The organism is Streptococcus hepaticus (genome assembly GCF_043656315.1).
In the GTDB taxonomy this organism is placed as follows: domain Bacteria; phylum Bacillota; class Bacilli; order Lactobacillales; family Streptococcaceae; genus Streptococcus; species Streptococcus hepaticus.
Window position 1 is genome coordinate 1 of record NZ_JBINIY010000010.1, and the last position, 57,671, is coordinate 57,671.

Below are 57,671 nucleotides of genomic sequence, written 5' to 3' on the forward strand. Positions count from 1 at the left end.
AATACGACAGCCTTAGGGCTGTTTTTTGTTTTGTAAAAATTAAGAATTTGATATAATACATTTATGAAAAATTTACATGATTCGCTGGGGGTGTTACCTGGGGTAGGACCAAAATCAGTTGAAAAATTTAAGAAAATCGGTCTTGAAACAATTGAAGATGTATTGGTATATTATCCTTTCCGATACGAGGATTTTCAAGAGAAATCTATTTTTGACTTAGCTGATGGTGAAAAAGTATTGCTAACAGGTGAAGTGGTGACACCTGCAAATGTCCAATATTATGGTTATAAACGCAATCGTCTACGGTTTTCGATGAAAAAAGAAGAAGCTGTGCTGGCTGTTTCTTTTTTTAATCAACCTTATTTGGCAGAGAAAGTTGAAGTTGGTTCAACGATTGCCGTTTGGGGTAAATGGGATAAAGCTAAGGCGAGTTTGACAGGAATGAAAATTTTATCTCAAACCACGGATGATTTGCAACCTGTTTATCATGTTTCGCAAGGGATTAGTCAAAAAAATATTGAAAAACTTCTGAAGTCTGCTTTTGACTTGGGCTACCTAGAGTTATTGGTCGAGAATCTTTCGCAAAGTTTATTGGATAAATATGGCTTACTGAATAGGCGTGAGGCGGTTTATGCTATGCATTTTCCTAAGGATTTAGCTGAATATAAGCAGGCTTTGCGCCGTATTAAATTTGAAGAACTTTTTTATTTTCAGTTAAATTTACAGGATGTAAAGTCTACTAATCGTCAAGCAACAGATGGTGTTTTTATTGAGTATAGAAGTGACTTGTTAGAGAATGAAATTCATAACCTTCCTTTTACTTTGACGGCTGCACAAGAGTCTGCTCTGGATGAAATCTTGGCAGATATGAAGTCAACTGCACATATGAATCGTCTGTTGCAAGGAGATGTTGGCTCAGGGAAGACAGTTGTTGCTGGCTTAGCCATGTATGCTGCTTATACAGCAGGTTTTCAGTCTGCTTTAATGGTTCCTACTGAAATTTTAGCGGAACAACATTATGAGTCATTGCAATCTCTGTTTCCAGATTTATCCATTGCTCTGTTGACAGGAGGGATGAAGGCAGCAGTTCGTCGGTCCGCTCTTGCTGCGATTGAATCTGGTCAGGTGGATCTGATTATTGGGACACATGCCTTGATTCAAGAAGGAGTAAATTATCACAATCTTGGTCTGGTTATCACTGATGAGCAGCATCGCTTTGGTGTAAATCAGCGGAGAGGTTTGCGGGAGAAAGGTGAGAATCCAGATGTGCTGATGATGACTGCGACTCCTATTCCTCGTACGCTAGCCATTACGGCTTTCGGGGAAATGGATGTCTCTATCATCAATCAACTTCCTGCGGGGCGCAAGCCCATTGTCACCCGTTGGGTGAAACATGAGCAATTACCAACTGTTTTAGAATGGCTAGATAAGGAAGTGGGACGTGGCGCTCAAGTCTACGTAATATCCCCTCTTATTGAGGAATCCGAAAGTTTGGATTTGAAAAATGCCATTGCTTTGGAAGAAGAATTGGCGGCTTATTTTGCTGGTCGGGCCCAAGTAGCTCTCTTGCATGGAAAAATGAGGATTGATGAGAAGGACTCTATCATTCAAGAGTTTAAGGAGCAGAAAACAGATATTTTGGTATCGACTACAGTTATTGAAGTTGGGGTGAATGTTCCCAATGCGACTGTTATGATGATTATGGATGCAGATCGTTTTGGTTTGAGTCAGCTGCACCAATTGCGTGGTCGTGTTGGTCGTGGACATAAGCAATCTTATGCAATTTTGGTGGCAAATCCTAAGACAGAGTCTGGCAAGCAACGAATGAAAATTATGACGGAGACGACGGATGGCTTTGTTCTTGCTGAGGAGGATTTGAAAATGCGCGGTTCTGGAGAGATTTTTGGAACCAAGCAATCAGGTATTCCAGAATTTAAAGTGGCAAATTTAGTGGAAGACTATGCAATTTTAGAAGAAGCAAGAAAAATGGCAGCTGTAGTCACTTCTGATAAAAACTGGCGTGAACAGCCCGAATGGTCTGTTTTGGTGGAAAATCTTCGTGAGAAGGGAGAATTAGATTAAGATTTCTTTCAAGAAAAATTTCATTTCTCCTTTAAATCTTAGTTCATACATTGGAGTTAATAAGAGAGAGGGCTATTTTATGAAAGTACAATTCAATATCGTTCAAGTTTTGTCGGTTAGTTCTTAAAGAAGAGAATCCTTTTCCTACAAAGGTAGCAGAAAACCAGCCTGTAATTGTGGCTGGTTCTTTTTTATCCTTGGATGTAATCGGCGAGTTGGTCTCCTTTGAGGCCTTCGTTTAGTGCGATTAGGAGCTTGATGCGTGCTTTGGCCGCATTCAATTCTTTGACGAAGAGGACGCCTTTTTCTTGTAATTGAACGCCCCCACCTTGATAGGCGTAGACTGGTTCAGCGATTCCATTGAAACAGCGAGAAACGAGCACGAGAGGAATATTTGCTTCTAAAAAGCGGTCTAGAGAAGGGAGGATGCTAGGTGGGAGATTTCCAGCGCCAAGTGCTTCGAAAACCAGACCAGAGATAGTATGTAGGTCTAGATTATCTAGTAGAAGGCTTTCCATGTCTGTGTAAGCCTTGATAATAGGAACATTTCCTTCAATTTTCTGCAAATCAAAGCGAACACGTGGGTCAGCTGTTTTGAAGTAGAGAATTTCCCGCTTTGTGACGAGTCCTAATGGACCGTGGGTGGGGGTTTGGAAGGTAGAGACATTAGTAGTATGAGTTTTAGTCACGTATTTCGCAGCGTGTATCTCATCATTCATGACGACGAGAACGCCCTTATCAGCGGATTGAGAATCGCTAGCTACACGGAGGGCGTTGAGGTAATTATAAACACCGTCACTGCCAAGTTCATTAGAGGAACGCATGGCACCTGTTAGGACGATGGGTTTTTGAGGAATGGCCATGGTGTCTAGAAAGTAGGCTGTTTCTTCTAAGGTATCGGTACCATGAGTAATAACAAAACCATCAAAGTTGTCTTGTTCAGTCTTGATTTTTTGATAGAGTTTCAACATATGCTGGAGAGTCATATGAGGACTTGGTAGATTGAAAAAGTCAAGAGAGGTTACTTCTAAATGAGATAAGGGACTATCCACTTGGGTCATGGGATTGATTTGACTGGAGGTGACTGCTCCTGACTCATCAGCCTGCATAGAAATTGTACCACCAGTGTGAAGAACAAGGATTTTTTTCATAATTTTTTCAGTTTCTTTCAAAATATGCTATACTAATTGTATCATACATGAAGGAAGAAGGTGATTTGATTGGCAATAAAAGCAGTATTTTTTGATATTGATGGAACCTTGCTGACAGATCACCGGGTTGTTCATCAGACGACAATTGAAGCTATTAATCAGTTGAAAAAACAGGGGATTTTGGTAGGTTTGGCAACTGGACGTGATCCTCGTTTTGTCTTGAAATATATGGCTTCTTTAGGATTGGATTTTGTGGTAGCCTATAATGGTCAGTATATTTTTTCTCGTGACGGCATTATTTTTACGAAGGAACTACAGGTTTCGGATATGGAAGCTGTTATCGACTATGCTCAACGTCATAAACAGGATATTGCATTTGGTACGGCGACTGGCTTTGTTGGAAGCAGTATCATGAATATGGGGATGGGCGACTTGTCTTATCGGATTACGCGCTTTGTTCCCTCCTGGTTGACGAGTACGATTAATCTGATTTTGAACCGTTGGGTACGAAAATTATCACCACAAAAGTCGGCAGATTTACGGGCTCTGTTGCAACAACCAATCTATCAGATGGTGGTTTTGGCAACAGAATTTGAAACTAAGAAAATGCAGCAACAATTTCCACAGTTGGAATTTACTAGGTCTAGTAAGTATGCTGCAGATGTGATTAGTAAGTATTCGTCTAAATTAGCTGGAATTGCCCGAGTTGGCGACTTGTATGGCTTTCACTTATCAGAAGTAATGGCCTTTGGGGATGCCAACAATGATATTGAAATGTTACAAGGAGTTGGTTTTTCGGTGGCTATGGGAAATGCATCGCGCAAGGTCAAATTGGCTGCTACCTATGTGACAGATAGCAATAACCGTAATGGGATTTTTCAGGCTTTAGAGGCGGCAGGTTTGGTCAGTGAGGATGGATATGTTTCAGAGTAAGGACGAAAATTTTAATAAGGTCAAGGCTTTCCATGCAGTTATGGATGGGCAAACACAAGAAGTAGCGCAAGCTTTTGAGAGTCAGACCGCGGCTCATCGGGCTGATTTTAAAGTAGAAGAAATTGTTGAATTTTTACGATCTAGTGTAGCTAGTGAGGATGCTTTCGATGAAGCTGTTGTTAATTTGCATGAGGCTTTGGACAAGGCGGCAGACAAGGTTCGTTCTAAAACGGAAGCCAGCAATTCCTTGGTAGGACAGGTGGATGCCTTGATTGATATTCTTTACTTTACTTATGGATCTTTTGCTTTAATGGGCGTAGATCCACAGCCTATTTTTGAGATTGTCCATGCAGCAAATATGGGAAAAATATTTCCAGATGGACGAGCGCATTTTGATCCAATCACTCATAAAATATTGAAACCTGCTGATTGGGAAGAAAAATTCGCTCCCGAACCTGCTATTCAAGCTGAGTTAGAAAATCAACGTCAGAGATAAGAAAAAGCCTGAATTTCAGGCTTTTATTTATAGACTTTTGTCACCGTCACGGACAATGAGAATATCGATGTTAGCATGGCGCATAATGTACTCGGATGAAGATCCTATGAGAATGCGTTCGAAGGCATTGAGCCCAGTTGCTCCAAGCAACATTAAATCTGCACCGGTTTGTTGAGGAATGTCTTCCGCTAACAAAACTTTTGGGTTACCAAATTCAATGACGATTGTAACGTCTTCAACACCAGCTTCTTTAGCAGTTGTCTGGTATTCAGCCAAGAGCTCTTTTGCTTCAGCTTCCAGCGTTTCATAAACAGAAGCGTCAAAGGCTGCGACATTGTGAAGGGCTCGTGTGTCAATGACATGAGCAATGACAAGGCGAGCTTGGTTACGTTTGGCGACATGAATGGCTTTATGAAGGGCAAGTTCTGCGCCCACAGATCCATCAACGGCTACTAAAATAGTGTGATAAGATTGGGTCATAAGTCTTCACTCCTTTCTCGATACTTATATTGTATGCCTTTTCAATGAAAAAGTAAACTCTTTCTTGTTATTTTCTGATAATTAGGCTAAAATAATAGCAATAGAAAGTCGAGGTAATTCTCCATGAGAGAAATCAATAAATCAATGAAATTGGAAGATGTGGCCTACGATATTCGTGGTCCAGTATTGGATGAAGCTAATCGTATGCGTGCTAATGGTGAAAAAATTCTACGCTTGAATACAGGCAATCCTGCGGAATTTGGTTTCACAGCACCAGATGAGGTGATTCGTGATTTGATTACCAACGCACGTAATAGTGAGGGATATTCAGATTCTAAAGGTATTTTTTCAGCTCGTAAGGCGATTATGCAGTATTGCCAACTAAAAGGTTTTCCAAATGTAGATGTAGAAGATATCTACATTGGAAATGGAGTGTCGGAATTAATTTCCATGTCCATGCAGGCTCTGTTGGATAATGGAGATGAGGTTTTGGTGCCAATGCCAGACTACCCACTTTGGACAGCTTGTATCAGCCTTGGTGGTGGGCATGCTGTGCATTATCTCTGTGACGAAGGCGCAAACTGGTATCCAGATATTGAGGATATTAAGTCAAAAATTACTTCAAATACCAAGGCCATTGTCATTATCAATCCAAACAATCCGACAGGAGCTTTGTATCCAAAAGAAATCTTGGAAGAAATCGTGGAGATTGCTCGCCAGCATGATTTGATTATCTTTGCCGATGAAATTTATGACCGTTTGGTCATGGATGGTGGTGAGCACATCGCCATCGCTAGCTTGGCACCAGATGTTTTCTGTGTATCTATGAATGGCTTGTCAAAATCTCATCGTGTTGCTGGTTTCCGCGTAGGCTGGATGGTCCTATCAGGTCCTAAAAAACATGTTCAAGGCTATATTGAAGGACTTAACATGCTTTCTAATATGCGCTTGTGTTCGAATGTTTTATCTCAGCATATTGTTCAAACTTCTCTAGGCGGAGTCCAGTCAATTGATAAGTTACTTCTACCAGGTGGTCGGATTTATGAGCAACGTAATTTTATCTATGAGGCTATTAATAATATTCCAGGTTTGTCAGCAGTGAAACCCCAAGCTGGTTTGTATATTTTCCCAAAAATTGATCGAAATATGTATGCAATTGATGATGATGAGCAGTTTGTATTGAATTTCCTCAAACAAGAGAAAATTATGTTGGTCCATGGTCGTGGATTTAACTGGAAGGACCCAGATCACTTCCGTATTGTCTATCTTCCACGAGTCGAAGAATTATCAGAAGTTCAAGAAAAAATGACCCGTTTCTTGAAGCAATATCGTCGTTAAAAACCACTCTCCTTTAGGAGGTTTTTTTGAATTGTCCGTATAAATAAAACAATACTTAATTTTCTGATAATTGTTGAAATTCAGCTTTTTTTCTGTTATACTGGAATCAATTATAGTATAACGAGGAAATTATGGTTACATTACTTGAAAAAACACGCAACATTACCTCTATTTTGAAGCGTTCAGAGGAAAAATTAGCAGAGGAATTGCCATACAATGCTATTGCGAGCCAGTTGGCTGAGATCATTGACTGTAATTCTTGCATTGTGAATTCGGCTGGTTTGATTTTGGGCTACAGTCTGAAGTACGAATTTAACAATGATCGAACGGAGTCTTATTTCCAAAACAAGCATTTTCCAGAGGAATTTGTAAATGCAGCAGCAGCGGTTTATGATACAGAGGCTAACCTGCCTATTGAAAGTGATTTGACAGCCTTTCCGATTGAGGCGCGTGAAATTTATCCAAATAGTGTGACGACCTTGGCGCCTATTCATGTGACGGGGATTCGTTTTGGTTCACTTTTGATTTGGCGCAATGATGGTAAATTCAGCGATGATGACTTGATTTTGGTGGAGATTGCGGCTACCGTGGTGGGGATTCAGCTTTTGAACTTCCAACGGGAAGAGGATGAAAAAAATATCCGTCGTCGTGCAGCTGTAAATATGGCAGTTAACACACTTTCTTACTCTGAAATGAAGGCTGTATCAGCGATTTTGGGTGAGTTGAATGGCAACGAAGGTCAGTTGACAGCCTCTGTTATTGCAGACCGTATCGGGATTACACGTTCCGTTATTGTGAATGCACTTCGCAAACTTGAGAGTGCGGGTATTATTGAAAGTCGTTCGTTGGGGATGAAAGGGACTTACTTGAAAGTCTTGATTCCAGCTATTTTTGATGAGATTAAGAAGCGAGATTATTAAAAAATCATGACAAAAGCACTGATTTCAATTGACTATACCTATGACTTTGTGGCAGATGATGGGAAATTGACGGCAGGAGCGCCTGCTCAAGCAATTTCTCAAAGGATTGCTCAGGTAACAAGAGAGGCATTTGAGCGAGGAGACTATGTTTTCTTTGCTATTGATGGCCATGATGAGGGAGATCGATTTCATCCAGAGACTGATCTCTTTCCGCCCCATAATCTTATGGGAACTAGTGGACGTGATTTGTATGGAAATTTGGCTGAATTTTACTCAGAAAATAAGGACAATGAAAAAGTTTTCTGGTTGGACAAGCGTCATTATTCAGCATTTTCAGGGACAGACTTGGATATTCGATTGCGTGAGAGACGGGTAGATACACTTATTTTGACAGGTGTTTTAACGGATATCTGTGTTCTTCATACAGCTATTGATGCCTATAATTTGGGCTACCAAATTGAGGTTATTGCATCTGCAACAGCTAGTTTGACAGACGAAAATCATCAGTGGGCTCTTGGGCATTTCCAACATGTTTTGGGAGCAAAAATAATAGATTAGAATGGCTTGGTGACAAGTCATTTTTCTTATCCTCCTAGCATGCAGAAGGTCAATTTTAAGGACTTTTGTGGTATAATAGCTAAGACTGTATATGTAAGTCTTTGAATGAAAAATCAAGGAGAAATCAATGAAAATTTCTGAAGAAGAAGTTCGCCATGTGGCGAATTTATCAAAATTAGCATTTTCAGATCAGGAAACGACTGAATTTGCAACGACCTTGTCAAAAATTGTTGATATGGTGGAATTGCTCAATGAAGTAGATACGACTGGTGTGCCGGTCACTTCAACCATGGCAGATCGCAAAACGGTCATGCGTGAAGATGTGTCAGAAGCGGGAACTGACCGCGATGATCTTTTCAAAAATGTTCCTGAGAAGGAAAATAACTTTATCAAGGTGCCAGCTATCTTGGATGACGGAGGAGATGCCTAATGTCTTTGAATCATAAAACTATTGAAGAATTGCACCAACTTTTGGTGTCTAAGGAAATCTCTGCTGAGGAGTTGACTCAATCAACTTTGGAGGATATCAAGTCGCGTGAAGAAGCAGTGGGTTCATTTATCACTGTTTCGGATGAAGCTGCGCTAGCTCAAGCGCGTGCTCTCGATGAAAAAGGGATTGATGCGGACAATGTCTTATCAGGTATTCCTTTGGCGGTTAAGGATAACATTTCGACAAAGGGAATTTTGACAACAGCTGCTTCAAAAATGCTTTACAATTATGAGCCGATTTTTGACGCGACTGCAGTTGCTAATGCTTATGATAAGGGAATGATTGTCATCGGGAAGACCAACATGGATGAATTTGCTATGGGTGGTTCAACCGAAACATCTTACTTTAAGAAAACTAAAAATGCTTGGGACCACAGCAAGGTTCCTGGTGGCTCATCAGGTGGTTCTGCAACAGCCGTTTCTTCTGGTCAAGTGCGTTTATCACTCGGTTCTGATACGGGTGGTTCGATTCGTCAACCAGCAGCCTTTAACGGGATTGTTGGCTTGAAACCTACATATGGTGCGGTTTCACGTTTTGGCTTGATTGCCTTTGGTTCATCTTTAGACCAAATTGGACCATTCTCACAAACCGTTAAAGAAAATGCCCTCTTGCTCAATGCCATTGCCAGCAAAGATGTCAAAGATTCAACATCTGCGCCAGTTGAAATTGCTGATTATACGTCAAAAATTGGTCAAGATATCAAAGGGATGAAAATTGCCTTGCCAAAAGAATATTTGGGTGAGGGAATTGATCCAAAAATCAAGGAAAACATTCTTGAAGCAGCTAAGCACTTTGAAAAATTAGGTGCCATTGTGGAAGAAGTTAGCCTACCACATAGCAAGTACGGGGTAGCTGTTTACTATATCATCGCTTCATCTGAAGCTTCTTCAAACTTGCAACGTTTTGACGGCATTCGCTATGGTTTCCGTGCAGAGGATGCTAAGAGTCTTGAGGAAATTTACGTCAACACACGGAGCCAAGGTTTTGGTGAGGAAGTGAAACGCCGTATCATGTTAGGAACCTTTAGTTTGTCATCTGGTTACTATGATGCTTACTTCAAGAAGGCTGGTCAGGTGCGGACCTTGATTATTCAAGATTTTGAAAAAGTCTTTGCAGATTATGACTTGATTTTGGGACCAACTGCTCCAACGGTTGCCTTTGATTTGGATGGTATGAGCCATGATCCAGTTGCTATGTACTTGGCAGACTTGTTGACGATTCCAGTTAACTTGGCGGGACTTCCTGGTATTTCTCTCCCTTCTGGATTTGTAGATGGTTTACCAGTTGGCTTGCAGTTGATTGGTCCAAAATATTCAGAAGAGACGATTTACCAAGTAGCTAGCGCTTTTGAAGCAACGACTGACTATCATAAACAACAGCCTGTTATCTTTGGAGGTGCCAACTAATGAACTTTGAAACCATTATTGGACTTGAAGTCCACGTTGAATTGAACACTAATTCTAAGATTTTTTCACCGACTCCAGCTCACTTTAGTGACAATCCAAATGCCAATACTAACGTGATTGACTGGTCTTTCCCAGGTGTTCTTCCAGTTATGAACAAGGGAGTTATCGATGCGGGAATCAAGGCTGCGCTAGCTTTAAACATGGACATCCACCAACACCTGCACTTTGACCGTAAAAACTATTTCTACCCTGATAATCCAAAAGCCTACCAAATTTCACAATTTGATGAGCCGATTGGTTACAATGGTTGGATTGAAGTGGAATTGGAAGACGGTTCAACTAAGAAAATTCGTATCGAACGTGCCCACTTGGAAGAAGATGCTGGTAAAAATACCCACGGTACAGACGGTTATTCATACGTTGACCTTAACCGCCAAGGTGTGCCATTGATTGAAATTGTATCTGAAGCGGACATGCGCTCACCAGAGGAAGCTTATGCCTATCTGACTGCCCTCAAGGAAATCATCCAATACACCGGCATTTCTGATGTGAAGATGGAAGAAGGTTCCATGCGGGTGGATGCCAATATTTCTCTTCGTCCTTATGGTCAGGAAAAATTTGGTGTCAAAACTGAGTTGAAAAACTTGAATTCCTTCAGCAATGTGCGCAAAGGTTTAGAATTTGAAGTGGAACGTCAGGCAAAAATCTTGCGTTCTGGAGGTCAAATTCGTCAGGAAACTCGTCGTTACGATGAGGCCAACAAGGGTACAATCCTTATGCGTGTTAAAGAGGGTGCGGCGGATTACCGTTATTTCCCAGAACCAGACCTCCCATTGTTTGAGATTTCAGATAGCTGGATTGAGGAAATGCGAGCAGATTTGCCAGAGTTTCCGAAAGCTCGTCGTGCGCGCTATATGTCAGAATTGGGCTTGTCAGCCTATGATGCAGGTCAGTTGACGGCAACCAAGGTTCAGTCCGACTTCTTCGAGCAAGCTGTTGCTCTGGGTGGTGATGCTAAGCAAGTTTCCAACTGGTTGCAGGGGGAAGTAGCTCAGTACCTCAATGCGGAAGCGACTAGCCTAGACAAGATTGCTTTGACACCAGAAAACTTGGTGGAAATGATTGCTATCATTGCAGACGGAACGATTTCATCAAAAATTGCTAAGAAAGTCTTTGTTCATTTGGCGAAAAATGGTGGTTCTGCACGTGAGTATGTGGAAAAAGCAGGCTTGGTACAAATCTCCGATCCAGCTATCCTCGTGCCAATTATTCATCAAGTTTTTGCGGATAATGAAGTTGCTGTTGCTGACTTCAAGTCTGGTAAACGTAATGCAGACAAGGCCTTCACTGGTTTCTTGATGAAAGCTACGAAAGGTCAAGCCAACCCACAAGTTGCTCAACAATTGTTAGTACAGGAATTGGCGAAATTGTTGGATTGATAGCATACACAAAAAGGCTGGAACAAAAGTTTCCAACCTCTCAAAAAATTAGTAGAGCTGTTTAAGGCAGTAGTTGACTGGTCGTTCAAAGCCTTTTCAGAACAGTACCTAATCAACCTTGCAGGAGCGGGACAAAATCGTTATTTCTATATACTCGAGCCACGCAAAGTGAGCTTGGTGCCTAGTTGAATCATGCGGGGAATTTGTGGGGTATCTGCGGATAGGATTTGGTCAAGGGTTGTGAGAGCAGTAGCTCCCATTTCTTCCGTAAAGACCGTTACGCAGGATAGGGCGGGATAGACTTGCTTGGCGACGGCTGTGTCATTAAAAGCGATGAGGCTCATTTTTTCAGGAACGGGGATAGAAGTTTCTTGTAGGGCACGAAGGGCGCCAATAGCCATGGCATCGCTGGCGATGAAGAAGGCTTGAGGGAGTTGACCGGTTTCAATAGCTGACTTCATGAGTTGGTAACCACTATCGCTCGTAAACTGTCCGACGTAGACATGCTGAGGTTGATAAAGTTTTTTAGTTGTCAGGTAGGATTTAAAGGTTTCAAAACGTGGGTCAATCAGTGCCTGGGATTTATCCTCTGTCCATTCTTGTCCGACGAGCATGCCGATTTCAGTCAAGTTTTTTTGGATAAAATGGTCCAAAACGGAGCGTGTTGCGTGGTAGAAATCAGTCGTTACACAACTATGTCCAAATTGCAGGCTGTCGCTATCCACAAAGACCAGATTTGGCGTGATATTTTCAAAGGTTGTGATTTGACTAGGGCTGTATTTTCCAATAAGAATTATACCATCTACGCCTTGGGCATTACTGAGTGGATGGTCATGGAAAATCCGTACCAAATCGTATCCCAATTCCAAAGCTCGTCGTTCAATACCCAAACGGATGGAGTAATAGTAGAGATCGTTCAGTTCTTCGTGTTGGGTGTACCATTGGATAATGGCAATCTTCTTGCGGTTGGGGTAGGCAAGAAGATTTTTCTTATGTTTGGTGTAGCCTAGTTGGTCAGCAATCTGGAAAATTCTTTCTCTTGTTTGGGCGCTGACGGACATATTTTCATCTTTATTGAGCACGCGCGAAACGGTTGCAATTGACACACCGGCTTGCGCAGCGATTTCTTTTATAGTAGCCATTTATTGTTCCTTTTGCTTTGATAAAACTAGTATAACATATTTAGTAAAACTTTAGTAAAAACATTGACAAGAATAGTAAAAGAAATTAAAATAAAATAAAAACGGTTACAAAAAGGAGAAGGTCATGAACACAACAGAACTAAATCAAGCTTTTCAAGATATTTTTGGTGCTCAAGCAGATGCAACATTTTTCTCGCCAGGTCGTATTAATCTGATTGGTGAGCATACCGACTACAATGGCGGGCATGTTTTTCCAGCTGCGATCACGCTAGGGACTTATGGTGCGGCCCGTAAGCGTGACGATCGTACTCTTCGCTTTTATTCTGGAAATTTTGAAGAGGTTGGTGTAATAGAAGTTTCCTTGGATAACCTAGTGTACAAAAAAGAGGATAATTGGACCAACTATGCAAAGGGTGTGTTGAAATTCTTGCAAGAGGCAGGTCATATCATCGATAGCGGTATGGATGTCTATGTGTTTGGGAATATTCCAAATGGTTCTGGCTTGTCGTCATCAGCTTCTCTGGAACTCTTGATTGGGATCATTGCTGAGGAGTTGTTTGACTTGAAATTGGCTCGTTTGGATTTGGTTAAAATTGGTAAACAAACAGAAAATCAGTTTATTGGTGTTAACTCAGGTATTATGGACCAGTTTGCGATTGGTATGGGAGCTGATAAACAGGCTATTTATTTGGATACCAATAGTCTTGAATATGAATTGGTACCGCTGGACTTAGGGGACAATGTCATTGTCATCATGAATACCAACAAGCGCCGCGAATTGGCTGATTCCAAGTATAATGAACGCCGTGCTGAATGTGAAACAGCAGTTGCAGAACTCAATGCGGTTCTGGATATTCAGACCTTGGGTGAATTGGATGCGCAAGTCTTTGACGAATACAGCTACCTTATCAAGGATGAAAATCGTCTCAAACGTGCTCGTCACGCTGTTCTTGAAAATCAACGTACCTTGCAAGCCAAGGCAGCCTTGGTGGCAGGAGAATTGGAGAAATTTGGTCGTTTGGTCAATGCTTCTCATGTTTCCTTGGAACATGACTATGAAGTGACTGGCTTGGAATTGGATACCCTAGCTCACGCTGCTTGGGAACAAGAAGGAGTGCTGGGAGCTCGCATGACAGGAGCTGGTTTTGGCGGCTGTGGTATTGCCATTGTTGCCAAGAATAAAGTAGAGCACTTCATTGAAAATGTTGGAGCGACTTATGAGCAAGTTGTGGGCTATGCACCAAGTTTCTACATGGCTGAAATTGCAGCGGGCTCACGTGTACTTTCACGTAATTAGTTAGGAAATCAGATGACAAATACACTTATTGGGAAATTTATTGACCAAGTTATTGCCAGTAGTAGCTATGAAAAGTTAGATAGGATTTATCTAAAAAATCGTGTCATGGCTTTAGTTGGCGAAGAAGGGGTGGACGACGAAACTCAGGCAGAGAATCTCATTGACCTCAAGGATCAACTGGTGGAGTTGGCTGTGAAGAATGGTCTTTCTGGGGATTTACTAGAAGAACAGGATATAGTGGGTGCCCAGCTTATGGACTTTGTGACGCCTGCACCTAGCGCAGTTAACAATCAGTTTTGGGCCACCTATCAGGAAAATCCTGAGCAGGCGATTGCAGATTTTTATGCTCTCAGCAAGCGCAATGACTACGTCAAGATCAAAGCTATTGAGCGTAATATCTATTTCCCAGCGGAGACGGAATATGGTCAATTGGAGATTACCATTAATCTTTCTAAGCCAGAAAAAGATCCCAAAGTGATTGCAGCGGCCAAACTAGCTAAGTCATCTAGCTATCCTGCTTGTCAGCTTTGCATGGAAAATGAAGGCTATCAAGGTCGGATTAATCACCCTGCGCGTGCTAATCACCGTGTCATTCGCTACCAAATGGAAGGGCAGACTTGGGGCTTCCAGTATTCACCCTATGCTTATTTCAATGAGCACTGCATCTTTTTCTACGGTCAACATGAGCCTATGCAGATAAGCCCTTTGACTTTCCAACGTCTCTTGGATATCGTTGAGCAATTCCCTGGTTATTTTGCGGGTTCCAATGCGGACCTTCCGATTGTCGGTGGCTCTATTTTGACCCACGAGCATTATCAAGGTGGTCGTCATACCTTTGCTATGGAAAAAGCCGAGCTGGATTGTCAGTTTACTTTTGATGGATTTGAACAAGTGCAGGCAGGGATTGTCAAATGGCCGATGTCCGTGCTACGCTTGATCAGTCAGAGTAAGGAAGATTTGCTAGCCTTATCAGAAAAAATTCTTGCAGCTTGGCGTGGCTATTCAGACCCAGAAGTCTGTGTTTTGGCAGAGTCTAACGGTCAACCGCATCATACCATTACACCAATCGCGCGTCGCAAGGGAGACTTGTTTGAGCTGGACTTGGTGTTACGTGATAACCAGACCTCGGAAGAATTTCCAGATGGTATCTATCATCCTCACCAAGATGTTCAGCATATCAAGAAAGAAAATATCGGCTTGATTGAAGTCATGGGTCTGGCTATCTTACCTCCTCGTCTTAAGAATGAATTGGCTGTGGTAGAAGATTACCTGCTGGGAAAGGTTGAAGCTGTCGCTGATTACCATCAAGAATGGGCAGATCAATTGAAAACGGCTCATCCAGACGTCACTGCAGAAAATGTGACCAGCATTGTCCAGACAGCTATCGGCCAGGTTTTCAGTCGTGTGCTAGAGGATGCAGGTGTTTACAAACGGACACCGCAAGGTCAAGCAGCCTTCATGCGCTTTGTTGAAAGTGTTGGCTTGGCTAGATAGATTTGGCTAGATAGATAAAAAGAAAGCGACACTCCGTCGCTTTCTTAATTTTCTTGGGACCAGACCTTGCTGGCATAGATAGAGTTGAAGAGGAGGGCAAATTGCAAGGCAACTTGAGATAGGTTGGCACCAAGGTTACCAATATCCGTTTGCCCTGTCATAAATTGGACAGTTAGGATTACCCAGTAAAGAACATTGGTGATATTGACGATAATCCAGAGACTCCAATTTTCCTTAAACTTAAAGATATAAAGGGTTTGGGCAATAAGGCTGACGACGAGATTGATGGAGTCAAAGTAAGGCAATTGTCCATGGAGCATGGAAAGGACCAGCCAGCCCACTAACCAAGCGAAAAAGGCACCGGCGAAAACTTGGTTACGCTGCTTGGAAGTAAAGGAACGAATGGCTTCATCCTTGCCCCACATGAACCAACCGATGGGTTGAGAAATCACATAGATGATATCCATGGCAAAGGAGCCATAAGCCTTAGAAATAAAGGCGATGTAGGTCATAGCTAGGCATTGGATAATCCCGAAAAGGAAGGTGATTTTGCGCCCCTTCATACCGTATACCAAGCAAAGTACACCTGTAATCCCAGATACCATCCCAATCAGGCTATCTGGTGCAATCAAATAGGCAATGATTTGTAACAGAATCAAAATCGAAACGTAGAGGATTTCAAATTGTTTCCAATCAGAAAATAATTCACGACGGATCCAAGACGGGCTAGAAGTATTGTTCATAGTCATTACAAAATAAAGTTCCTTTCCCTCTATTATACCCGAATTAGACTGCAAATGTCAGCTAAATTTTCATAAAGTTATAAGACTTTTTTCGTGAAAATAAAAAGACTAGAAGAGTATTTTCCAGTCCTTACTCCTCCCCGTAGAATTGCAGGGATTTTGGATTCTTTATCAAAACTGTAGAATGATGAATGTCTATGATTTGCTGGTTGACCAGGTCGGATAGGATACGATTAACATGGCGGGTGGACATAGCAACGGCGCGATGAACATCCTGCTTATTGACGATAATGTCTCTTTTGTAACAGGCCAATAAGAAGCGAGCAATCTGCTCTTTGGCATTGTGCAGAGTCAGGTAACTAGCTTGGTTGGCTAGATTGTAAATTTGTTGGCACTGGTCTTTTAGCAAGTGGTGAGTAAAAGAATGGTCCATTTGAATCCATTCTAAGAAGGTTTGATTGGACATTTTTAGAAGCTGACAAGGGGTTCTGTTAATGACTGAGGCAGAATAGGGTTTCTGCAAAATGGCTTCTTGTTCACCAATCAAGGCCCCGGCTTGATCGTAATAGACCAAAATCATGGTACGATTATTACTTTCCTGAATCGAAATTTCGCATTCTCCACTTACTAAAATATAGACAGAATCGTGAAATTCTTGTCGTGGGAGATGAAAATCTCCAGCCTTTTCATACTGAACGATGTCCATTGCTTGGAGAATTTTCAAAGGGCAACTGGCCAGTAATGCTGCTACATTTGGTGTATCTTGAATGATTTTTCTTAGGTCATTCATCATTTCTACCTCCTTCATTATAAGATTTGTCTGTAAAAAAGTGTTAGGACATTGGTCTGTAAAAATATAAAAAATTATGAATTAATCACGTGTCATATAAGAAAAATTAGGACATTTGTCCTTTCCTATTATAAACTAAGATGTTAATTATAGGAAGTGGCAGAAAAAGTATACAAAAAGAAAGTCATTGTTCGGAAAGTCAAGAGAAATTACTTTCTAGGATTGAAATTTTGTTATAATAGACTTTGGAAATAAAGAATAGTTAGAAGAAAAAATGAGAAAATATCAAGAAATTTTCAATGATTTGAAAGAAAAAATTACCCAGCATGTCTATCCAGTCAACAGTCATTTGCCGACGGAAGAACGCTTGCAGGAAGAGTATCAAGCTAGTAGGGCAACTGTTCGTAAATCGCTTCAGATGTTGACGGAGCAGGGCTTTATTCGCCGTAAACAAGGGCATGGGACAATTGTCATCCAGAGTGAGCAACTAAACTTTCCTTTGTCAGGCTTAAATAGCTACCGTGAGGTCAGCACCAGTATGAACCTCAATGTGCATACGAAAATGTTGTCTTTAGAGAGGATTAAGGTTACACCGTCTCTTGCGAAGCGATCAGGTTTTCGTACGGGGCAGGAAGTCTGGAAAATCATTCGTCTGCGTTATTTGGAAGGAAAACCTGCCATTGTGGACACGGATTATTTTCGGACAGACTTGGTGCTGGATATTAAGCAGGAAGCCATAGAAGATTCTATCTATGCTTATGTGGAGGATGAGCTAGGACTGACCATCTCTTATGCTCGTAAAGAAATTACGGTAGAACATACAAGTTTGCAAGAAAAGGTTTGGTTGGAGACTAGAGATGAGAGTTTGATCTTAATCAAATCCGAGGTTTTCTTGGAAGATGGTCCTCAATTTCAATATACAGAAAGTCGGCATAAACTCGATAAGTTCAAGTTTATTGACTATGCTCGTCGGAAAAAACTAAAGAGGGAAACGTATGAAGGAGACGACTAAGGGAACGATTTATACTCTGATTGCGGGAACTGCCTGGGGAATTTCTGGTGTAAGTGGTCAGGTTTTGATTGCCAATGGCATTAGTGTTATGCAAATCACTAGTCTTCGGCTTCTTATTTCAGGAGTGTTCTTGCTGGCGATGGCTCGGTTGAGAACACCAGATACCTTAGCTAAGGTAGCGCACGAGAAGAAGTCTCTTTTGATGATTTTTCTATTTGGGATGCTAGGGCTTGCGCTCAATCAGGTGGCCTATCTGGTCGCAATCCAGCATACGAATGCGGGAACGGCAACGGTTTTGCAATATTTGTGCCCAGTCTTGGTCTTGGGCTATGCTTGCTTGCGGAATCGACAGGCTCCCACACTTGTTGAAGTGTTCTCAATCCTCCTTGCTATCAGTGGTACAGTCTTCATTGCAACTCATGGACAGTTAACCAGTCTAGCAGTTACTCCGCTTGGGCTCTTCTGGGGTCTATTCTCAGCGGTGACCTATGCTATTTACATTATTTTTCCGATTCGACTCATTCGTGAATTTGGTAGCTTGACTGTTATGGGGCTCGGAATGTTATCTGGTGGTCTGGTGATCACTCTTGGATTTCAGACTTGGCGCTACGCTCTGCCCTTGACAACTACAAATCTACTTGGGTTGCTTGGCATTGTTGGTATTGGAACCATCTTTGCCTATACATTCTTCTTAGAAGGTGTCAGTAAGGTTGGTTCGGTAAAAGGAAGTTTGCTGGCTTCTATTGAACCAGTGGCCTCCGTTTTTTTCTCAGTTTTGTTAGTTCACGAAGTTTTTTACTCAATGGACTTATTGGGGATGGTGTTGATTTTATTAGCGGTCATGAGCATTTCAGCAAAAGATCTGCTGTTACAAAAGAAACAGGCTAAGGGTGAAAAAGGATGATTCGAGAATTTTGTGCAGAAAATCATACACACGTAGCAGAAGCCATTTCAGCAGGTGTTAATCGGATTGAACTGTGCGATAATTTGGCTGTTGGAGGGACGACCCCTAGTCCAGGTGTGATAAGGTACATTTGTCAGTTAGCAGGGCAGTCTCAGGTGCCTGTCATGACGATGATTCGACCAAGAGGTGGCCATTTTGTTTACACCGCTGATGAAATCCAGATGATGTTAGAAGATATTGCCATGGCGCGTGAATGTGGAACCACTGGCTTGGTATTTGGAGCCTTGACGGCAGAAAATCACTTGGATAAGCAGACAATGGAAATCTTACTTGAAGCCTGTGAGGGATTAGAGGTAACCTTCCATATGGCTTTTGATACAATTCCTCCTGCCGAACAGTTTGAGGTTATCGATTGGCTGAGTGAGCAAGGTGTAAGGCGTATATTGACTCATGGCGGTGTAGAAGGGACAAGTATTGAAGACAATATCGCTTGCTTACAGAATTTAGTTCAGTATGCGTCTGGAAAACTCACGATATTAATTGGTGGGGGCGTTACTTGGGAAAATGCTCAAGATATTGTAGATAAGACAGGCACAACTGAGGTGCATGGGACGCGTATCTATCCATCATAAAAGGCTCTAAGTTATTTCTTAGAACCTTTTTCTTTTATAGACATATTTGGTAAATTGACATGGTATTTGATGACTAATAAGCGGATGATGAGGGCAACGAAAAATAATCCAGTATAAACAGGGATACGTGGTAGATGAAAATCTAATACGAGGATGTGATAAGCGATGCCTGCAAAGAGAGCAAGAACAGCGTAGACATCTTCTTTTAAAACAATAGGTGTCTCATTAACCAAGAGATCGCGTAAGATTCCTCCGCCAACACCTGTTAGAGTGGCTAGAATACCACTGGTCATGAAGTTGAGGTGCAGCTCTACACCAGCACTGGCTCCGATTAAGGCGAAGATTGCTAATCCAATTGCATCGAAAACAAGATTGGTTGTAGCTAGAAATCGGTACATTTGCTGATTTTTTAACTTATCAGCTTTTCGGGATACAACGACGACATACATAATGAGAGCAACAGCAATCGCTAGATAGATAGAAGTGGGATCCGTCAAGGCTGCTGGAATGCGAGCAGTCATCATATCGCGGATGATTCCGCCCCCGACAGCAGTTAGGATTCCTAAAAGTGTAATTCCGAAAATATCTAAATTTTTGTGGAAACCTTTGACAACACCAGAAACGGCAAAAGCGATGGTACCGATATAGTTACAGATTAAAAGAAATAACTCAAACTCCATGTCTTCCTCCAAGTGACATCTTATCATAAAATGAAAGGCTTTTCAAGATGGTTGTAAAGTTTGTGAAAGAAATAACTTAAGTGGAATATGTGAACATGGTCGACTTGATGAAAAGTCAGTGAGGACAAGGTTTTACTTGTAGGTTTGTATCTAAAAAGTTCAGACCAATTATTTGCCATTTGTGAAAGTTTGGTCTATCATAGTACAGAAAGAGAAAAACCTTTGGAGGAAATTATGGTATCTATCACAAAAGAACAACATTTGGACATGTTCTTGAAAATGCAACAAATCCGTGATGTTGATATGAAATTAAACAAATTAGTGCGTCGCGGTTTCGTACAAGGTATGACTCACTTCTCAGTCGGTGAAGAAGCTGCGGCTGTTGGACCTATTGCTGGATTGACAGATGAGGACATCATCTTCTCACACCACCGTGGTCACGGTCACGTTATTGCAAAAGGTATTGACATCAACGGCATGATGGCTGAGCTTGCTGGCAAGGCAACTGGTACATCAAAAGGCCGTGGTGGTTCGATGCACTTGGCAAATGTGGAAAAAGGGAACTTTGGTTCAAACGGTATCGTAGGTGGTGGTTACGCCCTTGCGGTGGGTGCCGCCCTTACGCAACAATACCTCGGTACAGATAACATTGTTATTGCCTTCTCAGGTGATTCAGCTACTAACGAAGGTTCTTTCCACGAATCAATGAACTTGGCAGCTGTTTGGAATTTGCCAGTTATCTTCTTTATCACTAACAACCGTTACGGTATTTCAACTGACATTTCTTATTCTACTAAGATTCCTCACCTCTACCAACGTGCTGCTGCATACGGTATTCCAGGTCACTATGTTGAGGATGGTAATGACGTTATTGCTGTTTATGAAAAAATGCAAGAAGTCATCGAGTACGTTCGTGCAGGAAATGGGCCTGCCATGGTCGAAGTTGAATCATACCGCTGGTTCGGTCACTCAACTGCCGATGCTGGTGTTTACCGTACAAAAGAAGAAGTTAACGAGTGGAAAGCAAAAGACCCACTTAAGAAATACCGCAAATACTTGACAGAGAACAAGATTGCGACTGACGAAGAATTGGATGCCATCGAAGCACAAGTTGCAGAACAAGTAGAAGCATCTGTGAAATTCGCACAAGAAAGCCCAGATCCAGACATCTCAGTAGCTTATGAGGATGTGTTTGTAGACTAGGGTGTGAAGACGTTAAAGAGGCGCAGAAAAATTAGGGAGTCAGCTAGTGATGCGGGCATCACTAATGGCTCATCTATTTTTCCAAGCCTCTAGTCTGAACCCAACTAGTAACGTAAGAAGTTTGACTAATCTCTAAAGAAGCAAGTCAAACTAGGGTAGCTCGAGTAGCTATGACGCTTGATTACAATGAAGTAATTGATTAGTTTTCTACATTTTACTTGTTACAGTAAAGATAAATTGATATAAATTAGGAGTAAAAAATGGCTGAAACAAAAGTAATGGCCTTGCGTGAAGCGATTAACTTGGCTCAAAGCGAAGAAATGCGTAAGGATGAAAAAGTATTCTTGATGGGTGAAGACGTCGGTATCTACGGCGGTGACTTCGGGACATCTGTTGGTATGTTGGCAGAATTTGGTGAAAAACGCGTTCGTGACACACCAATTTCTGAGGCTGCCATCGCAGGTTCAGCAGTTGGTGCTGCTCAAACAGGCCTTCGTCCAATCGTTGACTTGACCTTCATGGACTTCGTTACAATCGCTCTTGATGCTATTGTTAACCAAGCTGCCAAAACAAACTACATGTTTGGTGGTGGTTTGAAGACGCCTGTAACTTTCCGTGTAGCGTCAGGTTCAGGTATCGGTTCTGCTGCACAACACTCACAATCTCTTGAAGCTTGGTTGACACATATTCCAGGGATTAAAGTTGTTGCACCTGGTACAGTAAATGATGCAAAAGGTCTTTTGAAATCTTCAATCCGTGATAACAACCCAGTTATCTTCTTGGAGCCCAAAGCGCTTTACGGTAAAAAAGAAGAAGTAAACCAAGACCCAGACTTCTATATCCCACTTGGTAAAGGGGAAATCAAGCGCGAAGGTACTGACGTCACAATCGTTTCTTACGGTCGTATGTTGGAGCGCGTTATGAAAGCTGCTGAAGAAGTGGCTGCTGAAGGCATCAGCGTTGAAGTGGTTGACCCACGTACGCTTATCCCGCTTGACAAAGAAATCATCATCAATTCAGTTAAGAAAACTGGTAAAGTCATCTTGGTCAATGATGCTTACAAAACTGGTGGATTTATCGGGGAAATCGCTTCAATCATCACTGAAAGTGAAGCATTTGACTACCTTGATGCACCAGTTATCCGTATCGCATCTGATGATGTGCCAGTTCCTTATGCCAATATCCTTGAAAATGCAGTATTGCCAAACGTAGAAAAAATCAAGGCTGCAATTTACAAACAAGTGAACCGAGGCTAATCTATATTCTGTTACCAAGCAGTTGACAGACAACTTTCTTTGGTAAAAAGATTATAGTTTCCAATCTGGCAGGGCGAAAATCCTGCTAGATTTTACATGTTTTAGAAAGAAGGAAAATTCATGGCAGTAGAAATCATCATGCCAAAGCTCGGTGTTGATATGCAAGAAGGCGAAATCATCGAGTGGAAAAAACAAGAAGGTGATGTTGTCAATGAAGGCGATGTTATCTTGGAAATGATGTCTGACAAAACCAGCATGGAATTGGAAGCTGAAGAGTCAGGTGTCTTGCTTAAAATCGTTCGTGGAAATGGTGAAGTTGTGCCTGTTACAGAAGTCATCGGTTATATCGGTGCGGAAGGAGAAACAGTTGATGTGGCTGCAGCAGCAAGTTCAGCACCAGCAGCGGCTCCTGTTCAAGAAGCAGCACCTGCGCCAGTTGCTCCAGTAGCAGCTGAAGTAAAACCAGCCGCAGCACCTCAAGGTGGTGGAAAAGTTCGTGCAACTCCAGCTGCTCGTAAAACAGCTAAAGACTTGAAGATTGATTTGGGCAGTGTTCTAGGAACAGGTGCCAATGGTCGAGTTCACAAAGTTGACGTTGAAGACTTCAAGAATGCTCAGCCCAAAGCGACTCCACTTGCTCGTAAAATGGCAGCTGACAAAGGTATTGACTTGGCTCTTGTTGCCGGACAAGGTCATTCAGGTAAGGTAAGAAAAGAAGATATTCTTGCTTACATTGCTGCTCAAGCGCCAGCTACAGCACCAGTTGCGGCTAAGAAAGAAGAAAAACCAGAGAAAGAATTGCCAGAAGGCGTTGAAATCATCAAGATGTCAGCTATGCGGAAGGCAATTTCTAAAGGAATGGTTAACTCTTACCTTACAGCTCCAACCTTCACACTTAACTACGATATTGACATGACCAACCTCATGGCACTTCGTAAACAAATCCTTGAGCCAATCATGAACAAAACAGGTCTTAAAGTGACCTTTACTGACTTGATTGGTCTTGCAGTAACACGTACCTTGATGAAAGAAGAGCACCGTTATATGAACGCTTCTCTTATCAACGATGCACAAGAAATCGAATTGCATAAATTTGTTAACCTTGGTATCGCCGTTGGTCTTGACGAGGGTCTTGTTGTACCAGTTGTTCACGGTGCAGATAAAATGAGCTTGTCAGACTTCGTGGTTGCTTCAAAAGATGTCATCAAAAAAGCTCAATCTGGTAAGTTGAAAGGTGCTGAAATGTCAGGTTCAACCTTCTCCATTACAAACTTGGGTATGTTTGGTACCAAGACATTTAATCCAATTATCAATCAACCAAACTCAGCAATTTTGGGTGTGGCTTCAACGGTTCAAACACCAGTTGTTATCGACGGTGAAGTGAAAATTCGTCCAATCATGGCGCTTTGCTTGACCATTGACCACCGTATCATCGACGGTATGAATGGTGCTAAATTCATGGTGGATCTCAAGAACCTGCTTGAAAATCCATTGGAACTGTTGATCTGATAGAATAGCTATAGATTGAAAATTGGTATTTACGAAGCGAACGAAGTGAGCTAAAACGATACCTGTCGCTGTGGTGAAAAGAACAGCTCTTATGAAGAGATGTTCGAGACGCTAGGCTCAAAAATAAGTCGTGGAACCAATGGTTCGCTGGCGACCCCACCACCATAGACAAGTATAAAAAAGAAAGTTCTGAAAGGAAAAAATAAAATGGCTGTTGAAATTATTATGCCTAAACTTGGCGTTGACATGCAAGAAGGCGAAATCATCGAGTGGAAAAAACAAGAAGGTGATGTTGTCAATGAAGGCGATGTCATCTTGGAAATGATGTCTGATAAGACAAGTATGGAATTGGAAGCTGAAGATTCAGGTGTTCTTTTGAAAATCGTGCGTGGAAACGGCGAAGTCGTTCCAGTTACAGAAGTCATCGGATACATCGGTGTTGAAGGCGAAGTGGTTGGCGAATCTGCTGCACCAGCAGCAGCTGAAGTTGCTCAAGCTACTGCTGACTTACAAGCTGCAGGTCTTGAAGTTCCTTCTACACCAGCCGCGGCTGCCCAAGCACCTAAAGCTGACTTGGCCGCTAATGAATACGATATGATTGTTGTTGGTGGTGGGCCTGCTGGTTATTACGCAGCCATCAAAGGTGCTCAACTTGGTGGTAAAATCGCTATCGTTGAAAAATCTGAATTTGGTGGTACTTGTTTGAATGTCGGCTGTATTCCAACCAAGACTTACCTTAAAAATGCTGAAATCCTTGACGGTATCAAACATGCTGCTGGTCGTGGTATCAACTTGGCATCAACAAACTACACCATCGACATGGATAAGACAGTTGAATTTAAAAACTCAGTTGTTAAAACCTTGACAGGCGGTGTTAAAGGTCTTCTTAAGGCTAACAAAGTGACGATTTTCAATGGTCTTGGTCAAGTAAACCCTGACAAGACAGTCACTATTGGTTCTGAAACAATCAAAGGCCGCAGCATCATCCTTGCGACAGGTTCAAAAGTATCTCGTATCAACATCCCAGGTATCGAGTCATCACTTGTCTTGACATCTGACGATATCCTTGACCTTCGTGAAATGCCTAAATCACTCGCAGTTATGGGTGGTGGTGTCGTTGGTATCGAGCTTGGTCTTGTCTGGGCTTCATACGGCGTTGACGTAACTGTTATTGAAATGGCTGACCGTATCATCCCTGCAATGGATAAAGAAGTTTCTCTTGAACTTCAAAAAATCCTTGCTAAGAAAGGCATGAAGATCAAGACATCAGTTGGTGTTTCTGAAATCGTTGAAGCAAACAACCAATTGACCTTGAAACTTAACAATGGCGAAGAAGTTATTGCTGAAAAAGCTCTTCTTTCAATCGGTCGTGTACCACAAATGAATGGTCTTGAAAATCTTAACCTTGAAATGGACCGCAACCGTATCAAAGTTAATGAATATCAAGAAACATCTATCCCAGGTATCTACGCACCAGGTGATGTCAATGGTACGAAAATGCTTGCCCATGCTGCTTACCGTATGGGTGAAGTTGCTGCTGAAAATGCAATGCACGGTAACACGCGTAAAGCTAACCTTGAATTCACACCAGCGGCTGTTTACACACATCCTGAAGTAGCCATGGTTGGTTTGACAGAAGAACAAGCCCGCGAACAATACGGCAACATCCTTATCGGTAAAAATAGCTTTACAGGTAACGGTCGTGCCATCGCTTCTAACGAAGCACAAGGTTTTGTAAAAGTTATCGCTGATGCGAAATACCACGAAATCCTTGGTGTACACATCATTGGTCCAGCAGCTGCTGAAATGATCAACGAAGCTGCAACAATCATGGAAAATGAATTGACAGTTGACGAATTGCTCTTGTCAATCCATGGTCACCCAACCTTCTCTGAAGTTATGTACGAAGCCTTTGCAGACGTATTGGGTGAAGCAATTCACAACCCACCAAAACGTAAATAAATCATGATTTAGGTTTTACATCATCAAGAGTCTGAAACGGTTGTTTTAGACTCTTTTTGTGATGTTATACATTCAAAATGATTAGATGCGAGAAAAAGTGGAATGTATCAGTCGGCAACTTTCAAAGTAGGAGAAAAAGAAGTACTGGTTTCAGACACTTTTTTCCTGTTTTTAGATTTTTTCTGTTATAATAATCCTGTATACGCTAACAATATGAATAGGAGTTCCCATGAAATACATTGTCAATCAGTCAAATGATCCAGCTTATAATATTGCCCTGGAGGCTTATGCTTTTCGTGAATTGAAAAATATTGATGAAATTTTTATTCTCTGGATTAACGAGCCAGCTATTATCATCGGTAAGCACCAAAATACCATTCAAGAAATCAATAAAGAATTTACAGATGAGAAGGGTATTCATGTCGTCCGTCGTTTATCAGGTGGTGGTGCGGTTTATCATGATCTCAATAACCTTAACTATACCATCATTTCAAACAAGGCTGACGAGGGTGCCTTTGACTTCAAGACCTTCTCAAAACCTGTTATTGATACTTTGGCTAAACTGGGGGTTAAGGCTGAATTTACTGGCCGTAACGATCTTGAAATTGACGGTCAAAAGTTTGCGGGAAATGCTCAAGCCTACTTCAATGGCCGTATGATGCACCATGGTTGTCTTCTTTTTGATGTAGATATGTCCGTTCTGGGGCAGGCTCTTAAGGTCTCTAAAGACAAGATTGAGTCCAAAGGAGTTAAGTCAGTCCGTGCTCGCGTAACCAATATCATCGATCACTTGGAAAATAAGATTACCGTCCAAGAATTCAGCGATGCTATTCTGAACCAAATGAAGGAAGAATATCCTGATATGGATGAGTATGTCCTCAATGCAACAGAATTAGCAGCTATTCAAAAATTACGCGATGAGCAGTTTGCGACTTGGGATTGGACTTACGGAAAAGCGCCAGAATATACAGTAGAACGTGCTGTTCGCTACCCAGCTGGTAAGATTACTTCTTACATCAAGACAGAAAACTCAGTCATTGAGTCTATCAAGATTTACGGGGACTTCTTCGGGATTGAAGATGTGGCAGATATTGAAAATCTCTTGGTTGGTACTCGTTATGAATACAAAGATATCTTGGAAAAACTGCAAACGATTGATACAACTCGTTACTTCTCACGCATGACAGTTGAAGAAGTAGCCAAAGCGATTGTTGCTTAAGGATAAGAAAATACAAAGTACAAATAAAAAATCATCTATTGGTCAAATAGGTGATTTTTCGCTATAATAGAGAAGTTCTTTGGACAAATAGGAAATATGTAGGAGTAAAAATGAAAAATAATTCAATTAAAACAGTTGTAGCAACTGGTATCGGAGCAGCCCTCTTTGTTGTCATTGGTTTGGTCATCAACATCCCGACCTTTGTACCCGATACCAATATCCAACTTCAGTACGCTGTTCAGTCGCTATTTTCAGTTATTTTTGGGCCAGTCGTTGGTTTTCTGATTGGTTTTATTGGTCATACGGTGAAGGATTCAGTGACCTATAGCCCATGGTGGTCTTGGATTTTAGCTTCTGGTGTAGTTGGACTCTTGATTGGTCTGTTGAAAAATCGCTTGCGCGTGGAAGAAGGGATTTTTACTTCTAAGGATATCTTGCTCTTTAACGGTACGCAGATTGTGACCAATATCCTTGCTTGGGGGCTTGTAGCGCCGGTCTTAGACATTGTCATTTACCACGAGCCAGCTAATAAAGTTTTTGTACAGGGATTGGTTGCGGGGATTGTGAATGCGGTGACGATTGGTGTAGCAGGAACGCTGTTGATAAATGTTTATGCGAAAACTCGTACCCAATCAGGAAGTCTCTCTGTTGATGAATAATAAAGAAAAGGAATAACAGTTTGAATTGCTAGTCCTTTTTGTTTGCCTTTGTATAATTAGCAAGGAATTCTGCACTAGACTTGGCGAGTTTGGCAGAAGAAGGAATGACTTGGAAGTTATCATCATCAGCACCTAAAGAGACCATATAGACGCCATCTTTTTTGATAAGCTGGGCTTGGTCTTCGAAATTACCTGTCAGTGCGGTCTCCGTTACTTGAAAATAGGTCTTCTTTTTGACATCGGCCAAGGTTTCAAAGAAGATGCTGATTTCTTTGGTTGGTTTGAGGTAGATATTGTCTCCTTCACGCTTATATTCCCCTTGATAATAGTAGAGAGCTGGGTAAATCTGGTCAGGATAATTTTCCTCCTGCACCTCTTCCAGTTCTTCCTGACTTTCATAATCCGTATCGTCAAAGAGATAAACATAGTGCTGCTCATCAATCAGGGTTAGCTCACCGTAGATTTCATAGGTTTTACCGATTTCCAACTGGCTTACGGCTGCTTCTTTTATTTTTTTAGAAATAGGTTTCTTAGGCGACAGAGCCTGTCCGACAAATACTCCTAATGCAGTGACAAGAAGAAGCCCTAGGCTGATGAAAATCATTGGTTTATTTGACTTGCGCATTGGTTTTCTTAGCCTCCTCTACTAGTTTTTGAAATGTTTGAATGCTGTCCTTGACTCTCTGCGAAGCGGATTGGTTGTCAATGGCAAAGTTGCCTTTCGGATTGAAGTAGGAATTTTCCCATTTTTGCCGTTGGGTTGCAGCTTCTGGAGATTTTAGGCTGTTTGGTGTACGGTAGTGCAGTCCTGTTTTCTCGGAAAAATTTTTCCGAAACTCAGGATCGTGTACACGAATGGGTTTGACGTCCAGAGTACGGTGCAAGGCATTGTTTTCATTGGCATAGTTGTAACTAGCCCCGTTGACAACCCCATTTTCTGTGATTTTTTCAGCATCAATTTCATTGAGGAAATTTCCAGCTTCATCGAGGATAAATTCACTGTAGAAATCCATGACAATCTTGAAGTTGACCTGGTTGATATTGTCAGGACGGTGGATTTTCACTAGACCAGTCCCATCAATGGTTACGGCAACCTTGTTGTGAAGGCGAGCGGATTCCCCATAATTATAGTCATAGTAGTAGTCAGAATTGACGATGCCGGCTTCTTCCAGGAAGGAATTCATTTCATCCATGTCCTTCATGTAAATAGCCAGAGCTTGAGCGTCTGTCATGCCCTGTTTTTTGTAATTTAACCGCACCCATTGTGCTTGTTGCGAGGAAATGACATAGCGGAACTGATGAATTTTCCGTGCTAAAATATCCTGTTCATCGGCCAAGGTATTTTTAGGAAAGGCTACTTGTACAGTGTTGGAAAAATATTTCCAGAAGTTATCATCTGGTTCCAGTTGGTCGTCAAATGTAGCAATTAATTTTTGAGTTTCCTTAGGCTGACCGGACAAGTCTTCCGGCATGCCAACTAGCTCCATGGCTTTTTCGAGTAAGGCGCGAGCAGACTTAGCAGATTTTTTGTAGCCTGAATGGCGCCAGAGATCTGTATAGGCAGTGGAACCAAAGTTTTTGGTCTCTGCAAATCGCTGGTCCAAGTAGCTACCAACGGTTTCGGTCTTGGTTTGACGGTCCATTTGGTAGAGGTAGCCCTTCCAGATGGCCTGATTTGACCAGCCTAGTTCTTGTAAGTTTTTGATGTGCTTGGTCAGTTTAGCAGTGACCTTTTCCTGCTCTTCAGCTGTCATCAAGGCTTTGTGGATAGTTGCATAGACTTGAGGTGCCTGTTCCAGTGCTTTTTTAGTGGGCAACTGGCGGATATATTTGAAGGGAGAGGCGGATTTATCGTCTTTGAGTTCCATTTTATAGAAGAAATAACCTGCCACCATACCTATCCCAAAAACGATGAGTGTGATGAGTAAAATCCATTCTTTTTTCATAGTTTAAGTATAGCACAGGCCTAGGATTTTCAGTCAAATTATTTCCTATCTCCAACCAAAATCGGTACAATAGAACAATAACATTAAAAGATTGAGAGAAATTAGAAAATGTCAAACGATATTCGTGTATTGCTATATTATAAATATGTTCCTATTGAAAATGCCAAAGAATATGCTCAAGTGCACTTGGATTTTTGTAAATCAATTGGACTGAAGGGCCGTATCTTGATTGCGGATGAAGGAATCAATGGTACCGTATCTGGTGACTACGAAACAACTCAAAAATACATGGACTGGGTGCATAGCGATGAGCGTTTTGCGGATCTCTGGTTCAAATTCGATGAAGAACCACGCGATGCTTTCAAAAAAATGTTTGTTCGCTACAAGAAAGAAATCGTTCACTTGGGACTGGAAGACAACGATTTTGACAGCGATATTAATCCACTTGAAACAACTGGTGAATACCTCAATCCGCAACAGTTCAAGGAAGCTCTTCTTGATGAGGATACAGTCGTTCTTGACACACGTAACGATTACGAGTACGACCTTGGTCATTTCCGTGGTGCGATTCGTCCAGATATTCGTAACTTCCGTGAATTGCCACAATGGGTGCGTGACAACAAGGAAAAGTTCATGGAAAAACGCGTCGTTGTTTACTGTACAGGAGGCGTTCGCTGTGAAAAATTCTCTGGTTGGATGGTCCGTGAAGGATTTAAAGATGTTGGTCAGTTGCACGGCGGTATCGTGACTTACGGAAAAGATCCAGAAGTCATGGGCGAACTTTGGGATGGTGCTATGTATGTCTTTGACGAGCGTATATCTGTACCCATCAACCGTGTCAACCCAACTGTGATTGGACGTGACCATATTACTGGTGAAGCTTGTGAACGTTATGTTAATTGTGCTAATCCATACTGTAATGAACAAATTTTCATGTCTGAAGAGACAGAAGCTGCCTACGTTCGTGGTTGTTCAGCAGAATGCCGTGCCCATGAACGCAACCGCTATGTAGCTGAAAATGGCTTGACGCGACAAGAATGGGCAGACCGCTTGGCAGCTATCGGCGAAGAATTACCAGCAACAGTTGGTGCCTAATAAAATAAAGACAAATCAGCTGGTCTGGTTTGTTTTTTTGTTATACTAGAAATATGAAAAAAGAAGAATTACTGCAGGCAATCGCAGCTTTTTGTAAAGAAAAAATCTCTCCAACCATTCGTATCTGTGGTCATGGAGGTTCAAGAAAGTCAAACTTTGCAGAAGAGTTGACGGTCTATCTGGGAGCAGATAGAGTTAATCTCCCTGAGGGTAATCTCTATGTCATTCCTGGTCAGATAAGTAAGCAATTATTTCTGAAAGCTGACCAAGATGGTCACTTGGTCGATGAAGCCATTACAGCCTGTCATCCTGCCCGGCACGAGCTCATTAGCCTTAAGCGAGACATTGCTATGTTAAAAAGAGGCATGGACTTGCTGACGCCTGACATGCCTTGGAAGAAGGAGGAGGTGCTGAGAGGGTCCAAGCCAATTCTTTTGGTAGAAGGAATGTCACCAACATTTCTGGATAAGGACTTGTTTGACTTGCCCATTTTCATCTACACTGATGCAGAAACAGAATTGTCTCGTCGGCTGGCGCGTGATGTAGCTGAAAGGAGGCGTATTCCAGATTTTATCCAGAAAAATGCCGACCGTCGTAGACGACAGTACCAAGCTTTCATGGAGTCATATAAGGAGGACTTTGATATTATCATCAATCAGTCAGCCAATCAATTTCTAGTTGAGGCGGTTTCCTTTCCAAAATAAGGAAGTCAGCCTTTTTTATTGCCTATTTTTGCGCTATAATAGGTACATGAAAAAAATCATCGAGTTCAAGGATTTTAGCTTTCAATACCAGGCCCAGCAGGAGCCAACCTTGAAGGAAATCAATCTAGAAATTTATCAGGGCGAAAAAGTCTTGATTTTGGGACCGTCGGGCTCAGGTAAGTCTACTCTTGGACAATGCCTGAATGGGCTGATTCCCAATACTTACAAAGGAAAATCGAGCGGAGAGCTCTTGATCAGGGGTCAAGAGGCTTTTAGCATGTCGATTTATGAAAAATCCCTTCTGGTTTCGACAGTCTTGCAAGATACGGACGGTCAGTTTATTGGCTTGTCAGTCGCAGAGGATTTGGCCTTCGCCTTGGAAAATGATCAGGTAGCGCCATCACTTATGCGGGAGCGCGTGGCAGATTGGGCTGAGCGTTTGGAGTTGGAAAATCTGCTGGCGCACCGTCCGCAAGACCTATCAGGTGGACAAAAGCAGCGGGCTAGCTTGGCAGGTGTCCTTATTGATGAAAGTCCGATTTTGCTTTTTGATGAGCCGCTTGCGAATCTCGATCCGCAAGCTGGTCAGGATACCATTGATTTGATTGACCGCTTGCATAAGGAAGAAGGAACGACGACCATAATCATTGAGCACCGCTTGGAAGATGTCCTTTATCGTTCGGTGGACCGTATTGTTCTTATGAGTGACGGTCGTATTGTCTTTAATGGTCATCCAGATGAGCTCTTAGCCACCTCGCTCTTAGCTCAACATGGCATTCGAGAGCCTCTCTACATTTCCACCTTGCGCGCCTTGCATTACCCAGTGGAAGAAGCTTACCACCTCAGTCGTTTGGATCAGCTGGATTTATCCGGTCTTGAAAAGCCTCAACTTCCTTTTTTTGATGTCAATGAAAATAAGAGAGAAATCTTGCTGGAAGCAGAAAATCTTTCCTATGCCTATCAAGCTGACCTTGTTTTGGACAATGTTAGCTTCCAACTTCGTAAGGGCGAACGATTAGCAATTGTCGGAAAAAATGGAGCAGGAAAGTCTACCCTAGCCAAGGTTCTTTGTGGCTTTTTAGAGGCTAAGGGGACGGTTAGATGGAAGGGACAGTCAATCTCGGCCGACTCTGTCAAAGAGCGGGCTGAACGAATTGGCTATGTCCTGCAAAATCCAAACCAAATGATCAGTCAAACTATGATTTTTGATGAGGTCGCAATGGGTCTACGACTCCGCCGAATTCCAGAAGAAGAAGTGGTGGAGCGTGTGCATGCAGTCTTGAAAACCTGTGGACTCTATGCTTACAGAAAATGGCCGATTTCCGCTCTGTCTTATGGTCAGAAAAAACGTGTCACAATTGCGTCAATTTTGGTCCTCGGTCCAGAAATTATCTTGTTAGATGAGCCAACTGCTGGTCAAGACCAACGCAATTATACTGAAATTATGGAATTTCTGAACGAGCTCAATCATCAAGGTCATACCATTATCATGATTACTCATGATATGCAGCTGATGCTGGATTACTCGGATAGAGCTCTGGTCATGGTGAACGGTCAGATCATCGAGGACGCCAGTCCTGCTGAGATTTTAAGCGATTCAGTCGTTACACGCCAAGCCAATCTTAAAGAAACAAGTATCTTTGTATTAGCCAAGCGCATGGGAGTGGGTCCCTTGCAATTAACCTATCTCTATATGGAAAAAGGAGGTTGCCAATGAGTCAAAAAAGTCTAATCGGCTACCAAAAAGGAGATAGCTTTATTCATGGTCTATCAGCCGTTTCCAAATTGCTAGCCTTTCTTGTTATTTCTATCTTGGTCATGGTGACCTACGATACCAGATTGATTTTAGGCTTGGGATTGCTCTCGTTAGTCTTCTTCAAGCTGTCTGCGATTCGCCTAAAGAAAGTTTCTTTTGTTTTGGCGCTGGCTATTGTTTTTGCATTATTAAATGTGGTCATGGTCTATCTTTTTGCTCCTGAATACGGTGTAGAATTATACGGCAGTAAGGCGCTTTTATGGCAAGGAATTGGATCCTATACCGTGACTAGTCAAGAACTCTTTTATTTGTTAAATCTAGCTCTCAAGTATTTTTCAACAGTGCCCCTGGCTTTAGTGTTTTTGATGACAACTCATCCCAGCCAGTTTGCTTCCAGTCTCAATCGAATTGGTCTATCTTACAGGATTGCCTATGCAGTTAGTCTGACCATGCGCTACATTCCAGATATTCAAGAGGAGTTCTATACGATTCGTCTCTCTCAGGAGGCGCGTGGGCTTGAATTATCGAAAAAAGCTCCTCTTTTACAACGAATTAAGGGAAACCTCGCTCTCGTTACTCCGCTGATTTTTTCATCATTAGAGCGAATTGATACCGTTTCAACGGCTATGGAATTGCGCCGTTTTTGGAAAAACAAAGCACGGACCTGGTACAGTTACCAAGCTATGAAAATAGTGGACTGGCTGGTTTTATTCCTTCTTCTTATCTTGATTTGTCTCACAATTGGACTTTTTTTCGTCAATCAGGGCAGATTTTACAACCCATGGGCTTAGATGAAATAGGAGAATCAACAAACTTTCAATTAGGAAGTTTGTTTTTTTATGCATATACAAAGAATACATCCGGTAATGTAAGAAATTGAACTTATATATTTATTTGATCCATGAAATGATTTTATAAAAGGTATAAAAAATTAGACTCAAATTGTTTGGGTCAAAAGGAATATATATGAAAAAAAGGACAGGAAAAGAACCTTTTCAAAATGCAACAGCGCTTTGGTATCCGTAAGTTTACTGTTGATGTCGTCTCCGCCCTGATAGGCCTAGGACTAGCAAGTGCAGGACTAACACATCCAGTCTTGGCAGAGGAGATGGGTAAGAGACCGAGAGTGATTACGAAAGAGCAGGAAAAAGATAAAGATTTTTATGAGAATTTGGATAAATTATTAGCCTATAAAAAATAATAATGTACCAAAAAAATTCCGCGATGTTGCTTGGTCAAAATATATTAGTTTAGCTGCTACTGGTGAAAAAGTAATCTCTCCAGAAAATAAAACAAAAGTTCAAAATGAATTGAGTCTCTTGAGTCTGCTTTGCAGCAGAATCGCGATCGTTATTTTAAATTAGCAGATGAACTGCTTGCGCTGACAAAAGATATGAATATTCCTGAAGATATTCGTGAGAAAGTGACAAAAGCTACCATCTCAAAAAAACTAGCTGGTTTATCAGATGGACTAGAGGCAGTCGGTAAGAATGACTCAAAAGAACATGACCGACAATTAACAGTTCTTGGCTTGTCAGAGGGGATTTCAGTAGCTACGGAAACAATCGATAAGCAGGAGCGCGGTCGTCAACTAGCAATTCTTGGTCAATTTGGCGCAGGCATTTTAGATGCAGCAGACAAGATTGATAAATCCGAGCGCAAATGCCAGTTAGGTATTCTTAGTTTATCAGATGGTCTTCGTGAGGCTGCTAAGGAAGATAAGTCAGAGTACGATCGTCAGCTGAAACAGAAGAAGATGCACAAGAATCTGCCCATCGAGTTATTGCAGCAATCGGTGAAATCGAAGTTCCGAAGTCAGAACAATCAGCAACTGCAACCGAGACCCCACAAGCTCAGCCAGTAGGAAAATCTATTTCAGGAACCAATTCAACTAAGGCGAAACCAGAATCAACTGAGAAGAAACTTCTTCCAAGAACAGGAGACAAGACACCATTCGCCCTGTATGAACTAGGTTTTACACTAGCTTTGATAAGCTTGGTCTCAGCACTTATTACAAGTAGAAAAGAAAGCAACTAATCGAAAGCAGCAAAAAATCCCTCGAGCGAGGGATTTTTTGCTGCTTGAATGACAGAAAAGACCGAAACAAGCTTTCGATCTTAGAGTGGTCTCTTGTTAGGCAATCCTGCCTTACGAGGGTATTTGTTCGGCGTTTCTTTTTTCTTTTCGACAATCGTCAAATTACGGGGGTCACCATTTGGAAGGCTATAGTCAACATTTTCCAGCACCTTGGCAAAGAGAAGAGAGAGAGCATTTTTTGCTTCTAGTAATTCGTCTCCAGCATTTGAAGCTTTCAGAGCAATCAAGCGACCATTGACTTTGAGGTAAGGAATTGTCAACTCAGACAGGACTTGCATACGGGCGACAGCGCGTGCGGTTACTAAATCGAACTGGGCACGAAAAAGTTTGTCTTGGGCAAAATCCTCTGCTCGTCCGTGATGGAAATGCACGTTTTCTAACCCTAATTCCTCCGCGAGTAAGTTTAGGAAATTGATTCGCTTATTGAGAGAGTCGATAATAGTCACATCCAGATTTGGATAAATAATTTTCATAGGAAGGCTAGGAAAACCTGCTCCCGCGCCAATATCCAGCAGACGAATGTTTTCATTCTTAATATGTCCTTGCAAGATAGGCGCAATAGAATCGTAGAAATGCTTTAAGTAAACTTCTTCAAGCTCCGTAATGGCTGTTAGATTAATCTTCTGATTCCATTCGACTAGGAGTTCAAAATAGCGCTGAAACTGTTGCTTTTGATGTTCAGTGAGGTGAATATTTGCTTTTTCTAAGGCTTGATAAAATTCTTCTGGTTTCATATGACTATCTTACCATAAAGCAGATAAAAATGAAAAACATAGAAGTCGTTGGACTTCTATGTTTGGGTTTATTGACCTGTGGTAGCTTGAGTACTTGTTGAAGTTGCTTCGCTAGTGGAGGTGGTTGTTTCTGTAGCCTCGGTACTAGTTGTTTCAGCAGTGCTTGCTGAACTGCTTGTGCTAGTCTCTTCTACAGATGAACTACTTGAGCTGTATGTTGTACCGTAACTTGGATAACCGTAGCTATTTCTAGCAGTGTAACTTCCTGTTTTTCCGCGCATGTAGAGGTAGATACCAGATTGGTAAAGACCATCAGGTATTTCCCAGTCAGTAGCTGTTTCTACAGGATTGAGGTAGCTCATCATGTTGCGATAAACGTCAGTAGCAACTAACATTCCATTGTCTAGAACAGGTGTGGCACGGTTGGTGTAACCAGTCCAAACAGCCATAGCATACTTGGTTGAGAAACCAACAAAGTTTTCATCTGGCACAACCATGGTGCTATAGTTAGCAGCTTCGTTATTAGCTAGAATATTAGTAATTTCATCATCTGAGTAGTTAGAGGTACCCGTTTTACCAGCCATAGGCACACCAGATACGGCACCGTTGAGACCATTTCCATAGGTCATAACAGACTTCAGTGTATCTGTTATGATATAGGCTGTTTCAGCAGACATAACTGTTGTACCTTCTGGAGAGTATTCGTTGACAGTATCGTCACTGAAGACAATCTTGTTGACATAGTATGGCTTGTTGTAAGTTCCACCATTGGCAAAAGAAGCGTAGGCAGCAGCCATTTTTTCTGTGCTTGCTCCGTATTTGCTGTTGGAATCAGTTGTATTACTTGAAATGGCATTTGAATAGAACAATTCAGGGTAAGAGATTCCCACACTGTTTAGGAAGGCATTTGCCTTGTCTAAACCAGTAGCTTCGAGCATTTTTACAGCAGGAACATTCCGAGAGTATTGCAAGGCTGTCCGGAAAGTAATATTGCCATAATAGCTGTGGTCCCAGTTGTAGACAGGTGTTGTAGAACCAGGATAATTATAAGGACCGTCCACGATGATATCAGCTGTAGAAGCCAAGACACCATTCTCAAAAGCAGGAGCATAGTCTGTCAATGGTTTCATAGTAGAACCGAAGTCACGGTTGGTTTCAACCGCCTGGTTGGTTCCGAAGGAAACGCTGCTAGACTGGTTTCGAGAACCCAATTGGGCAACGACGCGACCAGTTGTAACATCAACAACGGTAGAAGCAACTTGTAAGGTGTCATCGGGATAGTTTACATAATCAACAGAATTGTAGATATCCCACAATTGCTTTTGAGCGGCAGCATCTACGTTAGTGTAGACACTCATACCAGTTGTTAGAAGATTATAGCCTGTTTTTTCTTGAACTTCTTCGATAACTTCTTTGAGGTAGTTATCCATGTAAGCTGGATAGGCAGCAGTTGAAGAAAGTGATTGCAAACCGTCAGTTACAGGTGTTGCAACAGCTTCCTTGTATTGCTTTTCAGTGATGTATTTTTCATCCAACATCTGTGAAAGCACTAGGTCACGGCGGTTTTTAGCTGCTTCTGGTTGTGTGTAAGGATCATATTGGTTGGGTGCTTGAGGCATCCCAGCTAAGAGGGCTAATTGGGCTAAAGAAAGCTGAGCTAATTCCTTGCCGTAGTAAGTATTGGCGGCTGTTTTCATACCGTAGTTACCATTAGACATGTAGACCTTATTGATATAGTAGGTCATGATTTCTTGTTTGGTATTTCGGCGTTCTAACTGCATAGCCAGCCAAGCTTCTTGGATTTTACGCTTGATATTTTGATCCTGTGTAGAAGTTGAGAAATAGGTCAATTTGATGAGCTGTTGATCGAGCGTCGATCCGCCTTGCAAGCTGTTTCCTGTTAAATTATGGAGAAAGGCGCCAGCGATACGGACCACATCGACCCCGCGGTGATTGAAGAATCGTTGGTCCTCAATCGAGACGATGGCGTTGACTAAGTCAGTCGGGATTTCAGAGGTTTTAGCATTAGAACGCTTTTCTGAGCCCAAATCTGCAATGAGTTCTCCATCCTTGTCATAAATCTTGCTGGATGTGGTTGCTGTCAAGGCTTTTTCTGTCAAAGCGGGTGCAGATGAAAGATAGTAGGCAGCGAGTCCTGCACCTGCCAAGAAGACAACTAGAAATCCTGTAAGAAGCACATTGGCTGCAAGAATAAGGATTTTTTTAAGGTTCGTATTATTCAATAGATTCACCACCTAAAAGATTTTTTTCAACAATTTCGAGATAGGGAAGACTAGGAAAACTTCCCATCATGATTTTAAAGCCGTGCTGACGAATATAATCCAACGGCATAGAGCGACTACCTTGGTCAATCTTATAAAAATCAATCAAGGGTTTGGCTGGCAGAAGATAGGTTTCCTTCAAACTTGAAAAATGAAGGAGAACAAAACAAATGCCATCTTGCTCCAGTACTTGGTGCATGTGTTCAATTTGGTGAGCGTGGAAGTTTTTCATGGGCATAGCAGTTTTCTGGCGAGTTTCCTTGGCTTCAAAGTCAATATAATGACCACGAAAAACACCAGAATAATCTGTCGTAGAAGCTTGTCTAAAGTAGGCTTCTACAATCTTTGCCCGAGTTCTCTTAGGATAATCTACTTTTACAATTTGAACAGGTGTCGGCTTTTTGTGAATAACAGCATACTTGTGAGCCAGATAATATTGATTGCTATCGTTGATGGCAGCTTCAAAGCTCATTCCACGGTTGGCAAAGTCCACTTGTTTTTGTTTTGTAACTTTTGAGGGATGCGAATGCATTTTCCGAATCCCATGTGGATAATTGACCATATGACTCCTTCTTGATAGACTATTATCAGCATATTATAACATAAAATAAGAAGTAGGTTCAAGTAAAGCGCATGAAGACAGTACTAGTATCAGGCTATCGTCACACAGATTTGGGAATTTTCTCAGATAAGGATAAACGACTTCCAGTTATAAAAAAAGCTATTCGAGAAGATTTGATTCGCCTGATGGAAGATGGCGCGGAATGGTTTATTTTTACTGGAAATTTAGGCTTTGAATCTTGGACCTTAGAAGTGTTGAAAGACTTGCGTCAAGAGGGATATACTTGCCAATTAGCGACGATTTTCTGCTTTGAAAATCATGGTGAGAACTGGAATGAAAGCAATCAAATCAAATTAGCAGCCTTTAAGTCAGTTGATTTTACCAAGTCAGCTTTTCCGTCTTATCAAAATCCAGGACAATTTCGAGATTACAATCGTTTTCTCTTGGATAATACGGATGGTGCTTATTTATTTTACGATAATGAAAATGAAACAAACTTGAAATATTTGGTTCACGAGATGGTAAAAAAAGAAGGCTATACTAGAAAAACGCTTACCTTTGATAGACTGAACGAAGTTGCTGAAAAAATTGAAGAAAATGAGTGATTTAGCTTGATTTTTACTCTGAATTTTTAATATAATAGAGCTAGCGACATTTTTATAGAATGAGGAGTGAGGAATGGCAAGTATTAAGTACACAACTAAAGACATTTTTGAGCAAGATTTCAAAACAAGTTTCCGTGGTTACGACCAGGATGAGGTAAATGATTTCTTGGATGACATCATGAAAGATTATGATGCCTATGAAGCAATTATCAAAGAATTAAAGGGTGAAATTGCTCGCCTCAAAGCCGTTTCTGCAAATAGCTCACGTCCAAGTTCACCAGTTGTTGAAACAACAGATACTTTGCGTACAGAACGCACATCATCTGCGACAAACTTTGACATCTTACGTCGTTTGAATCGTTTGGAAAAAGAAGTCTTCGGCAAGCAAATCGCTCAAGACTAAGTCAATGTGCAATTTTTGGATAATCGCGTGGTAGTTGACTACCATGAGGAAAGTCCATGCTAGCACTGGCTGTGATGCCGGTAGTGTTTGTGCTAGGCGAATGCATAAGCCTAGGGACGTCTTCGGGCGTTACGGCGACCGAAAGGGCTAAGTCTTCGGATACGTTTGAATAGGTCTGAAAGTGCCACAGTGACGGAGTTTTCAGGGAAACCTGAGAAGTGGAACGCGGTAAACCCCTCAAGCTAGCAACCCAAACTTTGGTAGGGGCATGGGAAAAACGGAAAAATAAAGAACGGATTTCCTGACTGGAAACAGTAGACAGATGATTATCGAAGGTGGTAGTGCCTAGTACCACTGGAACAAAACATGGCTTATAGAAAATTGCATAATAGGTATAGTCTAGGACGAAAGTACCTAGACTTTCTGATTTTAGAGGAATGTATCAGGGAGTGGCTGACAGTGTTTGATTTGATAGAAATCGGCGGGTAGCCCTCCCTTTTGAAATAGAGGACATATGAAAAAACAATATCAACTAATCGCGACAGCAGCGGCAGGACTTGAAGCGGTTGTAGGGCGTGAACTGCGTGATTTGGGCTATGAATGCCAAGTGGAAAACGGTCGTGTTCGCTTTACAGGAGACCAAGGGGCAATCATGGAAACCAATCTCTGGTTGCGTTCGGCAGATCGCATTAAGATTGTGGTGGGACAGTTTCCAGTGCGCACTTTTGAGGAACTCTTTCAAGGTGTTTTTGGCTTGGATTGGGAAAATTACCTGCCATTGGGCTGTAAATTCCCCATTTCAAAAGCCAAATGTGTTAAGTCAAAACTCCACAATGAACCGTCTGTGCAGGCTATTTCTAAAAAAGCTGTAGTCAAGAAATTACAAAAACATTTCTCACGTCCAGAAGGTGTTCCTTTACAAGAAGTGGGAGCAGAGTTCAAGATAGAAGTGTCTATTTTGAAGGATGTGGCAACGGTTCTCATTGATACAACAGGTTCTAGTCTCTTTAAGCGTGGTTACCGTGTCGAAAAAGGCGGTGCCCCTATCAAGGAAAATATGGCAGCAGCCCTTCTCCAGTTATCCAACTGGTATCCAGACAAGCCATTGATTGATCCGACATGTGGTTCGGGAACTTTCTGTATTGAAGCCGCTATGCTGGCACGCAATATTGCGCCAGGTCTCAAACGTTCTTTTGCTTTTGAAGAATGGAATTGGATGGATAAGGCTCTGATGGAGCAAAAACGCAAAGAAGCACAAGCTGCCATTAAATCGGATTTGCAGCTGGATATCGCCGGTTCAGATATTGATGCCCGCATGGTGGAAATTGCTAAGAAAAATGCCTTTGCAGCCGGTGTAGAAGATGATATCATCTTCAAGCAAATGCGCCTGCAGGATTTACATACGGATAAAATTAACGGAGTTATCATCTCCAATCCACCTTACGGGGAACGACTTTTGGATGATGAAGCGATTGTTAGCTTGTACCGAGATATGGGACAAACCTTTGCTCCATTAAAAACATGGTCTAAGTTTATTTTGACAAGTGATGAATTGTTTGAGCAACGTTATGGCAACTTGGCAGACAAGAAGAGAAAATTGTACAACGGAACCTTGAAAGTTGACCTTTATCAGTATTTTGGTCAACGGGTGAAGCGGGTTCAAGCCGAAAAAGAATAGGAGGCAGTGTCGTGGCAGAAAAAGACGAAGAAGTATTGGATTTTGAAAAAGCCAAAAAAATGACGGTCGGAGAAGCCGCACGACGTCAAGAGGATTTAGAAGCTGGGATTTCAGAGACAGATAGTGTCTTAGACCGCTACATCAAAAAACACCGAGAAGCCATTGAAGCGGACAAGTTTGAGACGAAGATCCACATGCCAGTTATCAAGGAAGAAGACCTGCTAGTAGATGACAAAATTGAGGAGTTGGGTATTCATAAGGTTCAAGCTGATAAAGAAGAGGTTCCAGCAGAAGTGGTAGAAAAAGTCGAATTGGAGCTAGAAGTAGACGAAGTTCCAGTCGTCAATCCCATTTCTGCGATTGCACCAACTCAAACTTCAGCAGTAGATGATGAGTGGGAAGTGGTACAGGATGAGCCAGAGGAAGAGGTAAGTCATTCAGATTCTAAGAAAAAAATCTGGATATGGGCAGCCTTGGTTACCCTCTTTGTCGGAGTTTTAGCCTCAGCCTTTGTCTGGATGAATGGGGACGATAAATCAAGTAAAACAAGTAGCTCAGCGTCAAGTGCAACTAGCCAATCAAGTACGACCAGCTCAAACTCGACAAATACAGCGGTAGCAGATTTTGAAACACTTTACAAAACCTTCTTCACTGATGCAAGCATGAAGAATTTAAAAAATAGCCAATTCGGGAAGTTGGCGGAATTGAAAATCTTGTTGGACAAGATTGATAGTAAGTCAAGTGCTTATGCGGACGCAAAAACAAAATACAGTAATTTGGAAAAAGCCATTAAAGCTGTCCAAACACTCAATGGCCAATTTGACAAGGCAGTCCTTCAAGATGGTCAAGTGGACACCAGTGCCATTGTCAAAGAAGGACAAAACTTAACCGCCTCTGCGACGGGTATGGAAAGCGTAGATGCAGCTATTGCTTCAGCTGTAAACTTTGGTCGTTCACAGCAAGCTAATGCGACAGTTGCTACTAGCAATCAGGCAGCAGGTTCGACTGCAACTGGTCCTGTAGAAACGCCGGCAGCCACACCTGAAACGGTTGCTCCACAGCCGCAACAAGCGTCTAGTTCAGCAGTTATTGCAGGTGACAATCCGCTCTACGGTATTGCTATTCCAGCAGGAGTGACATTGCAACGTGATTTGAGCCGTGTACCATATGATTGGGATAAAATCAATAACGATCCAACTAATGATGCTTGGAATTTTAACGAAGGTGTTCTGGAGAAAATTATTGCCACTTCGCAAGCGCGTGGCTATGTTTCAGGAAACCAATATATTCTTGAAAAAGTCAATATTATCAACGGAAAAGGTTACTACAACCTCTACAAACCAGATGGTACCTATCTCTTCTCTATCAATGCGAAAACAGGATACTTTGTCGGAAACGGATCTGGATATGCTGACGCTTTGGATTATTAGACTAAAAAACCTGGAGTACAGTGAGGTACTCCAGGTTTTTGTATATAGAACATAAAATAGTTGAACGCAGTGCTAAGATGCAGAATTAGACTCCCCCAGCGTTTAGTCGAGTGTTTAGAAAATCGCAATGACTATTTTTAGACTCATTTACACAATATGGCGCTCAAAGGCATTGTCAGAAATACCTTGAGACAGGATGAGTTTCGCCCATTCGCGTGCAGAGTGCAGGCTGTGGTCCTTGTAATTACCGCAAGACTCAATCGTTGTGCCAGGAACATCTTCCCATGTTACAGCGTTGGCAATGGCTTCAAAACTGGATTTGATAACTTTTGCAATCTCAGTTGGATCCTGCTTGCCCCACATAATCATATGGAAGCCTGTGCGACAACCAAATGGAGAACAGTCAATCATACCGTCAATTCGCTGGCGGATTAGTTTAGCCAAAAGGTGTTCAATAGTATGGAGACCCGCTGTATCCATAGAATTTTCGTTAGGTTGCACCAAGCGAATATCAAAGTTAGTGATAACATCCCCTTTAGGGCCAACTTCTTCAGAAATCAAGCGGATATAAGGTGCTTTTACAATCGTATGATCTAGTTCAAAACTTTCTACAATAACTTCTTTAGTCATAGTTTCCTCCTATAGTATATTTTGATTATACCATAAGTTTTTTGAAATCGCTCTCTCTTTTCCACTGGGAAATGGCAATTTCCATTTGTGAAATCGTTTAAAATATGATAGAATGAAAAAGGACTTTTTGTAAAAAAGCCAATAAAAAATTGAGGTGGAACATGAACATAGTAACCCTTGCTTTGGGACTTGTTGCTGTTCTCATCGGTTTAGTGATCGGATATATCACGGTTTCCCTAAAAATGAAATCTGCTAAAGAAACAGCAGAATTGACACTTTTAAATGCTGAACAAGAAGCAAGTAATATCAGAGGAAAAGCGGAGCAAGAAGCAGAGAGTATTGTAAAAACTGCTGAGCGTGATCGCCAATCTTTGAAAAAAGAAATGCTTTTAGAAGCAAAGGAAGAAGCACGTAAATATCGTGAAGAAATCGTGGAAGAATTCAAATCTGAGCGCCAAGAGTTGAAGCAAACGGAAATTCGTTTGGCGGAACGTGCGACAAACTTGGACCGCAAAGATGATAATTTAACCACAAAAGAAAAGGCTTTGGAGAAAAAAGAACAAAGTCTGACAGATCGCACTAAGCACATCGATGAGCGCGAGGAACAGGTTGCCAAGTTAGAAGAGCAAAAAGCTCAAGAGTTGGAAAAAGTAGCGTCATTGAACCAAGACGAGGCACGCGATATTATCTTAGTGGAGACACGGGATAAATTAACTCACGAAATTGCAACTCGTATCAAAGAAGCTGAACGTGAAATCAAAGAGCGTTCAGACAAGACTGCTAAAGAGCTCTTGGCTCAAGCTATGCAACGAATTTCTGGTGAATATGTGGCAGAACAGACCATTACCTCTGTTCACTTGCCAGATGATCAGATGAAGGGACGTATTATTGGTCGTGAGGGTCGTAACATCCGTACCTTTGAAAGTTTGACAGGAATTGACGTGATCATTGATGATACGCCAGAAACAGTTATCTTGTCCGGTTTTGATCCGATTCGTCGCGAAATTGCCCGCATGACAATGGAAGCTCTCTTGCAAGATGGTCGTATCCATCCTGCTCGTATTGAAGAGTTGGTTGAAAAACACCGCGTAGAAATGGACAATCGTATTCGCGAGTACGGTGAAGCAGCTGCCTATGAAATTGGTGCACCAAACTTACATCCAGACTTGATTAAGATTATGGGACGCTTGCATTTCCGTACTTCTTACGGACAAAATGTCCTCCGTCACTCTATTGAAGTTGCCAAACTTTCAGGAGTATTGGCTGCTGAATTGGGTGAAAATGTCAATCTTGCTCGTCGTGCAGGCTTCCTTCATGATGTTGGTAAAGCGATTGACCGTGAAGTGGATGGAAGCCATGTGGAAATTGGAACCGAATTGGCTAAAAAATACAAGGAAAATCCTGTTGTGGTCAATACTATTGCCAGTCACCATGGAGATGTAGAAGCAGAGAGCACGATTGCCGTTATCGTTGCAGCAGCAGATGCCCTTAGTGCAGCTCGTCCGGGATCACGTCGTGAGTCTATGGAGGCTTACATTAAGCGTCTACAAGACTTGGAAGAAATCGCTAACAGCTTTGACGGTATCAAGCAAGCCTATGCTATCCAAGCGGGTCGTGAGGTCCGTATCATTGTTCATCCTAATAAGATTAGTGATGATAAGGTAACGATTCTTGCGCATGATGTCCGTGAAAAAATTGAAAATAACTTGGATTATCCAGGAAATATCAAAATTACGGTTATTCGTGAGACACGAGCAACAGATATTGCCAAATAATAATGAGAGAAATGCTGAATATTCAGTGTTTCTTTTCATTTGTAGTCAGTTATTTCATTTATTGAGGGTAAAAGGTTGACTTATTGTAGATATCCTGTTAGAGTAGTGAGTGTAATAAGTTTTTTGAGTTATTTATTAGTTTCACTTGTTTGTACCTCTTCAAAGTTTTTACAAAATAATAAAAAGAGGTATCTCAAAATGGCACAAGGAACTGTAAAATGGTTTAACGCAGAAAAAGGCTTCGGCTTTATTTCAACAACTGAAGGGCAAGATGTTTTTGCTCATTTCTCAGCAATCAAGAGCGACGGCTTCAAAACTTTAGAAGACGGACAAAAGGTTGAATTTGATGTTGAAGAAGGTCAACGTGGCCTGCAAGCAGTCAACATTACTAAATTATCATAAAGTAGAAAATTGTAGTGGATGCTACAATTTTTTTCTGTCAATTTTTTCAGTGATGAAAAAACAATGAAAACACTTTGAAACATCTGAGTTTACAATACTTTGTTAAATGAAAAAAATAATGATGAACGCTTGAAATATCAGTGCATTTTTGCTAGACTAGAATGAAAGATTTAAAAGGAGATGTCATGACAGAGCGTGGGTTACTAATTGTATTTTCAGGACCGTCCGGTGTCGGAAAGGGCACTGTTCGTAAAGAAATTTTTTCAACGCCAGATCACAAGTTTGAGTATTCTGTTTCAATGACAACACGTCCGCAACGTCCGGGTGAAGTAGATGGTGTGGATTATTTCTTCCGTTCTCGCGAAGAATTTGAAGAATTGATTCGTCAGGGGCAAATGCTAGAATACGCTGAGTATGTTGGAAACTATTATGGTACACCACTGACTTACGTAAATGAGACTTTGGATCGTGGAATTGACGTTTTCTTGGAGATTGAAGTGCAAGGTGCTCTTCAAGTGAAGCAAAAAGTGCCAGATGGTGTTTTTATTTTCTTAACACCGCCAGATTTGGATGAATTAAAAGACCGCTTGGTAGGTCGTGGAACAGATAGTCAAGAAGTGATTGCAAAACGAATTGAGCGTGCGCGTGAAGAAATCGCCCTCATGCGTGAGTACGATTATGCAGTCGTGAATGATCAAGTACCACTTGCTGCGGAGCGTGTTAAGCAGATTATTGAAGCAGAGCATTTTCGAGTGGACCGTGTGATTGGTCGCTATGATGAAATGATGAATGAGCAATTAAACGCTCGTTAAACTATTTAGAAAAGAGAACAATATTATGATGTTGAAACCTTCGATTGATACCTTGCTAGATAAGGTGCCATCAAAGTATTCTTTGGTTATTTTAGAAGCAAAACGTGCTCATGAATTAGAAGCAGGTGCAAGAGCAACGCAAGAATTTACATCTGTAAAATCGACACTTCGTGCCTTGGAAGAAATCGAATCAGGCAATGTAATTATTCATCCAAATCCAGAAGAAAAACGAGAAGCAATGCGTCGTCAAGCAGAAGCAGAGCGTCTCCGTTTGGAAGAGGAAGAGCGCAAAATTAAAGCGCAAATCGCCAAAGAAAAAGAAGACGGCGAAAAAATTTAAGGACAGAAAAACTCAGTTGGTGATCCAGCTGGGTTTCTTTTCTAAAAAAGAGAGAAAGGAGAAGTATGTTAGCTCAGGTTATCGTTGATGTCCCTCTCATGCAGACGGACCAGCCTTATTCTTATGAAATTCCGGACGTATTTGCCCAAATGCTGCAAGTCGGCATGCGGGTTCATGTTCCCTTTGGGAAAGGAAACCGCTTGATCCAAGGGATAGTAGTTGGTTTTTCGGAAGAAAATGACGGGGCAGCCTTGAAGTCGATTGCAGAAGTTTTGGATTTTACGCCAGTCTTGAATACCGAGCAGTTGTGGTTGGCGGATCAGATGCGAAAAACGGTCTTTTCCTACAAGATTTCGATTTTGAAGGCTATGCTGCCCAACCTACTCAATTCTTCCTACGATAAGATTTTGACAGTGGGGCAGGGCTTGTCTCCTATAGAGCAAGAAGACTTGTTTCAAGGGAAGAATCAGATTCACTTTTCAAATTTGGATCCCACAATTCAGGCAAAAGTCATGCGCCTAGCTCAAGCAGGAAAAATTTCAGTTGAGTATGTTGCCAAAGATAAACAGCAAATCAAGACAGAAAAATGGTATCGAGTCAATCAGGCCCTGTTGAGTCGCTTTGATGTTGGAAATCGTGCTAAGAAACGTCTAGAATTGCGGGAGGTCCTGCTGAAACAAACTGGGGAATATCCCTTGGCAGAGCTTCGGAAGGATTTTTCGTCAGATGTGATCAAGTTTTTCCTTGAAAATGCTTTGATAGAAGTTTGGGAGAAGGAAGTTAGCCGAACAGAAGATTATTTTGCAGGTATTCAGTCTAGTCAAGCACTCCAACTCAATCCCGAACAGACGATTGCGGTCAAGGAGATTCTATCTCAAGTTGGACAGGAGAGTCAGACCTATCTATTGGAAGGGGTGACAGGGAGTGGTAAGACAGAGGTTTATCTGCAAGTCATTGACCAAGTTTTACAGCAAGGAAAAACAGCCATTATGCTGGTGCCTGAGATTTCACTGACTCCTCAGATGACCAATCGCTTTATTGCACGTTTCGGCCAGCAGGTAGCCATTTTACATTCTGGCTTGTCAGACGGAGAAAAGTATGATGAATGGCGGAAAATCCAACGAGGAGAGGCGCAAGTTGTTGTAGGAGCTCGCTCGGCAGTTTTTGCTCCCTTAAAAAATATCGGTGCCATCATCATTGATGAGGAACACGAAGCGACCTATAAGCAAGATAGCAATCCGCGTTACCACGCGCGTGATGTGGCCCAACTTCGAGCGGATTATAATAATGCGGTCTTGGTTTTGGGGTCAGCCACCCCTAGTCTAGAAAGTCGTGCGCGTGCTAGCAGGGGAGTCTATGGTTTCTTGACCTTGACGCAGCGAGCAAATCCTAAGGCTAGTTTGCCGACTATTGAAGTCATTGATTTTCGAGATTTTATCGGTCAGCAAGAGGCAGGGAATTTCACACCGCTCTTACTGGAGAAAATCAAAGATCGACTGGCTAAGAAAGAACAGGTTGTTCTCATGCTCAATCGTCGTGGCTACTCTTCTTTTGTCATGTGTCGGGATTGTGGGGCGGTTGACCAATGTCCAAATTGTGACATTTCGCTGACCCTGCACATGGATACCAAAACGATGAATTGTCATTACTGCGGATTTCAAAAGGAGATTCCCAATGCCTGTCCGTCCTGTGCTAGTCGTTCCATTCGTTATTATGGAACGGGAACGCAAAAGGCTTTGGATGAATTACAGGAGCTCTTACCTGATGCAAAAATCCTACGAATGGATGTGGATACGACACGGAAAAAAGGTGCTCACGAAGCTCTTCTTAAGAAATTTGAAGCACAGGAAGCAGACATTTTGCTCGGGACCCAGATGATTGCCAAGGGATTGGATTTTCCCAATGTGACCCTTGTTGGTGTACTCAATGCAGACACGGCTTTGAATTTACCAGATTTTCGTTCGTCAGAGAGGACTTTTCAACTGCTAACTCAAGTGGCAGGTCGAGCAGGTCGAGCGGATAAGGAGGGAGAAGTGGTCATTCAGACCTACAATCCAAATCACTATGCCATTGCCTTTGCTAAAAATCAAGATTATGAAGGTTTCTATGCTTACGAGATGACGATTCGACGTGGACTAGGTTACCCGCCTTACTATTTTACAATTGGGTTGACCTTATCTCATAAATCTGAAGAAGAAGTGGTCAAAAAATCCTATGAAATCGTCGCTCTCTTGCGCCAGCACTTGTCGGAAACGATTGGGATTTTGGGTCCAACGCCTAAGCCTATTGCCCGAACCCACCAGCTCTATCATTATCAGATTTTGCTTAAGTACCGCAAGGAGGAAAATTTGGAGAAGGTCCTCAACCAGATATTGGATTGGAGTCAGTTGCCGAATCAGAAAGATTTACGCTTAATCATTGACAATGAACCCCAGAATTTGATGTAACGTTTGGAAGTGAGTATGAAATTAGATGTTAGTCAATTTTCTAGTCAGTATTTGGTAAGGGACTTGTGTGAGGAAGATATTCCTCAAATTTTAGAACTTGAAAAAGGGAATCCATCGTATTTCCAATTTTGTCCACCTTCTCCAATTTTGGAGAGCATTTTGGAGGATATGCATGCCCTACCAGATAGGAAAGATCAGGAAGATAAGTATTATATTGGTTTCTTTCAAGGAACACATTTGGCAGCAATCATGGATTTGATTGCAAGTTATCCAAAGGAGGATACATTTTTTATCGGTTTCTTCATGGTTGCTGCGCAGTATTCTCAGCAAGGGAAAGGGAGTATGAGCATTCAAGTAGTCTTACAATCTCTCTCAAGACAAGGTTTTGGTCGTGTTCGATTAGGCTATATGAAAGGCAATCTGCAGAGTCAGGCTTTTTGGAATAAGTGTGGTTTTGAGAAAACAGGTGTCCAGGTTGAGACGAAACAAGGTGCTATCATTGTTTTGGAACAGGAGCTGCTATGAAAAAATGTATTTTTATCAGAGGGAACTCAGCCAGTGGGAAAACGACTTTAGCCAAGTTGATTTGTGAACAGGTAGCTTGTCAAAGTTTTCTCATTTCACAAGATGTGGTTCGTCGTGAAATGTTAGGATGTAAAGATGGTCCAGAGACATTAGCCTTACCTATTTTGCAGGAATTCTTGGTTTTGGGACACGAGCAGTTTGACCTGGTCATTGTGGAGGGGATTTTGCGAAGTGACTGGTACGCACCGCTCTTTCAACAAGCGCGGGAATTGTATAAAGAAGATTTGATAGCCTATTATTTTGACCTTTCTTTTGAAGAAACGCTGGCGCAACACCAGACTAAGCCACAAGCCGCAGAATATGGAGAAGAGTCCTTGCGCTCTTGGTGGTTGAACAAAGATTTGTCTCCTTTTTTAGAAGAGAAGCGAATTAGTTCGGTAGTTGACTTGAACGAACTTGCCAGCGAGATAGCTTTCGATTTGTAAAATAAGCCTGTGAATTCTTTTCCCAGGCTTTTACCTTAATCTTCTTAAGAGAAATATAAGCTGAAAAATGGTATAATGAACAGATAATAATAAAGTGAGGGATTGCATGACCAAGGTAATTTTTATGGGGACGCCAGCATTCGCGGCGACTGTTTTAGAAGGGATTTTAACGGATCAGCGCTATGAGGTGCTGGCGGTTGTGACGCAGCCTGACAGAGCTGTTGGTCGTAAAAAAGTTATCCAGATGACCCCTGTCAAGGAAGTAGCGCTTGCACATGGCTTGCCTGTTTTGCAACCAGAAAAAATGTCAGGTAGTCAGGAAATGATAGATTTGATGAACTTAGGTGCAGACGGGATTGTCACCGCTGCTTTCGGGCAATTCTTACCGACCAAATTATTAGATTCAGTCAATTTTGCAGTCAATGTCCATGCCTCACTTCTACCTAAATACCGCGGTGGAGCACCTATTCATTATGCTTTGATCAATGGAGATGAACGTGCGGGGGTGACCCTCATGGAAATGGTCAAAGAAATGGATGCAGGGGACATGATTGCGAGCAACAGTATTGTCATTGAAGCGACTGATAATGTGGGAACTCTGTTTGAAAAATTGGCAATCGTTGGTCGTGATTTGCTCTTGGAAAAATTGCCGGATTACTTATCTGGTCAATTGAAGCCAGTCCCACAAGACCCAGAGCAAGTGACATTCTCGCCAAATATCCAACCAGAAGAAGAACGTTTGGATTGGAATAAGTCAGCCCGTCAAATTTTCAACCAAGTTCGTGGCATGTATCCGTGGCCAGTTGCTCACACTCTCTGGAAGGGAGAGCGTTTCAAGGTTTACGAAGTAGCAGAGGTGGAAGGTACTGGTCAACCAGGACAAGTCCTAGTACGCAACAAGAAAGAATTGGTAGTGGCGACGAGCGATGGTGCAGTCTCCCTTAAAACTATTCAGCCAGCAGGGAAGCCAAAAATGTCTGTGGCAGATTTCTTGAACGGTGCTGGTCGTGACCTACAAGTAGGAGAACAATTCGGTGAGTAAGAAACAGCAAACGGCACGTAGTCTGGCACTGACAGTCTTAACCCAAATTTTTGATGAAGGAGCCTATTCTAATATTGCTCTGAAGCAGGAGTTGGATAAGACAGGCCTGACCAGTCAAGATAAGGCGCTAGCAACAGAGATTGTTTATGGAACAGTAGCGCGTAAAATGACCTTGGAGTGGTATTTATCGCATTACATAGAAGACAGAGACAAGATAGATAGCTGGGTCTACTACCTTCTCATGCTTAGTCTTTATCAGATTCTCTATTTGGATAAAATTCCAGCCCATGCCTCGGTGAATGAGGCAGTCAACCTAGCTAAGCGGAAAAAAGGAGCAGACAAGTTTGTCAATGCGCTGTTACGAAAACTATTGACTGCGGATTTGCCGAGTATTGCCTCTATCAAGCGTAAAAACAAGCGCTTATCCATTCAGTACTCAGTGCCAGTTTGGTTGGTTAAAACCTTACTAGAAGAGTATGGAGAAGAACGGGCGGAAAAAATCCTGGCGAGTCTGTTTGAAAGAAATAAAGCCAGCGTTCGTGTGACAGATACAGACAAATTTGATGACTTGAGAGAGGAACTGGAAGCAGAAGCTTCACAACTGTCACCAGTTGGTTTGGTCAAGTCTAGCGGTCATTTTGCAGGAAGTGTAGCCTTCGCCAAGGGTGACATCACTATTCAAGACGAAACCAGTCAGTTGGTAGCTCCAACTTTAGACTTAAAAGGAGATGAGCAAGTTTTAGATGCCTGCGCAGCTCCTGGTGGGAAGACCATGCACATAGCTTCTTATCTGACAAGCGGTCAGGTGACAGCGCTGGACCTTTACGACCACAAGTTGACACTCATTGCGGAAAATGCAGAGCGTTTGAATGTGGCAGATAAGGTTGTTACCCAAAAATTGGATGCTAGACAGGTTGCACAATTTTTTGGAGAAAATGCCTTTGATAAGATTTTGGTAGATGCGCCGTGTTCAGGGATTGGGCTTATCAGACGTAAGCCGGACATCAAGTACAATAAAGAAGCGGCTGATTTTGCAAGTTTACAGGAGACTCAGCTGGAGATACTGGACAGCGTTTGCCAAAGCGTCAAAAAAGGTGGTATAATAACCTACAGTACTTGCACCATTATCCAAAAAGAAAATCAAGAAGTCGTCCAAGAATTTTTGCGAAGACACCCAAATTTTGAGCAGGTTGTCTTACAGCATCCTTCTTCAGATATTTTAGTAGATGGGTGCATCTTGATTACACCAGAACAGTATCAGACAGATGGATTTTTCATCAGTCAAGTACGAAGAATATCCTAAATTTAGAGGAGGTGGCTGATTTTCAGCCGATATACAGTATGGAATATGCTTTATTAACAGATGTTGGTCAAAAAAGATCCAACAACCAAGACTACGTCAATCGTTATACGAACCGCGCAGGGATTGATTTGATTGTCCTTGCGGACGGAATGGGAGGACATCGTGCAGGTCATATTGCTAGTGAAATGACAGCGACTGATCTTGGTGCGGCTTGGGTAGATGCCCAACTAACTACTCTAAACGATGTTCGGGAGTGGTTTGTAGACGTACTCGAAAAAGAAAACCAAAAAATCTATGAACTTGGTCAGACAGATGATTACAAGGGAATGGGAACTACGCTTGAAGCAGTTGTTGTTATTGATCAACAAATGATTTATGCGCATATTGGGGATTCACGTATCGGGATTGTTCGAGATGAAGAATATATCCAATTAACAAGTGATCATTCTTTAGTCGGCGCCTTGGTTCGTGCAGGTCAATTGACAGAAGAAGAAGCGAGTCGTCACCCACAGAAAAATATTATTACGCAATCCATTGGTCAGCAAGAACCTGTTGAACCAGATATTGCTATTAAGAAATTGGAAATTGGTGACTACGTTCTAGTGAATAGTGATGGATTGACCAATATGATTTCAACTGGTGATATTCGAGATATTTTGGTGAGTGATGTACCGCTTGCTAACAAGGCTGAAAGTCTTATTCGCTTTGCAAATAATGCAGGAGGAACAGATAATATCACCGTCGCTCTTCTTCATCTGACGGAGGAGGCCTAATCCATGATTCAAATTGGAAAGATATTTGCTGGTCGCTATCGTGTCGTTCGTCAAATCGGCCGTGGTGGCATGGCGGATGTCTATCTGGCTAGGGATCTGATTTTAGATGGTGAAGAAGTGGCGGTTAAAGTCCTTCGGACCAATTATCAGACGGATCAGATAGCCGTCCAACGGTTTCAGCGTGAAGCACGTGCTATGGCAGACTTGGATCATCCAAATATTGTTCGTATCTCTGATATTGGTGAGGAAGATGGGCAACAATACTTGGCTATGGAGTATGTTGACGGCTTAGACCTGAAGCGTTACATTAAGGAAAATGCTCCTCTATCCAATGACGATGCTGTACGTATCATGGGACAAATTCTTCTAGCTATGCGTATGGCCCATACACGAGGAATTGTTCACCGTGATTTAAAACCGCAAAATGTTCTCTTAACGAAAGACGGAACGGCTAAGGTAACCGACTTCGGTATTGCAGTGGCCTTTGCAGAAACAAGTCTGACACAAACAAATTCGATGTTGGGCTCGGTTCATTATTTGTCCCCAGAACAAGCGCGTGGTTCTAAGGCGACTGTTCAGAGTGACATCTATGCTATGGGGATTATTCTTTTTGAAATGTTGACAGGTCGGATTCCTTACGACGGAGACAGCGCGGTAACCATTGCTCTTCAGCATTTTCAAAAACCACTTCCTTCTGTTCGTGCCAGCAATGCACAAGTGCCACAGGCTTTAGAAAATGTGGTTCTAAAAGCAACGGCTAAAAAGTTGACAGACCGCTATAAAACCGTTGCAGAAATGTATGCAGATTTGGCATCATCTTTATCAAGTAGCCGTAAAAACGAGAAGAAGGTCGAGTTGTCTGATAACAAGGTTGACACAAAAACCTTACCAAAATTAAGTCAATCAACCACAGAAGTAAAACCAGCTAAGGCAAATTCACAAGCCAAGTCTACACAGCAAAAATCAACTCCTGATACCAAGCCAGCAAAAATCAAGCGCCGAATGCGGACTCGTTATAAGGTGCTTATTGGAGCGAGTTTCCTATTAGCAGCAGCTTTTGTTACCATATTGTTGAGTACTCCGGCAACCATCAAGGTTCCAGATGTAGCTGGTTTGACCCGTGATCAAGCCGTTGACAAGATTGAAACAGCAGGCCTGAAAGTCGGTCAAGTAAAAGAAGAAGCTTCCTCAGAAGTAGAAGCAGGACTGGTCATTCGTACAGACCCGGCAGCCAATACCTCTCGTCGTGAAGGAAGTGCAGTTGACTTATTTATAGCTGTTGAAGAAGCTGTTACTGTACCAGATGTATCAGGTAATGACTTGGAAACAGCCAAATCAACATTGCAGGAGCTTGGCTTTGAAATCGGGAATGTTACTTATAAAAATAGTGATTCTGTCCCTGAAGGAAATGTAATTAGTACAGACCCTAAAGCCAATACTTCAAAATCTAAAGGAAGTAAAGTGAATCTTGTAGTTTCTTCAGGCGTTGAAAGTGTGACAGTACCCGATGTGGCAGGTGTTAGCCAGTCTGCAGCAAAACAAGCTTTGGAAGCGGCAGGATTCAAGCTGGGGACTGTGACGGAAGAAAATAGCGATAAGGTTGCAACTGGACTGGTCATTCGCACAGACCCAGTAGCCCAAACTGCTCTTGCTAAGGGGACAACGGTCAACCTAGTTCTCTCTAAAGGCACTTCTATCCTGATGCCAGACTTTGGTAATATGCAAGTTAGCTATGCAGAAGCGCGCCGTCAATTGCAGGCTTTAGGCGTATCAGTTTCTTCGATTGAAAAACAAGCAGATTCTACTGTTTCTGCTACAGTCTCTGATATGGTTATTAGTCAGTATCCATCGGCTGGTTCCGTCATTGATGGGACAGTAACGCTTTATGTGTCAGTAGCAAATACATCCACTACTACAGATAACACCTCCTCATCAGCTACAACTACCCCTGCATCAAATGAATAATGAAGAGAGAACCTAAGACCATGTTTTAGGTTCTTTCCTATCCCTGTTTGTAGTAGTTTCTAGCCAGAAGTGAGAAATGGTTCCACTTAGCCCTACAAAAGTGAGAGGAAACTGCTCTTTCTTTCTAAAATTTGTTACAATAAAAGGGTGAGGAATTTTCATGAAAAAAGTACAATTTTTCTTATTGGTTGAAGCTTTTATTTTTACGCTGGCTTTGTTTGACATACTAGCTAGCGACACGGCTCGTGTCTTACTCTTGTTGGCTGCTTTGTTATTGCTCGTTTGGTATTTCACCAGTCGTAAGGTCAATAGTATGCTAGTGACTAGTGCCAATATTTTGATATTTTTGGTCTTCGTGCTCAATCCATTTTTCATTGTTGGTGTCTTGATTGCCTTGTTGTATGTCGTGGTCAATTTCTTTGCCCGTTACGAAAAGCGCAATCAGTATACCTATATTATTATGGATGATGAAACCTTGTCCGTTGACCGCAGGAAAAACAAATGGCTGGGCAATCAAGAACACGCTAAGGACCAGTATGGTTTTGAAGATATCAATATCATTCGACTTTTTGGTAATGATGTTGTGGATTTGGATGAGACTGTTTTGGTAGGACGAGATAATATTGTCATGGTTCGAAAGGTATTCGGGCGGACCAAGATTGTGATTCCTATCGATGTGGAAGTCAGTCTTTCGGCAACGAGCCTGTATGGACAGGTACGTTTTTTGGGTCTTTCTGAGTGGGATTTGCGAAATGAAAGCCTAGCTATTTCCAGTCCTCACTATAAGGAATCTCATAAGCGAGTCAAAATCGTTAATAACAGCCTCTTCGGGGATGTGGAGGTGGTTCGCGTATGACAAGACGGACATTTTTATTGCTGATCTGGTATGCAGCCCTGATTATCTTGGTGGTGCTGGCAGCCATTTTTCCCCTGCTGAATCTATCTGTGTGGGATATCTCGCTATGGATATCTACGGAACAGTTGGTTTTCACACTTCTATTGCTTGTCTTTGTATTGGCGTTTTTCTTATTTATATTAGTGCAATCATCAGCTATTACGGCGACTCAATTGATGCGTCAAAAATTACGCTCAATCTTGCAAAATAAAAGCATTCGTACGGCTTCAGAAGAAGATCAACTTTTGCTTGATTTATCAGATAAGGTACGGAATCTCACCAAGCAGGTCCAGTTAATCGATAACCAAGATTTGGTGAAGCGAGAGGAAATCGTAGAGAGTGAACGCAAGCGGATTGCCCGTGACTTGCATGATACAGTCAGTCAAGAATTATTTGCGACCAGTATGATTTTATCGGGCTTGTCTAGTAATGTCGCCCAACTTCCGACGGAAACAGTGGCTCAGCAGTTGCTAACGGTCAAGGATCTGATTGAGTCGGCTCAGAAAGATTTGCGGATCCTACTTTTGCATTTACGTCCAAGTGAGTTAGCAGATAAGAATCTGGTGGAAGGCTTTGAAGTCATTCTTAAGGAAGTCAGTGACAAGAGTGCTATCGAAGTCAATTTTTACCATGAAATAGAAGAAATTCCAAAACTCATAGAAGAACACTTGTTTCGGATTGGTCAAGAAATTATTAGTAATACCTTGCGTCATGCCAAAGCAAAACATTTAGATGTTTATCTGGTCCAGCATGAGACAGAAGTTCAGCTTAAAATGACGGATGACGGGGTTGGTTTTGAGCAGTCTGATGAAAAAGATATGAGCTATGGCCTACAAAATATTCAAGATCGAGTGGAGGATATGGCTGGTACAGTGAAAATCCGTACCGCCCCACAAAAAGGTGTGGCTATTGATATTCGTATTCCACTCTTGAAAGGAAAAGAAGATGAGTAAGATTCGTGTCCTCCTAGTGGACGACCATGAAATGGTCCGTTTAGGATTGAAAAGTTTTTTGAATTTACAGCCAGATGTGGAGGTTGTTGCAGAAGCAGATGACGGTCAAGAAGGCTTAGAAAAGGCTCTGGCTGAAAAACCAGATGTTATCGTGATGGACTTGGTGATGCCAAATATGACAGGCGTAGAAGCAACCTTAGCGATTTTGGAAAAATGGTCTGAGGCTAAGATCGTCAT

53 protein-coding genes, 1 other RNA gene and 2 pseudogenes (1 of these 56 running past the window's edge) are annotated in these 57,671 nt (G+C 42.0%); 44 read left to right on the plus strand and 12 right to left on the minus strand.

The genetic code is table 11. The features are described 5' to 3' along the window. Nucleotides 1-63: 63 nt before the first annotated feature. Entirely contained in the window at nt 64-2,082 is a 2,019-nt protein-coding gene (gene recG / locus ACHUFA_RS08120; RefSeq protein WP_394405468.1) for an ATP-dependent DNA helicase RecG, read from the plus strand. A gap of 191 nt (nt 2,083-2,273) precedes the next feature. Here the strand turns inward: recG and ACHUFA_RS08125 are convergent, their stop codons facing one another. After that, nucleotides 2,274-3,236, minus strand: a complete 963-nt coding sequence (locus tag ACHUFA_RS08125; RefSeq protein WP_394405535.1) for an asparaginase — start codon at nt 3,234-3,236, stop codon at nt 2,274-2,276. A 66-nt stretch (nt 3,237-3,302) separates the two neighbouring features. On the opposite strand from ACHUFA_RS08125, the pseudogene ACHUFA_RS08130 reads away from it, so the two are divergent. Continuing rightward, a pseudogene (locus tag ACHUFA_RS08130) lies at nt 3,303-4,662 on the plus strand (Cof-type HAD-IIB family hydrolase). 27 nt (nt 4,663-4,689) lie between these two features. On the opposite strand, the gene ACHUFA_RS08135 reads toward ACHUFA_RS08130, so the two are convergent. Further along, nucleotides 4,690-5,142 (minus strand): universal stress protein, encoded by a 453-nt coding sequence (locus ACHUFA_RS08135; RefSeq protein WP_222349413.1) that lies wholly within the window; start codon nt 5,140-5,142, stop codon nt 4,690-4,692. Nucleotides 5,143-5,265: 123 nt separating this feature from the next. Between ACHUFA_RS08135 and ACHUFA_RS08140 the strand changes: the two genes are divergently transcribed. The 6 genes from ACHUFA_RS08140 (at nt 5,266) to gatB (ending at nt 11,293) form a co-directional block, all read left to right on the plus strand. Then, nucleotides 5,266-6,480 carry a pyridoxal phosphate-dependent aminotransferase gene (locus ACHUFA_RS08140; RefSeq protein ID WP_222349414.1) on the plus strand — a complete coding sequence of 405 codons (1,215 nt, stop codon included), beginning with the start codon at nt 5,266-5,268 and terminating at the stop codon, nt 6,478-6,480. A gap of 131 nt (nt 6,481-6,611) precedes the next feature. Continuing rightward, entirely contained in the window at nt 6,612-7,400 is a 789-nt protein-coding gene (gene codY, locus ACHUFA_RS08145; RefSeq protein WP_222349417.1) for a GTP-sensing pleiotropic transcriptional regulator CodY, read from the plus strand. A 6-nt stretch (nt 7,401-7,406) separates the two neighbouring features. Next, complete coding sequence (locus ACHUFA_RS08150; protein ID WP_394405471.1) at nt 7,407-7,958, plus strand: cysteine hydrolase family protein; 552 nt, start codon at nt 7,407-7,409, stop codon at nt 7,956-7,958. A 127-nt stretch (nt 7,959-8,085) separates the two neighbouring features. Further along, nucleotides 8,086-8,388, plus strand: a complete 303-nt coding sequence (gene gatC, locus ACHUFA_RS08155; protein ID WP_222349422.1) for an Asp-tRNA(Asn)/Glu-tRNA(Gln) amidotransferase subunit GatC — start codon at nt 8,086-8,088, stop codon at nt 8,386-8,388. After that, a complete protein-coding gene (gene gatA / locus ACHUFA_RS08160; protein WP_394405473.1) occupies nt 8,388-9,854 on the plus strand; it encodes an Asp-tRNA(Asn)/Glu-tRNA(Gln) amidotransferase subunit GatA in 1,467 nt (488 codons plus the stop codon). The genes gatC and gatA overlap by 1 nt, the downstream gene beginning before the upstream one ends. Then, on the plus strand, nt 9,854-11,293 hold the full coding sequence (gene gatB / locus ACHUFA_RS08165; protein ID WP_222349427.1) for an Asp-tRNA(Asn)/Glu-tRNA(Gln) amidotransferase subunit GatB: 1,440 nt from the start codon (nt 9,854-9,856) through the stop codon (nt 11,291-11,293). Before gatA ends, gatB begins: the two co-directional genes overlap by 1 nt. Before the next feature lie 146 nt (nt 11,294-11,439). Here gatB and ACHUFA_RS08170 read toward each other — a convergent pair whose 3' ends face one another. Continuing rightward, nucleotides 11,440-12,435, minus strand: a complete 996-nt coding sequence (locus ACHUFA_RS08170; RefSeq protein ID WP_222349429.1) for a LacI family DNA-binding transcriptional regulator — start codon at nt 12,433-12,435, stop codon at nt 11,440-11,442. A gap of 124 nt (nt 12,436-12,559) precedes the next feature. Here ACHUFA_RS08170 and ACHUFA_RS08175 point away from each other — a divergent pair, with 124 nt between their 5' ends. Next, a complete protein-coding gene (locus ACHUFA_RS08175; protein WP_222349431.1) occupies nt 12,560-13,732 on the plus strand; it encodes a galactokinase in 1,173 nt (390 codons plus the stop codon). 12 nt (nt 13,733-13,744) lie between these two features. Further along, a complete protein-coding gene (galT, locus tag ACHUFA_RS08180; protein WP_222349434.1) occupies nt 13,745-15,226 on the plus strand; it encodes a UDP-glucose--hexose-1-phosphate uridylyltransferase in 1,482 nt (493 codons plus the stop codon). A 44-nt stretch (nt 15,227-15,270) separates the two neighbouring features. On the opposite strand, the gene pnuC is transcribed toward galT, so the two are convergent. Together pnuC and ACHUFA_RS08190 are read right to left on the minus strand one after the other, a co-directional pair. Continuing rightward, entirely contained in the window at nt 15,271-15,975 is a 705-nt protein-coding gene (gene pnuC / locus ACHUFA_RS08185; protein ID WP_394405476.1) for a nicotinamide riboside transporter PnuC, read from the minus strand. Nucleotides 15,976-16,099: 124 nt separating this feature from the next. Continuing rightward, complete coding sequence (locus ACHUFA_RS08190) at nt 16,100-16,762, minus strand: Crp/Fnr family transcriptional regulator (protein ID WP_394405478.1); 663 nt, start codon at nt 16,760-16,762, stop codon at nt 16,100-16,102. A 271-nt stretch (nt 16,763-17,033) separates the two neighbouring features. Here ACHUFA_RS08190 and treR point away from each other — a divergent pair, with 271 nt between their 5' ends. From treR to ACHUFA_RS08205, 3 genes are read left to right on the plus strand one after another with little or no spacing between them, the layout of a single operon-like run. Next, entirely contained in the window at nt 17,034-17,771 is a 738-nt protein-coding gene (gene treR, locus ACHUFA_RS08195; RefSeq protein WP_394405480.1) for a trehalose operon repressor, read from the plus strand. Further along, entirely contained in the window at nt 17,755-18,675 is a 921-nt protein-coding gene (locus ACHUFA_RS08200; protein ID WP_394405482.1) for a DMT family transporter, read from the plus strand. Before treR ends, ACHUFA_RS08200 begins: the two co-directional genes overlap by 17 nt. Continuing rightward, on the plus strand, nt 18,672-19,307 hold the full coding sequence (locus ACHUFA_RS08205; RefSeq protein WP_394405484.1) for a copper homeostasis protein CutC: 636 nt from the start codon (nt 18,672-18,674) through the stop codon (nt 19,305-19,307). Before ACHUFA_RS08200 ends, ACHUFA_RS08205 begins: the two co-directional genes overlap by 4 nt. Nucleotides 19,308-19,318: 11 nt before the next feature. Here the strand turns inward: ACHUFA_RS08205 and ACHUFA_RS08210 are convergent, their stop codons facing one another. Beyond that, nucleotides 19,319-19,987, minus strand: coding sequence for a trimeric intracellular cation channel family protein (locus ACHUFA_RS08210; RefSeq protein ID WP_394405486.1), 669 nt, complete (start codon nt 19,985-19,987; stop codon nt 19,319-19,321). Nucleotides 19,988-20,221: 234 nt separating this feature from the next. Here ACHUFA_RS08210 and ACHUFA_RS08215 point away from each other — a divergent pair, with 234 nt between their 5' ends. From ACHUFA_RS08215 to ACHUFA_RS08240, 6 genes are all read left to right on the plus strand, one after another. Further along, nucleotides 20,222-21,190, plus strand: a complete 969-nt coding sequence (locus ACHUFA_RS08215; RefSeq protein WP_013730549.1) for a thiamine pyrophosphate-dependent dehydrogenase E1 component subunit alpha — start codon at nt 20,222-20,224, stop codon at nt 21,188-21,190. A 260-nt stretch (nt 21,191-21,450) separates the two neighbouring features. Beyond that, nucleotides 21,451-22,446, plus strand: coding sequence for an alpha-ketoacid dehydrogenase subunit beta (locus ACHUFA_RS08220; RefSeq protein WP_394405489.1), 996 nt, complete (start codon nt 21,451-21,453; stop codon nt 22,444-22,446). Between the two features lie 120 nt (nt 22,447-22,566). Beyond that, complete coding sequence (locus ACHUFA_RS08225) at nt 22,567-23,955, plus strand: dihydrolipoamide acetyltransferase (RefSeq protein WP_394405491.1); 1,389 nt, start codon at nt 22,567-22,569, stop codon at nt 23,953-23,955. Between the two features lie 207 nt (nt 23,956-24,162). Beyond that, on the plus strand, nt 24,163-25,917 hold the full coding sequence (lpdA, locus tag ACHUFA_RS08230) for a dihydrolipoyl dehydrogenase (RefSeq protein ID WP_394405493.1): 1,755 nt from the start codon (nt 24,163-24,165) through the stop codon (nt 25,915-25,917). 229 nt (nt 25,918-26,146) lie between these two features. After that, nucleotides 26,147-27,136 carry a lipoate--protein ligase gene (lplA, locus tag ACHUFA_RS08235; RefSeq protein ID WP_394405495.1) on the plus strand — a complete coding sequence of 330 codons (990 nt, stop codon included), beginning with the start codon at nt 26,147-26,149 and terminating at the stop codon, nt 27,134-27,136. A 110-nt stretch (nt 27,137-27,246) separates the two neighbouring features. Next, nucleotides 27,247-27,795, plus strand: coding sequence for an ECF-type riboflavin transporter substrate-binding protein (locus ACHUFA_RS08240; protein WP_394405497.1), 549 nt, complete (start codon nt 27,247-27,249; stop codon nt 27,793-27,795). A 28-nt stretch (nt 27,796-27,823) separates the two neighbouring features. On the opposite strand, the gene ACHUFA_RS08245 is transcribed toward ACHUFA_RS08240, so the two are convergent. Then, entirely contained in the window at nt 27,824-28,420 is a 597-nt protein-coding gene (locus ACHUFA_RS08245) for a hypothetical protein (protein ID WP_222349479.1), read from the minus strand. After that, complete coding sequence (locus ACHUFA_RS08250; protein ID WP_394405499.1) at nt 28,404-29,741, minus strand: DUF3114 domain-containing protein; 1,338 nt, start codon at nt 29,739-29,741, stop codon at nt 28,404-28,406. Before ACHUFA_RS08250 ends, ACHUFA_RS08245 begins: the two co-directional genes overlap by 17 nt. A gap of 108 nt (nt 29,742-29,849) precedes the next feature. On the opposite strand from ACHUFA_RS08250, the gene trhO reads away from it, so the two are divergent. The 6 genes and pseudogenes from trhO to ACHUFA_RS08280 all read left to right on the plus strand — a co-directional run bounded on the left by trhO (nt 29,850) and on the right by ACHUFA_RS08280 (nt 35,160). Then, nucleotides 29,850-30,836 (plus strand): oxygen-dependent tRNA uridine(34) hydroxylase TrhO, encoded by a 987-nt coding sequence (trhO, locus tag ACHUFA_RS08255; protein WP_222349485.1) that lies wholly within the window; start codon nt 29,850-29,852, stop codon nt 30,834-30,836. A gap of 53 nt (nt 30,837-30,889) precedes the next feature. Next, on the plus strand, nt 30,890-31,540 hold the full coding sequence (locus ACHUFA_RS08260) for a uridine kinase family protein (RefSeq protein WP_222349487.1): 651 nt from the start codon (nt 30,890-30,892) through the stop codon (nt 31,538-31,540). Between the two features lie 46 nt (nt 31,541-31,586). Further along, nucleotides 31,587-33,257, plus strand: a complete 1,671-nt coding sequence (locus tag ACHUFA_RS08265; protein ID WP_222349490.1) for an ABC transporter ATP-binding protein — start codon at nt 31,587-31,589, stop codon at nt 33,255-33,257. Beyond that, on the plus strand, nt 33,254-34,087 hold the full coding sequence (locus ACHUFA_RS08270) for an energy-coupling factor transporter transmembrane component T family protein (protein ID WP_394405502.1): 834 nt from the start codon (nt 33,254-33,256) through the stop codon (nt 34,085-34,087). The genes ACHUFA_RS08265 and ACHUFA_RS08270 overlap by 4 nt, the downstream gene beginning before the upstream one ends. A gap of 206 nt (nt 34,088-34,293) precedes the next feature. Next, a pseudogene (locus ACHUFA_RS08275) lies at nt 34,294-34,497 on the plus strand (YSIRK-type signal peptide-containing protein); the annotation flags it as partial. Between the two features lie 129 nt (nt 34,498-34,626). Continuing rightward, a complete protein-coding gene (locus tag ACHUFA_RS08280) occupies nt 34,627-35,160 on the plus strand; it encodes a hypothetical protein (RefSeq protein ID WP_394405504.1) in 534 nt (177 codons plus the stop codon). Between the two features lie 253 nt (nt 35,161-35,413). Here the strand turns inward: ACHUFA_RS08280 and rsmG are convergent, their stop codons facing one another. The 3 genes from rsmG to recU form a co-directional block, all read right to left on the minus strand. Further along, nucleotides 35,414-36,127 (minus strand): 16S rRNA (guanine(527)-N(7))-methyltransferase RsmG, encoded by a 714-nt coding sequence (rsmG, locus tag ACHUFA_RS08285; RefSeq protein WP_222349501.1) that lies wholly within the window; start codon nt 36,125-36,127, stop codon nt 35,414-35,416. Between the two features lie 68 nt (nt 36,128-36,195). After that, nucleotides 36,196-38,370, minus strand: a complete 2,175-nt coding sequence (pbp1a, locus tag ACHUFA_RS08290) for a penicillin-binding protein PBP1A (protein ID WP_318530408.1) — start codon at nt 38,368-38,370, stop codon at nt 36,196-36,198. After that, nucleotides 38,363-38,971: a Holliday junction resolvase RecU gene (recU, locus tag ACHUFA_RS08295; protein WP_394405506.1), complete on the minus strand. Its 609-nt coding sequence runs from the start codon at nt 38,969-38,971 to the stop codon at nt 38,363-38,365. Before recU ends, pbp1a begins: the two co-directional genes overlap by 8 nt. 71 nt (nt 38,972-39,042) lie before the next feature. Here recU and ACHUFA_RS08300 point away from each other — a divergent pair, with 71 nt between their 5' ends. The 5 genes from ACHUFA_RS08300 (at nt 39,043) to ACHUFA_RS08320 (ending at nt 43,087) form a co-directional block, all read left to right on the plus strand. Then, the gene (locus ACHUFA_RS08300; RefSeq protein WP_394405508.1) at nt 39,043-39,576 is read left to right on the plus strand and encodes an SLOG family protein; all 534 of its coding nucleotides are present in this window, start codon (nt 39,043-39,045) and stop codon (nt 39,574-39,576) included. Between the two features lie 73 nt (nt 39,577-39,649). Continuing rightward, on the plus strand, nt 39,650-39,979 hold the full coding sequence (gene gpsB, locus ACHUFA_RS08305; protein WP_222349642.1) for a cell division regulator GpsB: 330 nt from the start codon (nt 39,650-39,652) through the stop codon (nt 39,977-39,979). Nucleotides 39,980-39,990: 11 nt separating this feature from the next. Next, an RNA gene (rnpB, locus tag ACHUFA_RS08310) (RNase P RNA component class B) lies at nt 39,991-40,358 on the plus strand. A gap of 135 nt (nt 40,359-40,493) precedes the next feature. Next, nucleotides 40,494-41,657 (plus strand): THUMP domain-containing class I SAM-dependent RNA methyltransferase, encoded by a 1,164-nt coding sequence (locus ACHUFA_RS08315; protein ID WP_222349644.1) that lies wholly within the window; start codon nt 40,494-40,496, stop codon nt 41,655-41,657. A gap of 11 nt (nt 41,658-41,668) precedes the next feature. Continuing rightward, nucleotides 41,669-43,087, plus strand: coding sequence for a cell division site-positioning protein MapZ family protein (locus ACHUFA_RS08320; protein ID WP_394405511.1), 1,419 nt, complete (start codon nt 41,669-41,671; stop codon nt 43,085-43,087). Between the two features lie 147 nt (nt 43,088-43,234). Here the strand turns inward: ACHUFA_RS08320 and ACHUFA_RS08325 are convergent, their stop codons facing one another. Next, entirely contained in the window at nt 43,235-43,717 is a 483-nt protein-coding gene (locus ACHUFA_RS08325) for an S-ribosylhomocysteine lyase (protein ID WP_394405513.1), read from the minus strand. A 161-nt stretch (nt 43,718-43,878) separates the two neighbouring features. Here ACHUFA_RS08325 and ACHUFA_RS08330 point away from each other — a divergent pair, with 161 nt between their 5' ends. The 14 genes from ACHUFA_RS08330 to ACHUFA_RS08395 all read left to right on the plus strand — a co-directional run. Beyond that, on the plus strand, nt 43,879-45,492 hold the full coding sequence (locus ACHUFA_RS08330; RefSeq protein ID WP_394405515.1) for a ribonuclease Y: 1,614 nt from the start codon (nt 43,879-43,881) through the stop codon (nt 45,490-45,492). Between the two features lie 198 nt (nt 45,493-45,690). Further along, complete coding sequence (locus tag ACHUFA_RS08335) at nt 45,691-45,894, plus strand: cold-shock protein (protein ID WP_222349648.1); 204 nt, start codon at nt 45,691-45,693, stop codon at nt 45,892-45,894. A 185-nt stretch (nt 45,895-46,079) separates the two neighbouring features. Then, nucleotides 46,080-46,706: a guanylate kinase gene (gene gmk, locus ACHUFA_RS08340; RefSeq protein WP_222349650.1), complete on the plus strand. Its 627-nt coding sequence runs from the start codon at nt 46,080-46,082 to the stop codon at nt 46,704-46,706. 25 nt (nt 46,707-46,731) lie between these two features. Then, nucleotides 46,732-47,046, plus strand: a complete 315-nt coding sequence (gene rpoZ, locus ACHUFA_RS08345; protein WP_222349652.1) for a DNA-directed RNA polymerase subunit omega — start codon at nt 46,732-46,734, stop codon at nt 47,044-47,046. 65 nt (nt 47,047-47,111) lie between these two features. After that, a complete protein-coding gene (locus ACHUFA_RS08350; protein ID WP_394405517.1) occupies nt 47,112-49,493 on the plus strand; it encodes a primosomal protein N' in 2,382 nt (793 codons plus the stop codon). A gap of 15 nt (nt 49,494-49,508) precedes the next feature. Further along, on the plus strand, nt 49,509-50,018 hold the full coding sequence (locus ACHUFA_RS08355) for a GNAT family N-acetyltransferase (RefSeq protein ID WP_394405519.1): 510 nt from the start codon (nt 49,509-49,511) through the stop codon (nt 50,016-50,018). Next, nucleotides 50,015-50,503: an AAA family ATPase gene (locus ACHUFA_RS08360; RefSeq protein WP_394405521.1), complete on the plus strand. Its 489-nt coding sequence runs from the start codon at nt 50,015-50,017 to the stop codon at nt 50,501-50,503. Before ACHUFA_RS08355 ends, ACHUFA_RS08360 begins: the two co-directional genes overlap by 4 nt. Before the next feature lie 106 nt (nt 50,504-50,609). Beyond that, nucleotides 50,610-51,545 (plus strand): methionyl-tRNA formyltransferase, encoded by a 936-nt coding sequence (gene fmt / locus ACHUFA_RS08365; RefSeq protein ID WP_222349658.1) that lies wholly within the window; start codon nt 50,610-50,612, stop codon nt 51,543-51,545. Next, entirely contained in the window at nt 51,538-52,848 is a 1,311-nt protein-coding gene (rsmB, locus tag ACHUFA_RS08370; protein ID WP_394405523.1) for a 16S rRNA (cytosine(967)-C(5))-methyltransferase RsmB, read from the plus strand. The genes fmt and rsmB overlap by 8 nt, the downstream gene beginning before the upstream one ends. 38 nt (nt 52,849-52,886) lie before the next feature. Next, a complete protein-coding gene (locus ACHUFA_RS08375; protein WP_222349661.1) occupies nt 52,887-53,621 on the plus strand; it encodes a Stp1/IreP family PP2C-type Ser/Thr phosphatase in 735 nt (244 codons plus the stop codon). Nucleotides 53,622-53,624: 3 nt separating this feature from the next. Then, entirely contained in the window at nt 53,625-55,586 is a 1,962-nt protein-coding gene (gene pknB / locus ACHUFA_RS08380; RefSeq protein ID WP_222349664.1) for a Stk1 family PASTA domain-containing Ser/Thr kinase, read from the plus strand. Between the two features lie 160 nt (nt 55,587-55,746). After that, a complete protein-coding gene (liaF, locus tag ACHUFA_RS08385; RefSeq protein ID WP_222349667.1) occupies nt 55,747-56,442 on the plus strand; it encodes a cell wall-active antibiotics response protein LiaF in 696 nt (231 codons plus the stop codon). After that, entirely contained in the window at nt 56,439-57,434 is a 996-nt protein-coding gene (locus ACHUFA_RS08390; protein ID WP_394405526.1) for an envelope stress sensor histidine kinase LiaS, read from the plus strand. Before liaF ends, ACHUFA_RS08390 begins: the two co-directional genes overlap by 4 nt. Further along, nucleotides 57,427-57,671: the beginning of a response regulator transcription factor gene (locus ACHUFA_RS08395; RefSeq protein ID WP_394405528.1), read on the plus strand. The gene runs 397 nt beyond the window's last position; the window shows 245 of its 642 coding nt (coding positions 1-245); the start codon lies at nt 57,427-57,429; the stop codon falls past the right edge of the window. The genes ACHUFA_RS08390 and ACHUFA_RS08395 overlap by 8 nt, the downstream gene beginning before the upstream one ends.

Excerpts from the sequence above, each read along its gene's own strand:
- ACHUFA_RS08315 (WP_222349644.1), top strand. The coding sequence starts at position 40,494 with ATGAAAAAACAATATCAACTAATCGCGACAGCAGCGGCAGGACTTGAA.
- gpsB (WP_222349642.1), top strand. The coding sequence starts at position 39,650 with ATGGCAAGTATTAAGTACACAACTAAAGACATTTTTGAGCAAGATTTC.
- ACHUFA_RS08215 (WP_013730549.1), top strand. The coding sequence starts at position 20,222 with ATGGTATCTATCACAAAAGAACAACATTTGGACATGTTCTTGAAAATG.
- trhO (WP_222349485.1), top strand. The coding sequence starts at position 29,850 with ATGTCAAACGATATTCGTGTATTGCTATATTATAAATATGTTCCTATT.
- ACHUFA_RS08190 (WP_394405478.1), bottom strand. The coding sequence starts at position 16,762 with ATGATGAATGACCTAAGAAAAATCATTCAAGATACACCAAATGTAGCA.
- ACHUFA_RS08390 (WP_394405526.1), top strand. The coding sequence starts at position 56,439 with ATGACAAGACGGACATTTTTATTGCTGATCTGGTATGCAGCCCTGATT.
- ACHUFA_RS08350 (WP_394405517.1), top strand. The coding sequence starts at position 47,112 with ATGTTAGCTCAGGTTATCGTTGATGTCCCTCTCATGCAGACGGACCAG.
- recU (WP_394405506.1), bottom strand. The coding sequence starts at position 38,971 with ATGGTCAATTATCCACATGGGATTCGGAAAATGCATTCGCATCCCTCA.
- ACHUFA_RS08300 (WP_394405508.1), top strand. The coding sequence starts at position 39,043 with ATGAAGACAGTACTAGTATCAGGCTATCGTCACACAGATTTGGGAATT.
- pknB (WP_222349664.1), top strand. The coding sequence starts at position 53,625 with ATGATTCAAATTGGAAAGATATTTGCTGGTCGCTATCGTGTCGTTCGT.
- ACHUFA_RS08135 (WP_222349413.1), bottom strand. The coding sequence starts at position 5,142 with ATGACCCAATCTTATCACACTATTTTAGTAGCCGTTGATGGATCTGTG.
- lpdA (WP_394405493.1), top strand. The coding sequence starts at position 24,163 with ATGGCTGTTGAAATTATTATGCCTAAACTTGGCGTTGACATGCAAGAA.
- treR (WP_394405480.1), top strand. The coding sequence starts at position 17,034 with ATGAGAAAATATCAAGAAATTTTCAATGATTTGAAAGAAAAAATTACC.
- ACHUFA_RS08210 (WP_394405486.1), bottom strand. The coding sequence starts at position 19,987 with ATGGAGTTTGAGTTATTTCTTTTAATCTGTAACTATATCGGTACCATC.
- ACHUFA_RS08325 (WP_394405513.1), bottom strand. The coding sequence starts at position 43,717 with ATGACTAAAGAAGTTATTGTAGAAAGTTTTGAACTAGATCATACGATT.
- codY (WP_222349417.1), top strand. The coding sequence starts at position 6,612 with ATGGTTACATTACTTGAAAAAACACGCAACATTACCTCTATTTTGAAG.
- ACHUFA_RS08140 (WP_222349414.1), top strand. The coding sequence starts at position 5,266 with ATGAGAGAAATCAATAAATCAATGAAATTGGAAGATGTGGCCTACGAT.
- ACHUFA_RS08200 (WP_394405482.1), top strand. The coding sequence starts at position 17,755 with ATGAAGGAGACGACTAAGGGAACGATTTATACTCTGATTGCGGGAACT.
- gatB (WP_222349427.1), top strand. The coding sequence starts at position 9,854 with ATGAACTTTGAAACCATTATTGGACTTGAAGTCCACGTTGAATTGAAC.
- galT (WP_222349434.1), top strand. The coding sequence starts at position 13,745 with ATGACAAATACACTTATTGGGAAATTTATTGACCAAGTTATTGCCAGT.
- ACHUFA_RS08205 (WP_394405484.1), top strand. The coding sequence starts at position 18,672 with ATGATTCGAGAATTTTGTGCAGAAAATCATACACACGTAGCAGAAGCC.
- ACHUFA_RS08250 (WP_394405499.1), bottom strand. The coding sequence starts at position 29,741 with ATGAAAAAAGAATGGATTTTACTCATCACACTCATCGTTTTTGGGATA.
- gmk (WP_222349650.1), top strand. The coding sequence starts at position 46,080 with ATGACAGAGCGTGGGTTACTAATTGTATTTTCAGGACCGTCCGGTGTC.
- ACHUFA_RS08170 (WP_222349429.1), bottom strand. The coding sequence starts at position 12,435 with ATGGCTACTATAAAAGAAATCGCTGCGCAAGCCGGTGTGTCAATTGCA.
- gatA (WP_394405473.1), top strand. The coding sequence starts at position 8,388 with ATGTCTTTGAATCATAAAACTATTGAAGAATTGCACCAACTTTTGGTG.
- liaF (WP_222349667.1), top strand. The coding sequence starts at position 55,747 with ATGAAAAAAGTACAATTTTTCTTATTGGTTGAAGCTTTTATTTTTACG.
- ACHUFA_RS08240 (WP_394405497.1), top strand. The coding sequence starts at position 27,247 with ATGAAAAATAATTCAATTAAAACAGTTGTAGCAACTGGTATCGGAGCA.
- ACHUFA_RS08175 (WP_222349431.1), top strand. The coding sequence starts at position 12,560 with ATGAACACAACAGAACTAAATCAAGCTTTTCAAGATATTTTTGGTGCT.
- ACHUFA_RS08225 (WP_394405491.1), top strand. The coding sequence starts at position 22,567 with ATGGCAGTAGAAATCATCATGCCAAAGCTCGGTGTTGATATGCAAGAA.
- ACHUFA_RS08375 (WP_222349661.1), top strand. The coding sequence starts at position 52,887 with ATGGAATATGCTTTATTAACAGATGTTGGTCAAAAAAGATCCAACAAC.
- pnuC (WP_394405476.1), bottom strand. The coding sequence starts at position 15,975 with ATGACTATGAACAATACTTCTAGCCCGTCTTGGATCCGTCGTGAATTA.
- ACHUFA_RS08270 (WP_394405502.1), top strand. The coding sequence starts at position 33,254 with ATGAGTCAAAAAAGTCTAATCGGCTACCAAAAAGGAGATAGCTTTATT.
- rpoZ (WP_222349652.1), top strand. The coding sequence starts at position 46,732 with ATGATGTTGAAACCTTCGATTGATACCTTGCTAGATAAGGTGCCATCA.
- gatC (WP_222349422.1), top strand. The coding sequence starts at position 8,086 with ATGAAAATTTCTGAAGAAGAAGTTCGCCATGTGGCGAATTTATCAAAA.
- recG (WP_394405468.1), top strand. The coding sequence starts at position 64 with ATGAAAAATTTACATGATTCGCTGGGGGTGTTACCTGGGGTAGGACCA.
- ACHUFA_RS08355 (WP_394405519.1), top strand. The coding sequence starts at position 49,509 with ATGAAATTAGATGTTAGTCAATTTTCTAGTCAGTATTTGGTAAGGGAC.
- lplA (WP_394405495.1), top strand. The coding sequence starts at position 26,147 with ATGAAATACATTGTCAATCAGTCAAATGATCCAGCTTATAATATTGCC.
- ACHUFA_RS08360 (WP_394405521.1), top strand. The coding sequence starts at position 50,015 with ATGAAAAAATGTATTTTTATCAGAGGGAACTCAGCCAGTGGGAAAACG.
- ACHUFA_RS08265 (WP_222349490.1), top strand. The coding sequence starts at position 31,587 with ATGAAAAAAATCATCGAGTTCAAGGATTTTAGCTTTCAATACCAGGCC.
- ACHUFA_RS08245 (WP_222349479.1), bottom strand. The coding sequence starts at position 28,420 with ATGCGCAAGTCAAATAAACCAATGATTTTCATCAGCCTAGGGCTTCTT.
- fmt (WP_222349658.1), top strand. The coding sequence starts at position 50,610 with ATGACCAAGGTAATTTTTATGGGGACGCCAGCATTCGCGGCGACTGTT.
- ACHUFA_RS08330 (WP_394405515.1), top strand. The coding sequence starts at position 43,879 with ATGAACATAGTAACCCTTGCTTTGGGACTTGTTGCTGTTCTCATCGGT.
- ACHUFA_RS08150 (WP_394405471.1), top strand. The coding sequence starts at position 7,407 with ATGACAAAAGCACTGATTTCAATTGACTATACCTATGACTTTGTGGCA.
- ACHUFA_RS08335 (WP_222349648.1), top strand. The coding sequence starts at position 45,691 with ATGGCACAAGGAACTGTAAAATGGTTTAACGCAGAAAAAGGCTTCGGC.
- ACHUFA_RS08220 (WP_394405489.1), top strand. The coding sequence starts at position 21,451 with ATGGCTGAAACAAAAGTAATGGCCTTGCGTGAAGCGATTAACTTGGCT.
- rsmG (WP_222349501.1), bottom strand. The coding sequence starts at position 36,127 with ATGAAACCAGAAGAATTTTATCAAGCCTTAGAAAAAGCAAATATTCAC.
- ACHUFA_RS08260 (WP_222349487.1), top strand. The coding sequence starts at position 30,890 with ATGAAAAAAGAAGAATTACTGCAGGCAATCGCAGCTTTTTGTAAAGAA.